Raw genomic sequence first — 57671 nt, 5'->3', positions numbered from 1 at the left:
TTGCTAATGCCATCGCAAGAAGTTTCAAACCTTCTCTGTGTAAAAAATTGCGTAACTCATCATCTGCTTCCCAAGATAAAAGGAAGGTTGTTGGTTCTAAATGTTTTATAGGATGAGACTGGCAATAGGCTAGAAATAGCTTCTCAGTGGGCGTAAGTAGCTTATGCACACGCTCAATTACAACTTTATCAACAACATTTTTTAATTCTTTGGCCAAAGTATGTAATCCTAAACAGTTGATTAGAGTCATCTTTGTTGTGGCCGAATAATAAAGTAATCCGTTCAATGGAGAAGCAGGCAAGAAAATCTCTTCTATAATTCCTGGAGGACGTATTTTACTGCTAAGCATATCTAGCAAATAAAAAGCGCCAAAATTGGAACAACGCTTAGAAGCTATAGCAATTTTGGGAAGTAGGGGAGATAATTCTTGTATTAAAGAGGAAGGTAGCCACGCTAGAATCTGGCTTTGTGCTTGTTCTGGGAAACTCTTCATAGCAAGACTAATCCAGGAGGGATGGATCGTTGCTAGCCAACACATCGTAAAGGACAAAGATTTGAGAGGTATATCCTCGGGATGAGGGGATGTGACCAAAAGATCTTCGGGAAGAAAACTTCCCAAATTATCTTCTTTGGAATGCTTCATTAAAATATCTAGAGTCCCAAAGGTATTGGTTGTCACTAGGCATCCTCATGTTCTTCATTTCCTTCTACGGATTCAGGAGAATTTTCCTTAGCCTCTTTAGAAGCACCGGTTTCATCTAACTGTTGTCCTGATTCTCCTTGTTTTTCTTCCTTGCCTGGTTCTTCAGATTTTTTTTCTAAGCTTATTTTGGAATAAGGAGCGGGATCAAAGAACCCTTTAGCTCCCCCTAAGGTGAGAATTAATGTATGTGTCTTCCATATGAGCCAGAGTAGACCGCTTGAAAGAATAAACAAAAGCAAAACTAAACAGTAGAAAACAAAGCGAAATTTTCCTAATGAAGATTTCGCTAATACTATCCCCCAAACAGACACATAATCAATTTCATCAGATAAGCCCCAAGGACCATTAATTGTGATATCACTGTAAGCAGCACGGTCACTAATTACAGATACGTTTTCAGGGACTAAGCCGGGGACGGCGCTTGCTACTAAGCGTTTAATTTTAGAGGCTAAAATACTGTTAGGGTTATCTAAAACGCCTCGATGCTTAATATAAACGGATGCAGTAAGTGGGAGATTTTCTTCTGTTTCTGTAGTAAATGAGATCTGTACGCTAGCGTCTACAATACCATCCATTTTCCTAATGGTGGATGCCATTTGCTCAGATAAGCCTTCTTGATAACGAATTTTCTCTTGCATTTCTGAGGGCACTAAACCTTGCTTAGCAAATAGGTCTAACAGGCTTGTCCCTTTCATACGAGGAAGACCCGCTTGATTTAAGATGGCTAACGCCTCTGTAATTTGTGCTGCTGGGACAGAAATATCCCACATTTGTTCAGTTGATCCGCCTGCAGCTGCAGAGGCAACTTGAGGTTGTTTTTGTGCAGCTACTCCTTTGCTAACAAGCAAAACGACAATTTCGTTTGCCTCTCGTCCAGGAAGACCATGAACTATCAAGGACCTGCTGTTACAACTAGTACAGCAAAGTAGAGTCATCACAAAAAATAAGCACCAGGAAACAGAACGACGAAACATAATCCACGCATACCTTTTTACTCACCATAACAAAAGGCCGGATTAGTGCCAATCGTGAACATTGAATAGTAAATATGTCTATGGCTTTTAGAAAGATAAAAACTAGAAAATTGTTCTACCCAGTACCACAGACCTAATTTTTAAAACCAATATTCTCAAAAATGGAAAGATTTATTTAATGTTTTTATTCGTGATCTCATTAAGGATAATATCAGCATTAAAACTAGAACGCACAAAAGGTCCAGCATATATCATTAAACCTAATGATTCCCCTACAGATCGATAATATTCGAAGGTTTCAGGAGTTACGTATTCTTTTACCGGAATATGTAATCGAGAAGGACGTAGATATTGACCAATCGTGACAATGGATACACCATGGCTTGCCAGATCTTTTAGAGTCTGTTTTACTTCGTTCTCTTGTTCTCCTAAGCCGACCATGATCCCAGACTTAATTTTAAGATTAGGAAGATAATTTCTTGCTTCCTGTAGCATAAGTAATGATCTACGATAAGTAGCTTTATGTCGTACTAAGGGGGATAATCGTTCTACAGTTTCTACATTGTGATTGTAAATCGCGAGTCCTGAGTCTAGTAACTTGTGTAATGCATGTACATTGCCTTGAAAGTCCGAGGCAAGAATTTCTACAGTAGAATCAGGAAGTTCCTCATGTAACTTCTCAACGATTGCTACAAGTGCGCTAGCTCCACCATCTTCTAAGTCGTCACGGGCTACCATAGTAATGACAATATGTTTCAACCGTAACTCTTTAGCTGATGCTGCAATTTTACTAGGTTCATCTGGATCTGGTGGGAGAGGATGTTTGGTGAAATCGATATTGCAGAATCCACAACGTCGCGTACATGCATCTCCTAATGCTAGATATGTTGCTGTTTTTCTAGACCAACAGAGAGCACGGTTAGGGCATAAGGCTTCCTCACATACTGTAGGCATCTGCGCTCTACGTATAGAAGCATCAGTATATTCTGCGCTATGTCCCCTAGGTAACACACGTCTTAACCATTGAGGAAGACGTGGTGAAAGTTTCTTACTAGAAGATATTTGAGTGGAAGAAAGTTTATCCGTCATAATTTAGGTGGCAAGTGTAGAGGGTGATTGGTTGCTAATAAGGCACTTTCTGACCAAATTTCTGCAAGAGTAGGATGCGCATGGATTGTTTCATAAATGCATGGAAGAGTCAGTTCATTGCGCACTGCTAATGTCATTTCTGAAATAAGAGAGGCTGCATGAGGCCCAATGACGTAAGCTCCAAGAATTTGTTGCGATTCTTCGTGTGTAACAATCGCTGCGAAACCATCAGCTTCAGCCATAGCAACTGCTTTTCCTATAGCCTTAAATGGGAATTTAGTTAACTTGGCGGGAATATTTTGTTGCTTAGCGGCATCCAAAGATAACCCTACCATAGCTACTTCAGGGAATGTAAAGATCACTGACGGTATTGCAGAGTAGTCCATAACTTCATGGCGCCCACTAGCATTTTTACCTGCAATAATACCTTGATGTGAAGCCACGTGCGCAAGCAACCACTTACCCGTAATATCACCAATAGCAAAAATATTAGGGATATTTGTTCTCATAGTCTCATCTACCGGAATTATCCCGCGGTCGTCACGAATTACGCCACCATGATCTAATCCAATATCAGTAGTATTGAATTGACGACCGATAGATACAAGGACATAATCATACTCTTCTGTTTGGTCGTTAACTACTAATTTTACACGATCTCCTAGATCTTCAAGATGAGAAATCGAAGCTTTTGTAATTATCCGAATCCCTTGGCGTGTAAATTTATCCTGCATTGTTTTAGAAATTTCAGAGTTATTCACCGATAAAATCTGATCAGCAGCTTCTATGATTGTTACTTCCACCCCTAAGGTATGAAACAGTGAACCGAATTCACAGCCAATAACTCCGCCACCAATAATAGCGAGCCTTCGTGGTAGCTCGGTGAGGTTCAAAATACCTGTTGAGCAGAGTACTCGGGATGAAAAAGGAACTCCGGGGAATGGTCTAGGTTCGGATCCTGTGGCAATAATAATATTCTTAGCTTTTAGGAGTTCTGTGTCTATGCCTTGTACTTTTACTTCTGTAGATGAAATTAAAGATCCTTTGCCTTGGAACACAGTGATTTTATTACTACGAATCAGTCCTTCAAGACCCTGACGAATTCCTTGCACAACAGTATTTTTCCTTTGTACCATCGCAGGATAATCAATCGTATAACTATCAACATGAATTCCGAACTGATTAGCATGTTTAATTTGAGAGACAATACCCGCGCCAACTAAAAGAGCCTTTGAAGGTATACAACCACGATTTAGGCATGTCCCCCCAGCTTGTTTTTCTTCAATAAGAGCAGTAGTCAATCCTTGCTGAGCAGCAGTTATCGCTGCAACATAACCACCAGGTCCTGCACCAATAACTACACAGTCGAAATCCTTAGTCATAATTTCCAGTTCCCATGAATATCGAAAATTAAAATTCCCCATAAAATGTCTCTGTTTTATAAACAGATATGTGTTGCTATTTGTTTTACGAAGAACTTTTTGCTTATTCTAGATCCAAAGATTAATTTTCAGCATTGATTTTTTCCCAATAGAAATTATAATTTGCGATAAGCCCTGTAATTAGGCTTTATTAGGGCTGATAATTAAGACAGGTTCTATTTTTCTGCGGAAAGATAGAAAGAAGGTAGAGGGGGAGAGCTATGCCATTTGCTAGAGAGGCAGAGACACAGCGGATCTGTTGGAAATGTGAAGGTAGCGTGTCGATTCATATGCCTCAGTGCCCCTACTGTAGTGCTTTTCTTCAAGATCCTCCGGAAGCTTCCAGTGGATTTGCTTCTTGTCATCTCTCTCTCTCTGAAGAGACTCCTTCAAAACAGGGAACGGAGGATCTATTCACTGTTTCCACGGAAGATTGGGATGCTGTCCTTAGTGAACAGCGTGCCTTAAATACGTCTAACGATCACGTTAATCCCAATATGCATTGGTCTTGGTTACAATACTGGCCAATGGCAGCATTGTTTTTAGGCGTGGGACTAGCTGCGTTTGCTGTAGTGATCTTATTGTTTGCGACTGATGCGGGTCTGACACTTAGTTGGCCTAAGAATCGCGCTTATCTCTATGGCTGTGTTGGCGCGCTCCTTGCTTATCGTGGTTATACAAGGATTGGACAATAATTTTAGACCTTGATGCTATTCGATCAAGGTCTCTTCATTACTCATGCTACTTTCGTCATGGTCTGTTATAGTCCTCTCATCTTTGTAGGATAAGATTGTAATGAGATCCTCTCGGTTTAGCATATGTAAGATGTTTGTGTCTTGCGTAGAAACTACTTGATCTAGAAGACGAATTTTTTTCTCGATTAGGTAGTGGATACGTTCTTCTAAAGTATCTTCAGTCATAAGTTTATAAATAAATACAGTGTTCTTCTGTCCTATTCTATGCACTCGATCAAGAGCTTGATTTTCCTTAGCAGGATTCCACCATCTATCGTACATAATGACGACATTCCCAGCCGTTAGATTAATCCCAGTCCCAGCAGCTAACAGTGATCCTACAAATACACGACATTCCGGATCTTTAGTGAATAATTCAATCTCCTCTTTTCTATTCAAAGATTTACCCTGAATAGAAGCATATTTGATTCCCATCTCTTCAAGATACAAAGTGATGATGCGAATCATATGGATATATTGTGAAAAAACTACGACTTTATAACCAGAGGCTAACGAATCATTTAGAAGTCTAACGAATGAATTCCACTTTCCAGACTGATGCTCTTTGTATTTATCTGGATTTTTGAAAAATATGGCAGGGTGATTACAAATTTGTTTCAAATGATTTAACAAAGCAAATACATGAAGGTAATTGATATTTGATTCATTAGGAGATTCTAGCTCTGCAATTTGCGATCTTTCTCTTTGTAGTGTTGCGAGATAAAGTTTCTTCTGTTCTGGGGATAATGTACATGGAATAATAGACTCCACTTTATCAGGGAGCTCAGGAAGAACATGTTTTTTTGTTCTGCGTAGGATAAAGGGTCTTGTCAATTTTAGTAGTAAATCTTGAGAAGGGATAATTTCATCTTCGCTTTCTGTAGCACTATTCTTTTTGATAAATAGCTTTTTAAACAAGGCATCTGATGGAAGATAGTTTGGCAAGATAATATCTAGTAAACCTTTAAACTCTAGCAAATTATTTTCAACAGGAGTTCCTGTTAATCCAAGTTTCATTTGTGCATCTAGTCGGCACAGAATTTTGTGTATCTGACTAGATTTGTTTTTCGCCATATGAATTTCGTCAAATACACACACAGTGAATGAAGGTTTATAAAATTTTTCATAATTTTGTCGTAATGTCCCATATGAGGTAATGATAATATCGCAAGGAGGAAGTGTTTCGGGTTTATTTGGGCCATGGAATGAAAATATACTTACATTAGGTAAGTGTGTTGTTAGAGTATGCTCCCAATGAGGAAGTACACTAGTAGGGCATACGACAAGAAATTTAGGACGTTCTTGAGCATCTGAAGATTGAAAGACAATATCAAGTAGAGCGGTTGCTTGATGTGTTTTCCCTAGCCCCATTTCATCACAAAGTAGGCCTGATAATCGGTGATTATATAAAAACCATAGCCAAAGTAGGCCACTATTCTGATATGGGCGCAGCTGGTGATCTGTAGAAAATAGGTTGTTTGGAATAGGTGGCAAGCAGGATGCTTTGAGTTGAGAAAAGAAGTCTAAACATTCTTTTGATGCTTTGACATTTTGGTGAAGAGACAATGGAGCTAAGGCATCGAGTTTAAAAATGTCAGTGACTGTAGCTATAACGCTGTTGTTAGCAATTACACACTTGTGTGCTGATAAAAATTGCTTGAGGAACTGGAACAGACAATATTGCAAATTCAAAAACCCTGCTTTACTAAACATAAAGGTTTTTCTATTTTTCAGAGCTTGTAATACATTGCCCAAAGGTAGAGTGCCTAAATTCGTTTTAAGTTCTAGCTCTAAATGCAATGGGGATGAAGGATGAGGTCTCGTTATTGATAAAATTATCAGTTCCAATGAGTCTGGAGGAGAGATTTGTGAATCTGTAAAGACTAGTCTGTCATCGTTTGCATATCGAGTAATGAATTCAGGAACTTCTTCGGGAGCAATTCTACTAGGCAAACTTGCTAATGCATGTAGTGGTGTAGGTAAGAGGTTGAATCCGTGATTTTCTCGATAAAGGAAAGTACCGAATAGGCGGCAGTTGTCATGTTCCAGCCCTTGGAATACTGGTTTTAAGACTAAACCAGAACCTTTAGGCTCTTTGTAAACTTCTAAGATTAAATTTTTTAGCGTTGGAGTAGGAGCAAAGAATCCGGGAATTGTTCTTAACCCAACTTCATGCTTCATAATAAAATCTGGGATATCATTTTCCTCTATAATCAAGCCGTCTTGAATAGCTAGGTTAGCTTGCCTATGTTGGAAAAATCCTTGGCTTGAGTAATATGTCCATGACCCATAACGTATATCCATGGTGGTTGGGTCGCCAGTATCATAGTGAAATAAGAGTTTGCCTTGTTCTGTGATATTATAAGTTAATTGACCTTCAGGCACACGATCTGTAAAAATTTCAAAACCAGGCTCTCGGATTAACGCTCCTTGAGTATTTAAAAAATCTTCTACTTGATCTGCCTTCACAATAAAGGAGATCTGCGATGTCAGTAATCCTGAAATTGCTAATAGACCTTTTTCGGATACATAACAGTAGTTAGGATAAATCAAATATCCGTTTTCTAAATCGCCTGGATAATCCAAATACGCTGTAAACGAGAGGGAAGAGTCTCTTAAAAAATGAATAGAGTACCGAATAGGCCTTTCTTTAGATTCATAGCACAATAGTGATAGTAATTGATGCCTTAACTCTTCGTTAAGTAATGAAATAGCATAAATCGAAATAGAAGCCTCTTGTGGTGGGAGAAACACAAGACGCTTCTTAGCTACGTAGCCTATAGATCCAATATGTGTGATTGGATAGCTATCAATTATCTTTTCTCTATGATCGATGGTAAAGTATACACGTGCTTCTTCCGGAGCCACTCGAACAGAGGAAACAGAGCAACTATTTTTGTGGAATACTAGATCAGTTTGTCCAAAGTTAATTTTGGGAAATACTTCTTCTAGTAGGGATAAGTTTAGAATCTCACAACTAAAGTTGATGCCCTCCCATTGCAACGTAAAACATGTAGGGTAACCTTGAGGATTTTCAGAGATCTCTAAACAAGCTCCAGCTTCATTAAAGAAAAAGAGGCACTTAGCTATACGATAAAGAGAAGACTGAAGAAATGTTTTGGTGTTGCGAATAACAGGTTCTTTAATTTCATGTAACAGAGGTAACCATGTAGCAAAGGATTCGGTAGATAAGGCTGTGATTTCCAAAGATATATCTTTAGAAATTAAAGAGTAGCGTCTGTCTCCTTCATATTCTAGAGAAATGCCGTCTAAGAAAAGTTTAAAAAAAAGTTCCTTCCAAAATGATAATTCAAATTTGTAATGTACGGGTAGCCAACCATTTGTATCGTATGCAGCTAAGTAGGCTGTCATAAGATGAACACAACAGTCTCCGTCTGGACAACTGCAAGAAGCAAAGACTAAATTATCGATATCTTGAAACTTTAACGTGCTTACCCAATTTCCATCGGGAGAATCTTCATCTGGGATATAGATGTTATAACAGTTTCCAGAAAAATCTATTTTAATAGAGCTCCGATTCGTTGCGAGGTACTCCATCGCTGTTTGGCGAAAAGGGGCTAAAGCGTTTAAAACCATAATGTTATGATGCTAGCTATGTGGCGTAATCTCAGCTTATCAATCGCAAAATGATCGTAAGAGAGAGGGTTAAATAAAATAACGCTCTAACATGACGGAAATTCCATAACCTATAGCCAATACTTCCGCAAGTCAAAGCGATTAATGCAGGATAACTTAATTGTAGTAAGGGCAACAGAAGAAGACTGATGTTTTCGAAATTTAGGATCGAAATCAGGTAAGAAGGTATCAAGATACAAATCACTGCATTAGAATAGCTCATTCTTTCTGATGGGATAATACGAGCTAGAAAATCCGAAACAATCCCAACTAAAGCGATTTCTGTAGTTAAACAAGCAATAAATACGCAAATGCCAGTGAGCAAGCTATTTGGGCCAAGAGCGATCGCAGAAATTCTTCCTAAAATTTGTCCCTTGTTGACATAGGCAAGCAAACCAGAATGACGTGCAGCGCACAGTGCAAATCCTAGATATACGCTAGTTAGCAATACTGCTGCTAAGACAAAACCTAGAGCGATGACTTGTTTATCTTTTCTATTAATATTTTGAAAATTTAAAGGTGTTTCATCAGCACTATCCCCATGTTTTTGTGCAATCATCTGTCTGACGGAGATCAATACTATGGAGCAGAAGAAAAATGCTGCTAGTAAATCCATGGTGTTGAACCCTTCGACAACACCGGATAGCCATGCTTGTTTAGCACAAGGTCCCGGAATTGTGGTTGGGTGTCCTGGAATTGTTAATCCTCGAAAAATAATCCATACTAGGGCTGCTAGCATGATTGGGAAAAAGACCGAGCCTAGCCATTGGATAAGTTTACTCAATTTACATGCAAACAAGTAAATTAAGACACAGCATACAAGACTAAAAACATGGAGGGTAGAAAAGAAGAAAGCTTTTGTTGGGAAAAGAGAAGTCAAAGTCGCGTGAGAAACTGCAATAGCTCTGGGGATTCCACCAAAAGGGCCAATAAGACAAAGAATAGCAACTATAAAAATAATTCCTGGGATTTTCCCAATAGAAGAGAAGAAATTCTGATAATTGCCGGAATAAAGCAGCATAGCAAAAAGCCCTAATAAGGGAACCACAACAGCAGTAATGGTCATCCCAAAACAGGCTAGCCAAGGATGATTATGAAAGTGATAACCAAGGGCTAGAGGGAAAACAATATTACCTGCTCCGAAGAACATAGCAAAAATAGACCCCCCAACCGACCAAACAGAGAGTCCTTTGGTAGAACCGTCTCTATTAGAAGCGTTTTTTTTCATTATTTATAAAAATAAACTGTAATAATGAGGTACAAAATAGCCCCACAGTCTAAAAGATTTCTCAGTTAGAAAGCAAAGTAATTTTCGTGATTACTTAATACAACCCCCGGTCTATTCATTCGATAAACTCACCAAACAAAAACAAAAGTGCTGTTAGTTAGAGGTTTTCAGCTTCATGTTATCTTGATATAAGAAACTACATATTTTACATTTTTTTGTATTGTGGCGCAAAGCTGGACAATATTTTCTTGCGTAGTAAATGAGTTGTAAGTGTAGTTTAGGAGAATTTTTGTCCCGAAAAAATTGTCGTAAATCTTTTTCTGCGGCTAGGGGAGAACGTTTCTCTGTAATCCCCCATCTTTGAGCTAGTCTTAGAATATGTGTATCTACCGGGAAAGTTGTAATTTTGTGTGCGATGCCTAGAAATACGGAGGCTGTTTTTCTCCCAACCCCGGGTAATTTAGAAAGCAAAGTCAAGGACTTTGGAGGAATTCCTTCGTATGCGGTGCAAAGTTCGTTGGATAAGTCGTGTATATATTTTGATTTTCTTTTTCCTAGTCCACACGGAGCTATCAATGTATACAGCTGTCCTAGTTCGAGGCTTGCCATTGCATGTGCTGTGGGAGCTATAGAAAAAAGCTTGGGGGTTACAGAGTTGACTGCTTTGTCTGTGGAATTTCCAGACAGTAAAATGGCTATCAATAATTGGAAAGGTGTTTTCCATCCGGTCAGTGAAGGCTCAGGATTAGGAAACAGTGTTTCAAGCGTAGTTATTATGTAGTCACGAAGTTCTATCTTACTTTCCAATACAAAACCTGCTGAAAATTTCTCCTAAAACTGTTTCCGTTACTTCTGCACCAGAAAGATTTCCTGTTGCTTGTAACGCTTGACGTAATTCTAAGGCAAGAAATTCCGGATTTAAACCTGAAAGGAATCCTTCTTGAGTGGCAAGTATATGTTTATGAACTTCTTGTAAGATGGCGTGATGGCGTGCTGAAACTAGAAATACTTTGGAGCTTTTCCCTAAACGTTCTTGCTGTATCCATTGTTGTATTGCTTGTTTTAGTTCAGGAATTCCGTGACCTGTTTTGGCTGAAATATATACTTGGGGTAATGAAATATTCAGATGCGGAGGTTTTACCACTAAATCTGTCTTGTTCCATACAAGGATGCACGGTTTGTTTAATAAGATTTCGGGTAGAGTATGGTGGGACTGTGTTGCATCCATAACCCATAATATACCTTCCGCTTCTTCCATCGCAAGGATAGCCCGAGAAATCCCTTCTTGCTCTATAGGGTTGTTAGTTTCTCTTTGCCCAGCTGTGTCTAACAAACGTATGCGCTTGCCTTGCAATAGCCATGATTCTTCCAAAATATCTCTAGTAGTTCCTGGTATATCAGTGACTATGGCTCGGTTTTTATTTGTGAGAGCATTCAACAGGGACGATTTTCCTGCGTTGGGCTGGCCAGCAAGAATAATACTTGTGCCTTGAGCTAATTTTTGCCCCTCATCAAAGCTAGAAATTAGTTCTTCGATGATCTCTCTTGCGCTTTCTAGAGATTGTTTAGGAATAGTCATTTCAGGTTGCTCTTCCTCAGGAAAATCTGCAACCACTTCAACAAACGCTAAGGCCTCAACTATTTTTTTCTCTATATATTGAATTTTTTCAGAAAAATGACCTTGAAAATGGTTTTGAGCGATACGAAAAGCGTCTAGATTATCAGCAGCTATCAAGTTTTGAATAGCTTCTGCCTGGATTAGATCAATTTTGCCATTCAGAAAAGCTCTTTGTGAAAATTCTCCAGGAAGTGCGGGCCGAGCTCCTTCTGCAATCAATGCCTCCAGAATTTGAGAACAGGCAAAATATCCTCCGTGGCATTGAAATTCTATCACATCCTCTCCCGTAAATGATTTTGGAGCCCGCATTATCACTAATAATGCCTGGTCTATCTGTTCTCCTAGATAGTTTACCTTGCCTAAGTGTACTGTATGCGATAAAAAGGAAGCCACTGATCCAGAAAAAACTTTATCGGCAATAGCAATAGCTTGTGGGCCAGAGAGACGAACAATCGCGATGCTACCTTCACCTGGTGGGGTGGCTATTGCTGCAATAGTATCGTTTTTAAGCATGAAAAATAAGTAAAATCAAATTAAACTGAGACTTAGAATACCATCTTTTGTATTAAAGATGTATATTGGTCTGTGGAATTTGCTATTATTTGTTTGGCATATTTTTAATAACTTTCTATATTCGGCAATTTTGGCCATGTAAATGAGGATTTGTGAAGAGGCCACAGTATATTGACAGGTTGACTAAGAAAAGGGTTATGGAACCTGTGTGTTATGAAAAAACCATGGCCTTTTTGTATAACTCTAAGTATGGGCGAAAGTTGTCAACCCTTCTGTCGACCTCGCCTTTACTCTCCCGTCTCTACGGGTGGATGCAGAAATTCTGGTGGACGAAAAGAAAAATTCCAGGTTTTGTCAAGAGACATAATATAAAGGTTTCAGACTTCAAAAAATCTTTGAGTGAATTCACCTCGTTCAATGATTTTTTTACTCGAGAGTTGACTCCACAGGCCCGACCTATTGTGCAAGATAAATCGATATGCATTACTCCTGTCGATGGTTCTTACTTAGTATATCCAAATATTTCGGAGTTTGATGAGTTTGTTGTTAAATCAAAACGCTTTTCTCTTCCGAAACTTCTTGGTAATGACGAACTTGTAAAAAAGTATATGTCTGGTAGCATGGTGTTTGCTAGACTGGCTTTATTCGATTACCATAGATTCCATTTTCCTGCAGATTGTCGCCCTGAACCTACTCGACTTATCAATGGACATCTTTTCTCTGTTCATCCGATAGCTGTTAAAGATAACTTTATTATTTTTTGCGAAAACAAACGCACGGTTACTCTTCTAAAAACACAAGATTTTGGAGACATTGTTTACTTAGAAATTGGTGCGTTGAATGTTGGTTCGATAGTGCAAACATTTCAACCTGGAAAGCTTTATCACAAAGGTGATGAGAAGGGTTTTTTTGAATTTGGAGGGTCTACGGTAATTTTGATTTTCGAACCTAATACAATCCAATTTGATGACGATTTGCTACGCAATTCTCGTATGGGTTTAGAAACTCGTTGTCTTATGGGTGAATCTTTAGGCCGTTCTTTGATAGAATAATTTTAAAGACTTTAAAGAGAATTTTTGGTATCGCAAAGGGAGAGAAAAGTCAAAAGTGCCGAATTATGTGGCTAGTCACCTTATGGGCTTTAGTTACAAGTTTAGCAATAGCTTTAGTAGTTAAGGTTTATTGCCGGGTTCTTCGTTTCCGCAAGTATGCTGCTCAAGTCATTCAAGAAGTCCATTTGAGTATGGAATTAAAAGAATGGGGAGTAGCAGAGCAGAAGTTATTGCCCGTATTGAAAAAGCGTCGTTATCGTCGCCTGTGTTTGTTTGATTACATGCGCATTCTTCGGGGATTAGAGCGTTTTGAAGAGGTTGATAAGTTGTTGGCAGAGGCAAACCGTCTAGGTTTGCATAGTTGGCATTTTTTTCGTGAGGTAGCATATAAGGCTTGCCGTTATGCGGCGTATAGAGAATCTGCTCAAGCGTTTTCTTTAGTCCCTAGAGATATGTTTGAAGAGCAGGATGCAGCGAAATATGCGTTAGTTTTAGTTCGTGTGGGGCAGTTAGAGTCGGCATGTGCTGTAATTGAACCATGGATTTCTCCTTTGTCTCATCAGGAGACGTATATTACCGTTGGACACATTTACTTTACTTCTAAACGCTACGGGGACGCTGTGGAGTTTTATAATCGCGCTATTGCTTTGGCTCCTTGTCCTCCGGACGTAATTTATAACTTAGCTCACGCATATCGTATTTCTGGTCAATACAATGAGGCTAGGAAGTTGTTTTGTAAGCTATTATCTGAAGCAAATTATAAGGAAGAGGCGATATTTAATATTGGCTTATGCGAACAAAAATTAGGGAGGTTTGCACAAGCTCTTTCTATCTATCGCAGCAGTGCGCTGTGGAAGCGTGGTGATGCTTTGCTTATGAAATATGCAGCTTTAGCCGCCGTAGAAGAGGAAGCTTACCAACTGGCGGAATATTGTTGGCAATTTGCATTTCGTTGTCCTGCATATGCTGAAGATAAATCATGCATGCTTAGCTATGGTTTAAGTTTGTGTCATCTCGAAAAATATACAGAGGCTGAGAAAATTTATTTGAAAGTTGTTCAAAAATTTCCTGATTGTCCTATAGCATGTAAGGCTTTGGCTTGGTTCTCAGGTGTTGGTTACGCCAAAATGATTACGGTAGAGGAAGGGCTAGTTTATGCGAAGAGAGCCCTAAAGGTTAATCATACTTCTGCAACTTTGGAATTGCTGAGTGCTTGTGAAGCACGTTTGGGGAATTTTGATACTGCATATGAGATTCAAACGTTTTTGTCTGTGCAAGATTTGTCATTACAACAGAAGAAACGACGTGCCCTTATTATGCGTAATCTACGACAAAGATTACCTTTAGATCATCAACACGTGGCAGAGTTTGCGCTTTTATTGGCTGCGTAACTTGCTTTGTTGGTGTATGAAGTTTACTGCTCGCAGTAGTAACAATGGGTGTCACACTGACTACAACTTTGTTAGATTTGCATTGCGGCTGTGCATGGTATTATTGGTATGAGTTGGAGATATTGTCTATCCTAAGTGCTGCTGTATTAGTATAGCCAGTGAGGTCTTCCTCCTTTTTATAACTTGACGATAGAAAACTCAAATGTTTATCCTTTATCGTAAGTATCGCTAACCTTGCGATGATTCAACTCTGAGAAAGCTAAAAAATATTTAATAAGCCATTTGTATATTTTAGTTGTGGTCTTGTAGAGTCAGTAAGCAAAAGAGTTAAGGTATAATCTCTCTGTAAATTTAGAGTGTTTTCCAGGCAATTTAATATTGAATTAAGCGACATATGTTAGATTTTCTTAAACGTTTTTTTGGATCTTCCCAAGAGCGTACTTTAAAAAAATTTCAGAAACTTGTGGAGAAGGTAAACCTTTATGACGAGATACTTTCTTCATTATCTGATGAGGAGTTACGTAGCAAAACAGTAGAACTGAAGAAACGGTACCAGAATGGAGAATCCTTAGATGATATGCTTCCTGAGGCATATGGAGTTGTCAAAAATGTTTGTAGGCGTCTTGCGGGCACTCCAGTTGAAGTTTCAGGATACCATCAAAAATGGGATATGGTTCCTTATGATGTGCAAGTCCTTGGTGCAATTGCTATGCATAAAGGGTTTATCACTGAGATGCAAACTGGAGAAGGTAAGACTCTGACGGCAGTTATGCCTCTTTACCTTAACGCTTTAACAGGAAAACCTGTCCATCTTGTTACAGTCAATGACTATCTTGCTCAGCGTGATTGTGAGTGGGTGGGATCTATATTACGTTGGCTAGGTTTAACTACTGGTGTACTAGTTTCGGGATCTCCTTTAGAAAAACGTAAGGAAATTTATCGTTGTGACGTAGTGTACGGTACAGCTTCAGAATTTGGTTTTGACTATCTTCGGGATAATTCCATGGCTACGCGTCCTGAAGAACAGGTCGGGCGTGGGTTTTATTTCGCTATTATTGATGAAGTTGATTCTATATTGATCGATGAAGCAAGGACTCCACTAATTATTTCTGGTCCTGGTGAGAAACATAATCCTGTATATTTTGAATTAAAAGACAAAGTTGCCGAGTTAGTTCAGTTACAACGCGAATTATGTAACCAACTAGCTCTTGAAGCTCGAAAGGGATTGGATTCTTTTTTAGATGCTGATCTATTACCCAAAGACAAAAAGGTGGTAGATGCCCTCTCTGAGTATTGCCGTAAGTTGTGGTTAGTCAGCAAGGGTATGCCGTTAAATCGTATTTTGCGTCGTGTTCGTGAGCATCCTGATCTCCGCGCTATGATTGATAAGTGGGATACTTATTACCACGCTGAACAAAATAAAGACGAAAGTATAGAGCAGTTGTCACGTCTCTTCATCATTGTTGATGAGCATAACAATGACTTTGAACTTACCGATAGAGGTATGCAGCAGTGGGTTGAGAAGGCTGGAGGCTCTGTTGATGACTTCGTAATGATGGACATGGGGCATGAGTATGCTTTGATTGATAGTGATGATAGTCTGTCCCCTGCGGATAAGATTAATAAGAAAATATCTGTTTCTGAGGAAGACACTCGGAGAAAAGCACGGGCCCATGGTTTGCGCCAGCTTCTAAGAGCTCATCTCCTTATGGAACGAGATGTTGATTATATTGTTCGTGATGATCAAATTGTTATTATTGACGAACATACTGGACGTCCACAGCCTGGTCGACGTTTTTCAGAAGGATTACATCAGGCTATAGAAGCTAAAGAACACGTAACAATCCGTAAGGAATCACAAACTTACGCTACCGTAACCTTACAAAACTTTTTCCGTTTATATGAGAAACTTGCAGGGATGACGGGAACTGCCATTACGGAGTCACGTGAGTTTAAAGAGATTTATAATCTTTATGTTCTCCAAGTTCCTACTTTCAAGAAGTGTTTACGTATAGATCACAACGATGAGTTTTACATGACTGAGCGTGAAAAATATCACGCTATTGTTGCAGAAGTAGCTCGTATACACCAAGCAGGAAATCCGATTTTGATTGGTACGGAGTCAGTGGAAGTCTCTGAAAAGTTATCCAGAATCCTACGTCAAAATCGTATTAATCATACTGTATTGAATGCCAAAAATCATGCTCAAGAGGCAGAAATCATTGCTGGAGCTGGGAAGTTAGGTGCTGTGACTGTCGCTACTAATATGGCAGGTCGTGGTACAGATATTAAGCTAGATAACGAAGCTGTCGTAGTCGGAGGCTTACATGTAATTGGAACCACACGTCATCAGTCTCGTCGTATTGATAGACAATTACGTGGACGTTGTGCTCGTTTGGGGGATCCTGGATCGGCAAAGTTCTTTTTATCTTTTGAAGATCGTTTGATGCGTCTCTTTGCTTCTCCTAAACTCAATGCTTTAATTCGCCATTTTCGTCCTCCAGAAGGAGAGGCAATGTCTGATCCTATGTTCAATAGATTAATTGAAACGGCACAGAAAAGAGTAGAGGGGCGTAACTATACTATCCGCAAGCATACTTTGGAATATGATGACGTCATGAATAAACAACGCCAAACAATTTATGCGTTTCGTAATGACGTACTCACTTGCGATGATGCTTCAGGATTGGTTAAAGACGTGATAGATCACGTGTCCTCAATGGTAGCTTCTATTGTCTTAGGTAAAGATCATCCTAAGGGGTGTTCTTTACCTAGATTAGAGGAGTGGATGAACTATTCATTCCCCATACAATTAGATCGTGAGGGTTTACGTAAACTTCAGAGTTTTGACGCTGTTGTTCATAAGATAGCAGATGAGTTGTTAATGGTATTTGAGGAACGTTTTTCTTCGATGGTTGAAGAAATCACATCAGCTACAGCTGGCGCTGTTGATGGGAAGGAAGTATGTAATGATATCATTCGTTCTGTCATGATTGGGCATATTGATGAGCAGTGGAAAGTTCATCTAGTAGATATGGATTTATTGCGTAGTGAAGTGGGTTTGCGTACTGTAGGACAAAAAGATCCGTTATTGGAGTTTAAGTACGAGTCTTTCTTACTATTTGAGAGTCTTATGCGCGATATCGAGATTGCTATAGCAAAGCATTTGTTTTATTTGCAGCTTACCATGACGAAGGAAGAACGTCCTAAAAATATAATCCCTACTGTTGCGACGTCATTTCATAACAACATGAATTATCGCCCAGTAGAGCTAACAGTCGTTGGCGAAGAAGATGAATAGTTCTCAAGAAAGCTGGGTAAAATCCCAGCTTCTCTGAATAATATAATTAAATAAAGGTCTCCCAGTCTGACCAAGTTGTCCCATCATTATAACGAATCCAAAAAGTTCTATGATCATCGCCTATTAAGAATTGGACTCGGTGATCCATATTATAAGCCGTCATGCAAATAATGATGTTATTTAAGCTTTCAGATCCTTTAGGAAAGTCTTTAGGGGCATTGATAAAGGTTTCTACGTCCGTAGAAATAAGAAAATCAGGATTTATTAAGGAATTAAAATCAAAAGTAGTCTTAGCTACTGTTTTGGGCGGTATGCTGAACCAAGCTTCCCATACTCCCTGTACACAGCTCCTTGTGTAAGCATGATTATCATCACTAATGTAGAACTGCCGGATAATGCCCTCAAGAATAGATTCACCAAGAACAATAAGGAGATCGCCGTTATCCCGTTCTTCCTCAACATATACACCGGTTTCTTGATATTTATCTAAAGAGATCGCCTCCTCTGAGTGATAGAGCAGCTCATCAAGACTGTGTTGATATTCAGCTTCTGAGGCATCATAATGGTCGCGGTTCATGGTTACAATCTCCAAGAAATAATTAATTTGTTATTATTATTTTTTAATAATAATAATATGTTTTTTAAACAAATTAATTTGTTCTTTTCGCTTTTTCTTTAAACTCTAAATCGAAGGGGATGCCATATAAATTAAAAGCGGATTTCAAAGTATTTTTTAAATACAATTCATAATGTTTAGTTAATAGAGATGTTGCATTGATAAATAGTAAAAATTGAAACGGCGTGGCAGTTTTTTGAATCGCATAATAAACACGAAGCCTTCTGCCATTAATTACTTGTGGATGATGTTTTTGTAGAGCAGCCTCTAGTGTTTTATTTACAGCTGGTGTTGGTAGCTTAGTTGATACTCTTGCGTACAAATCATCTATCGCAGAAAAAATGGTGTGCAGGTTTCTCTTTGTTTGAGCAGAAATACATAAGATACGTGCCTGACCGATGTAGGGATCCGTAAGACGTAGATCACGTATATAATGTTCCATGCGTACGCCTTGAACCAGATCCCATTTATTCACTAGAATAATGTGAGGTTTTTTATGTTTTGCGATTAGAGAAAGAATTCTTTTGTCATACGAAGAAAGATATTGTGAAGCATCTATTACTAATAAACAAACATCAGCTCTGAGAATAGCCTTCTCTGTTCTAGATGAAGAAATCCATTCTATAGAATTCTTCACACTTTTCATTTTTCTAAGACCTGCCGTATCTATAAATAAATAGGGGCGATCATTGTGAGAATATAGAATGTCAACATTATCCCGAGTGGTCCCTGGAATATTATCGATAATGCAACGATCTTCATTTAATAAGCCATTAATGATCGAAGATTTACCTACATTTGGGCGTCCAATTAAAGCAATTTTTAAAGGGCGGTCCAAAGGCTTTGATACTTCTAAGACTTGGTTATTTTCCTCCAATTCTGAATATATTTCGTTGATTTCCTGATCGATATTATCAACTTTTTCTTCATATTCAATTGGATCAGGAATATTGGCTAAGTCTTTAATTTTTTTAAGTAGAGAGTCAATGTGTTTATCGTGTGTAGCCGAAGTCGCAAGAATTTCAGAAATGCCTAGTTTATATAATTCATGAATACGAAATTCGTCTTTGTAGGTGTCTGCTTTGTTAGCTACTAAAATAATAGGCTTGTTTAATGGTAGTAGCAACTTGGCTAAAATTGCGTCTTGCTCGGTAATACCACAACGAATGTCGACAACTAGTAGCAATATATCAGCTTCATGTGCACCAGCTAAGGCTTGCTTTAAGATGTGCTTTTGGAAGTGGTCTTGGGAATCTTTATCGATTCCTCCGGTATCAATTACTTGGATAGGCGTACCCCAAGCTTCTATATCCGCGTAAAGGCGGTCTCTTGTAGTGCCTTCTTGAGAGTTTACGATAGCTAAAGACCTTTTACTTAGACGATTGAATAAAGAAGATTTTCCAACATTAGGTCTTCCTAAAATAGCAATTCGTAACATGATAGACTCAGTTAATCTCGTTTTTGAATAATTATTGATAAAATAATAAGACCTAAAAAATTAAATCTAAAGAAATAAAATCAAAACTCAGTTTAAGAAAAACGTCTTGTATATAGATAAATTTTACTTCCAAAAGCCCTTTTCCTTAAGGAGGGATAAAATTTTTTCTTTATCGTGACACTCGTGTTCTATGGAGAGAATTTCGGCTTCTCTTAGAAGATCACCGAGTAGTCTGCCGGGAGCAATACCTTTTGCAATGAGGTCTGCAGCAGATATTAGTGGAGAGGAAGTTTTAATTCTTAGGATAAATTTTTCTAAACGAGCTTCTAGTTGTTGTACTCTAGATATAAAATTTTGTTGCCTAGAGATGTCTTTTTGAATAGCAGAGAACAAAGATAAACAGAGGTGAGCTGTTGGTGATGCTAGAAAATGAGCCCAAAAAACATAGTTGTTATTGACATTTTGAAACTCAGGAAGAGCTGCATACCAGGCTTGGACTAATTTTAAATCTTTATTTGCTACGCGTAGTCGAGTAAAAGCGGCGCACGCTTCTTCTTCACTTATCCCTTGAAACAGAGGAAGGAAAAATAATATTTCTGGAAGATTGTGAGGGTTGAGTTTTTTCGCAAACTCAATAGAAGAACGTAGGATACCGTAAGGGATACCCCGAAGTTCGGGGAAGACCGTATTGATTACTTTCAACTTTAAAAGTAAAGAAAGCGAATCAAATGGATTTTTTTGAATCATCTTACGTAGCTCTTGCCAAATTCTCTCAGGTGAAACAGAATTAGTCAAAGTAGGCGCTTCTTTAATGATAGCACGTTCTGTTGCTGGATCTAAAGAGAAACCTAACGATGCAGCAAACCGTATGCCACGTAAAATGCGTAATTTGTCTTCCGCAAATCGTAGTTTTGGATGGCCAATGGCTCTAACAATACCTTTTTCAAGATCTCTACGTCCTTCTACAAGATCAAAAAGTTTTTCTGTAAAAGGATCATAGTACATTCCATTAATTGTAAAATCCCTACGAACAGCGTCTTCCTTCATGGATGAAAAGCTAATCTTTTCTGGATGGCGACCATCCGCGTATCCTCCGTCATTACGGAATGTGGCTACTTCAAATAGATGTCCGCTATCTTTCACTACAATGATACCAAAGGCAGCGCCGATGGATAGAGTATCCGGAAAGATGGTTGATACAATCACTGGGGGCGCATTTGTAGCAATATCGATTTCTTCGGCTTGTTTGCCTAAAAGCATATCGCGAACGCACCCACCAACAAAATATGCCTGGTAGCCTGCATTGTGTAATTTTTTGAGAATTTTTTTCGCAGAATCCAGTGCGACTGATGTCATAGCATCCTCAGCTCTAAGAAGAAAAATCAAGCTATCGCTTCAGGAGTCCTTTTTATAATCACGGGGCTTTTGTTTTCTAAAATGGTATCTTCTTGAATACGTATAGCTTCTACAGTAGGGTCTGAAGGAATTTCAAACATTAAGTCTCTTAAAAGATTTTCTAAAATCATTCCTAATGCACGCGCGCCTGTTTTTGCCAGCTTAGCTTTCTTTGCTATAGCATATAAGGCTTCTTTTTCGAAAATTAACTTAACATTTTCTTCCGCAAATAACTCAACGTATTGTTTTACAATAGCATTAGCTGGTTCTGTAAGAATAGCTACAAGTTCATCCAAAGAAAGCTCTTCGCAATTGGCAATGCAGTTGAACCTTCCTATGAACTCAGGGATCATACCAAAGGCAATAAGATCTTCTGTTTCTACGTTGGCGAGAAGCTGATCGCGATTTTTTTCTGATAAATCTGCTTGATCATCAGAAAAACCGATCGTAGTTTTCCCCAACCGTTTTGCAATAATTTTATCAAGATTAACAAATGCGCCGCCTACGATAAAAAGAATATTTTCCGTATTTACACGAACGTACTCTTGATTAGGATGTTTTCTTCCTCCCTTAGGAGGAACGTTAGCTGCTGTACCTTCAATGATCTTTAACAGTGCTTGTTGAACACCTTCACCGGATACGTCGCGTGTGATTGAAACGTTCGCGGTTGTACGACCAATTTTGTCAATTTCATCAATATAAATAATACCTCGCTCTGCACGTGCTACGTCATAGTCAGCAGCTTGTAAGAGTCGTAACACAATATTCTCAACATCCTCGCCAACATAGCCAGCCTCGGTTAGCGTAGTCGCATCGGCAATTGTAAATGGAACATCAAGAATTTTTGCTAATGTTTTAGCAATTAAAGTTTTCCCGGATCCGGTAGGGCCGAGTAACAAGACATTGGATTTGCTGTAGCTTACCTGTTTGTTATTGAGCAAAGCTCGAATACGCTTATAATGATTATATACAGCAACAGCGATAGTCTTTTTAGCTCTTTCTTGCCCAATGACATAAGAGTCGATATGTTTTTTTATTTCTTTTGGCGTCAACAATTGTAAGTCTTTTTGGTGTGACGATGTCTCTGTAGAAGAAGTATGGCTCGAAGCAGAAACAGAAGGTTTCTTGTCTAAAATACCAGAACACAGCTTAATGCAATAATCACAGATGTACACAGATGGCCCTGCGATAAGCTTCTCAACGTCTTTTTCAGAGCGTCCGCAAAAAGAGCAAGTAGTGAGGTTTTTTTTATTCATAATTACTCTCTAGGAGATAGTATCCTTGTCTTTCGTATCTTTCGCAGAGGAGACAACCTTATCAATAAGGCCGTAACTAATAGCTTCCTCAGCTCCCATGAAGAAATCCCTTTCAGAATCCTCGATGATCTTTTCTACAGGCTGACCAGTGCACTCAGATAAAATATTCGCTAGGTGTTTTTTCAATGTCAAGATTTCTGCAGCTTGTAACTGAATGTCTGCAGATGTTCCAATAATACCACCAGAAGGCTGATGAATCATCATGCGGCTATGCGGCAAGGCATAACGCTTGCCTTTTGTGCCCGCAGACAACAGAAGAGCTCCCATGGATGCTGCCTGGCCTATACAGTAGGTGTTTACATCACAGCCCAGGAAACGAATAGTGTCATATATGGCAAGACCAGCAGTAATATAGCCTCCCGGAGAGTTAATAAAAATTTGAATATCTTTTTTAGGGTCTTCTGACATAAGAAATAGCAACTGAGCAATGACAGTATTGGCGAGAGGTTCCGTGATTTCTTGGCCTATCATTACTATACGATCTTTCAGAAGCCGTGAATAGATATCCATGGCTCGCTCACCACGACCCGTATCCTCAACAACATAAGGCACCAATGTCATTTGCTTTCCCTCTCAAAATAGTTTCGACTCCATGCATAAGCCATTCTTGAGGACAAGTTCTCAAAAAAAGAGAGCAACACTGCTCCTGCGTGCTAACTTGTCGATCAGCCTACGCTTTAAAATGCTGAATTCTATGTTTAAGACTTTCTTGGGTCAAGTGTTTTCCTCTAGCTTCAACTTACGCTGAGGGAGCTGCACTTAGTTCTTTTGCTTTTGATAAAACACTATTCAGAGCTTTGTAGTAAGTTAAGCGGTCCCTGGCTGCCACTACAAGCTCTTGCAAGGTTTCATTCGAAATATCGCGAGGAGGCTGCATACCAAAACGCTCCCTAGAACAAATGTCCATCATGTGCTGAAGCTCTTCACGGCTAATAGTCAGTTTCTCATCCGCAAAAATCTGGTGAGAAAGAAATTGTAATTTTAGCACTTTTTTAGCCAGATCTTCAGCTTCTTGGATTAAATCAGCCTTTTTGTTTTCTAGCTCTTCATCAGAACAGTACTGAACTAAACGAGCGTTAAGCAGCTTCTCTTTCGTCAAGACTTCGATACGCTCCTGCAGCAATGAACTCGGAAGATCAAAGTCCACGAGCTTAGCTAATGCGTCCTCTGCTGCAGAAAGACGTTCTTGACGTTGTTTGTCTTTGGCTTGATTTTCCAATTGAACGCGAAGTTTTTGTTTTAAATCTTCCAGAGAATCTGCTTGCAATTGACGTGCCTTTTCATCGTCTACTTCTGGAGAAACAACCTCAATAACGGAATTAACAGTAAAAGTAAGAGTGTCCCCATTTAAGAATGATTGAATCTCCGGTGAAGCTATAGTTTCAGTAAAACGATAACCAGAAGAAACCCCTATAAACTTTTCTTTAAAAGCATCTGTCATTTCTTCTTCGGATAATTTGAAATATTTATTTTCAAAAATTGCTGTAGGAGCAAACTCTGGATCATTTGCCTTGGATATGTGTAAAGATAAGGAAATGAAATCTCCTTCCTGAGAAGGCCGCGTTACAGGAGTTTTTGTAGCAAAAAAGTAAGCTATATTAGCCAAACCTTTTTCTATCTCTTCATCGGAAATATTGGCAGGAGCAGGCTCTTCCAGTAAAGAAAGACCCTCCCAAGAGAATGAGGGGATTTGAGGAAAGGCCTCATAGGAGAAAGTCACTTCCCCTCCTTCAGTTAAACTAGCTTTGACAATAGACGCCGATTTAACTGCTTGCGGTGAAAGAGGTTTTCTATCACCAACAGTTGACAAAGAATCATATGTAGCTTGAAGAAGCAGCTGATTCATCTCTTTGCTTACCTGAGGAGCGTAGCGAGAAGAAATCACTTCATCAGGAGCCTTTCCTTTGCGAAACCCGGATATAGTAATATCCTTCTTAATTTTTTTAACTGCTTGCTTGTGGAGTTTTTCCAACAGTGGAGCACTTGCTTTAACCGTTGCTGAAACGAAGCAACCGGCTTTTTCTTCTAGATCAATAGAAAAATGGTCATTAGAAAAACTGCGTGACACAAAACTACCCTTTGTAAGCATTTCTGGCAGGAAAAAGCGGGTGATGAGGCTTGAACTCACGACCTTCACGTTGGCAACGTGGCGCTCTACCACTGAGCTACACCCGCAAGGAAAGCGACATTCTAGACATTTAGCGAGTTTTTAGCAATGACTAGAGTCATGTATAATTAGCATAATCTCATGCCCATAGGGACAAAGCAAGGGCTAAAGACCGCACAAAAGGTGTTTTCGATTAAGCTTCAAAAAGAGTTCAGTGCTCGAAGCAGAAACATCGTTCTAAGCTGGTCAATCGGGGAAACACGCCTGTACGAGGGACCAAAGCGTACACTCAATAAGAAAAATTTTCCATAGATTTTTGCTGTTTTTTGTCATGATGTATTTAGTTGTCTCTTGAGAGTGCTATTCCCTAACCTATTCTCAATATCATTACCAAGCTGCTGATAGATCAGTTTGTGCCATGAAAAGTAATGGTAAAATTTTTCATTGATTTAGCGAGGGTAAACAGGTACAAGTAAGCTGATTCTATCAGAACTCTAGAGTTTAGAGGGGCAATGCTCAATTTTCGCAAATTACGAAGGGATTTTACGGCTAATATTTTACAAGATGGTAAAGAACTTTTTGATCAGGAGGCTGTGGTTAATGCGAAAATCCTATCTATGAACGGTGAAACCGTATGTATAGGGGCGCAGATCCGGGGTCTTTATGACAATGTTTATGAATGTGAAATCGAAGTTGATAGGTCTGAATCCGATACTATAGACTCAAATTGTGATTGCTCTTATAACTATGATTGTCAGCATATTGTGGCTTTGTTGTTTTATCTTGAGAAATACTACAACGAGATGGTCGTTGCATATTCTCGAGAAGCAGATTTAGAAGCAAATGAAGAGATTAACGACGAGGTCAAAAAAGAGCTTCAAGAGACATTTGTAGCGGCAGCAACTCGAGAAGAAGAAAGAAAAGACCGTGCACATCAAAAAGAAATAATGAGTGAGTACGTTCATGCAGCGAATGCTCTGAGTGTTAATCCATTCTTTCTCCCTTTAGAGTATCTAGAGAAAGATTCTGCGGAGTTAGCTGTTTTATTCGTATCTTCAAACAACGAAGAAGTATTTCGCCCTAATCAGCCTGCCGAATTCCAGCTTGTACTGCGTCTTCCTGGACGTTCTAAACCGTTTTATATTTCTAACATCAAAACTTTTTTGGAAGGGGTCCTTTATCAAGAACCCATTGTTTTGAACGGTCGTCGTTTCTTTTTCACTATGCAGTCATTCAATGCTTCGGATCGAAAGATGATTGATCTGTTGATACGTTATGTAAGATACGCCAATCAGAATACAGAAGAAAAGTTATTAAAGTCGGCATTTTTAACCCCTGCTTCTTTAGGAGTTATTCTTGCTAAGATGTATGAGCATCAATTAGCTGATCGAGGTGGTAGTCAGCATGTTGAAAAAGAACACTTTTTAGGCATTTTTTGCGGGAACCTTGAAGAGCCATTATATTGGTCAGTTTCTCCTGCTAAGATGAAATTTCATTTAGATTTTTTTGACACGCCGTATAAGGCATTGTTAATGACTCCACTCATTCTTATCGATGATGATGAGATGCAGCCTGAGCAGGCTATGTTGTTAGAGTCAAACGTTCCAGGGGTTATTCATAACAATATTTATCATCGTTTTGCTCCTCAGATTAAACGAGCGCATTTACGTTCATTTTCTAGATTACGTGATATTACAATTCCAGAAGCGTTGTTTGGTTCTTTCAGAGAAAATGCACTTCCTGTTTTTAAGGAATATGCTGAGATATCTAATGTTGAGGTCCTGAATTCCTTTGTAACTCTCCCTTATGTTGATCATGTTCGTGGTGTTTGTGACATGAGTTATCTTGATGGGGAATTAGAAGCAAAGCTATACTTTTTGTACGATGATTTGCGGGTGCCTACTGCTCCGCTGTCGCTAGATTATCAGGATATTCGTGCGTTTGTTCGAGAGGATGGTATTTTAGCTAGAAATCTTGTTGAGGAGCGTAAAATTCTTGAAGAGGTTTTCTCTGGTTTTATTTATGACGAGCGAGACGGGGCTTTTCGTGTAAAAAGTGAGAAAAAGATTGTTGAATTCATGACGGAAACTATTCCGAATAATCAGCACAGAATTACTTTCAATTGTCCTGAAACACTTTCTGATCAATTTGTTTATGATGAGACAGTTTTTGAACTTTCTTTCAGAGAAGGAACTAGCATAAATTATTACGAAGCTGAGCTTAAAGTTCATGGTCTACTAAAAGGCATTACTTTAGATCTTTTGTGGGATTGTATTAGCACAAAGAAAAGGTTCTTAGAGCTTCCTAAAAAAGGAGGCCAAGTAAAGTCAGGACGTCGTGGGAAGTCAGGTGCCTCTAAGTTGCCATGTATCTTAGTGCTCGACTTAGAAAAGATTGCCCCTGTTGTACAGATTTTTAATGAAATTGGATTTAAAGTTTTGGACGATTTTGTTGAGAAGTGTCCCTTATGGAGTCTAACGGGCATTTCTCCAGAATTGTTTAAAGATCTTCCCGTTAAATTTTCTATTACTAGCAAGCTAGCTTCAATTCAGCAGCAGATTCGTGGTGAGATAGCCTTCGAGTTCCAGGATGTCCCTGAACAAATTAAGGCTACCCTTAGAGGATACCAGACTGAGGGAGTGCATTGGTTAGAACGTTTACGTAAGATGCATCTTAATGGAATTCTTGCCGATGATATGGGCCTTGGTAAGACGTTGCAAGCTATTATTGCAGTTACTCAGAGTAGAATGGAAAAAGGGAAAGGCTGTTCCTTAATCGTTTGTCCTACTTCTCTTGTTTATAACTGGAAAGAAGAATTTCGTAAGTTCAATCCAGAGCTAAAAACTCTTGTTGTCGATGGCATCCCTATGCAGCGTCGTCGTCAGCTTGCTACATTGTCGGATTACGATGTGGCAATTACTTCTTATAATTTATTGCAAAAAGATATCGATGTTTACAAAGATTTTGAATTTGACTACGTAGTGTTAGATGAGGCTCATCATATTAAAAATCGGACAACACGTAATGCAAAGTCCGTGAAAATGATACGCTCTGCTCATCGACTTATTCTAACAGGAACGCCGATAGAAAATTCTCTTGAAGAGCTGTGGAGTCTCTTTGATTTCCTGATGCCTGGTTTGTTGAGTAGTTATGATCGCTTTGTTGGCAAGTACATTCGCACTGGCAATTATATGGGGAATAAAGCTGATAATATGGTTGCATTGAAGAAGAAGGTTGCTCCTTTTATTCTTCGGCGCATGAAAGAAGATGTTTTAGACGATTTGCCTCCAGTTTCTGAAATCTTGTACCACTGTCATCTTACAGATACGCAGAGAGAACTATACCATTCTTACGCAGCTTCTGCAAAACAGGAGTTGTCTCGATTAGTTAAACAAGAAGGATTCGAACGTATTCATATTCACGTTCTTGCGACATTGACACGTTTGAAACAGATTTGTTGCCATCCAGCAATTTTTGCCAAAGATGTTGCTGAACCAGGAGATTCTGCAAAATATGATATGTTAATGGATCTACTGTCTTCTCTAGTAGACTCGGGTCACAAGACTGTAGTATTTAGCCAATATACCAAAATGTTAGGAATTATCAGGAAGGATCTAGAAGAACGTGGTGTTCCTTTTGTTTACTTAGATGGTTCCACCAAGAACAGGTTGGAGATTGTAAATCAATTTAATGAAGATCCGAATTTACTTGTATTCTTGATTTCTCTAAAAGCTGGGGGAACAGGGTTAAACCTTGTCGGTGCTGATACAGTAATCCACTATGATATGTGGTGGAACCCTGCTGTTGAGAATCAAGCAACGGATCGTGTACATCGTATTGGCCAAAATCGTTCAGTGTCTTCGTATAAACTAGTTACGTTGAACACAATTGAAGAAAAGATCTTATCTTTACAAAACAGGAAAAAGAGCCTTGTAAAGAAAGTGATCAACTCAGATGATGAAGTCGTTTCCAAGTTAACTTGGGAAGAAGTGCTGGAATTGCTACAGATATGATGTTATGAGCCCACATCGAAGCTTATTTAAAATAAAGAATTTTTCAAATCGGTTGTATAACAAGGCTCTGGGGCGTTTTGATAAAGTGTTTAACTTTTTCACAGGGAATGTTGGTATCGATTTAGGTACTGCGAATACGCTTGTGTACGTGCGTGGTCGGGGTATTGTTCTTAGTGAGCCTTCGGTAGTAGCTGTCGATGCTCAAACTCATACGGTTCTCGCTGTGGGGCACAAAGCAAAAGCAATGTTGGGTAAGACTCCTCGTAAGATTATGGCTGTGCGGCCTATGAAAGATGGGGTTATTGCTGATTTTGAGATCGCAGAGGGTATGTTGAAAGCTTTGATTAAGCGTGTCACTCCTTCGCGTAGTATGTTTCGTCCTAGAATTTTGATAGCGGTCCCCTCTGGTATTACTGGAGTAGAGAAGCGTGCTGTCGAGGACTCCGCTTTGCATGCTGGCGCTCAAGAAGTTATTCTCATAGAAGAGCCTATGGCTGCTGCTATTGGAGTTGATCTGCCAGTCCATGAGCCGGCTGCGAGTATGATTATTGATATTGGTGGGGGAACTACAGAAATTGCTATTATTTCCCTTGGAGGAATAGTAGAGTCTCGTTCCTTGCGCATTGCTGGTGATGAATTTGATGAATGTATTATTAATTATATGCGTCGCACGTATAATTTAATGATCGGTCCTCGCACTGCGGAGGAGATAAAAATTACTATAGGATCTGCTTATCCTTTGGGAGATCAAGAATTAGAAATGGAGGTGCGTGGTAGAGACCAAGTTGCTGGTTTGCCTGTTACCAAAAAGATTAATTCTGTAGAGATCCGCGAGTGTCTTGCGGAGCCAATTCAACAAATCATAGAATGTGTGCGCTTAACTTTAGAGAAGTGTCCGCCGGAGCTTTCTGCTGATTTGGTAGAGCGTGGCATGGTTTTAGCTGGAGGTGGGGCATTGATTAAAGGATTGGATAAAGCGTTAAGTAAAAATACTGGGCTATCGGTTATCACAGCACCACATCCCTTATTGGCTGTTTGTTTAGGAACAGGCAAAGCTTTGGAGCATTTAGACCAATTTAAGAAACGCAAAGGGAATATGGTATGACCACGGTATGGAGCGATGTTATTCAACATAAAGAGCTAAAAACATGGATTCAGGAAGTGATTGATTTGGTTACTCCTGATTCCGTTCGTCTTTGTGATGGTTCTGATAGTGAATATGCAGAGCTAGCGAATAAAATGTGTGATAAGGGCGCGTTTATTCGCCTAAATTCTGATTTGCATCCAAATAGTTTTCTCGTTCGTTCTTCTCCGGAAGATGTAGCTCGTGTTGAGCAGTTTACCTTTATTTGTACTTCTACCAAAGAAGAAGCGGGTCCTACAAATAACTGGAGAGATCCCGAAGAAATGCGTAAGGAGTTGCGGGGGCTATTTAAAGGATGTATGCAGGGAAGAACACTGTACATTGTTCCTTTTTGCATGGGCCCTTTAAATTCTCCTTTTTCTCTTGTCGGAGTTGAGCTGACAGATTCTCCCTATGTGGTCTGCTCCATGAAAATTATGACACGTATGGGAGCTGAGGTACTACAATTTTTAGGTGTTTCGGGTTCTTTTCATAAGTGTTTACATAGCGTGGGTAAGCCTTTAGCTCCTGGTGAGAAGGATGTTGCTTGGCCTTGTAATCCCAAAAATATGCGTATTGTGCACTTCCAAGATGATAGTAGTGTTATGTCATTTGGTAGTGGGTATGGAGGTAATGCTTTACTTGGCAAGAAGTGTGTTGCTCTACGCTTGGCGTCATATTTGGCTCGTCAACAGGGATGGTTAGCGGAACACATGCTAATTATCGGTGTTACAAATCCTGAGGGTCAGAAAAAATACTTCACAGCATCGTTCCCTAGCGCTTGTGGAAAAACAAACCTTGCTATGTTGATGCCAAAAATTCCAGGTTGGAAGGTAGAATGTATTGGGGATGATATTGCTTGGATTCGTCCTGGTATAGATGGACGATTGTATGCTGTAAACCCAGAATTTGGCTTTTTTGGTGTGGCACCTGGGACCTCTGAATTTACTAACCCAAATGCTTTAGCTTCTTGCAAAGCAAATTCATTATTTACAAACGTTGCTTTAACTCCTAACGGAGATGTTTGGTGGGAGGGGTTAACCAAAGAACCTCCTCAAGGTTTAATTGATTGGCATGGTGATCCCTGGCAACCTGGAGGGGCTCCAGCAGCGCATCCGAATTCAAGATTCACTGCTCCCTTACAGCAATGTCCTGTTCTTGATCCTCAATGGAATAGTCCAGAAGGAGTCCCCATTGAGGCTATAATTTTTGGGGGGCGTCGTTCTGACACAATTCCTTTAGTTTATGAAGCATTAAGTTGGCAGCACGGTGTGATGATAGGAGCTGGAATGTCTTCGGCAACAACGGCTGCTATAGTAGGAGAACAAGGTAAGCTGCGTCATGATCCGTTTGCTATGTTACCTTTCTGTGGCTATAACATGGCCAATTATTTTGAACATTGGTTGTCCTTTGCATTTAATACGCATTTGAAATTACCTAGAATTTATGGGGTCAACTGGTTCCGTAAAGATAAGGAAGGTAATTTTATGTGGCCAGGGTTTAGTGATAATCTTCGTGTACTAGAATGGATTTTCCGTAGAACAAATGGGGAGGAATCTATCGCTCGCAAGACGCCTATAGGTTATTTGCCTACCCACGCTGGTCTGAATACCAGTGGTTTAAACTTGTCTCAGCAAGTTATTGAAGATCTGTTATCTGTTGATGTCGCTGGATGGCATAAAGAGATTGCTGGAATTCGTGAATACTTTACTATGTTTGGTTCTGATTTGCCTCAGCCATTATTAGATGAATTGCTAAGAATAGAATCACAATTAAAATAGTTGAAAATTCAAAAGTTATTAGTTGTTTTTATCTTACTTTTAATTCCGATTATTTTTTATTTTTGAATAATAATTTTTATTTTAAAATAAGAAAATAATCGGATTTTTCTGGATAAAAGCTGTGACTATTAACCCTTATTATCTCAGTTTTAGTCGTAATATTACTTCTGCATTAGCTGGCAATCAAGTGGATATGTCTACATGTATGTCTCATGCAGTGTGTTTATTTCAGGAATTAAATGAAAAAACTAAAGGTTTAAAACGAGCTTTAGGGTTAATTCAAGAAGTTGCGCCCGATACTAAATCAGTACTAAATGATAAGGATATTTTTTATATCGCAGATAATCCTGTCGTATTTACTGAGCCTGCACCTGCAGCTCCTCAAGATATTCCTCAACTTTCAGAATTAACGACTAAGATACTTAGTGATCCCAATTTAGCCGCGGCTCATTTGTTCATTGAAGGTCTAGAAAAGAATTTTCAGGATTGGCTAAAGACTGAAGAAGAAGGTGGGATGACTAATCCTACTGAAGCTGAGAAGAATGTAGTTAATGAGTATCAGACGAAATTATCTACAATTAAACAATTATTTGGTTTGAATAAACGAGAAGTCGCTGTTGCGGACGATAAATATACTCAGCTTTATGCACTTCCTCAACAATTCGTTGACGCAATCAATAAGATACCAAAGAAAGAGGCTCCACCTAAGACTAAAGTTGTACATTTTTGGCAGAATATGATGGTGATCTATAATGCCATGATATCTTTAGCATATCCAGTCGCAGACAATATCAATGTCGCTTTAGCAGAAACATCTATGAATATTGATGCTGCGAATAGGTTAATAGGACTTATTCGTCAGTTTACGAGTACTCTTAAAGATTTGCTCAATCCTATTTGGGGAACGACATCAGATAACTTGACTATTACCGGTGGTCAGCACAATGCTCTACAAGGAGGTATGGTTCAGTCTTATTTGATGTTAGGTGGGTTATATCGCTTGATGATGCAGAATTACCCAAATGATCCACAAGATCCAAATAAATTACCCCAGAGCTTGAAAGATGCTTTAGACAAGTTTCTAGATACCATGGATGTATTTACTATGGGGTATGCTAATATAACGGGTAATGGCAATGTAACCTTACCCGAATTCTTAAGTTTGCAGTATGCTTTTTTGACTTGTGTCGCGGAAGCTGGAACGAATTCTAGCGCTAGCGGTGTTGAGTCTTATAAAACAGCATTAAACCGGGAGAAAGCTTACTGGTCACAAAGGAAATACAGTAATTTTGATGTTACTGCAGCCTCAGCTGCTTTGAGTGAATTTGCTAATAATCCTGTTGGTACAAGCAGCAATATTGCTATTTTTCTGAACAGTAATGGAGGTAACAGTACCAGCCAATTTAATCCTCTATTCTTTTATCAATGTATCGATTTAATGACTAGCCAGTCTCAGCATGTTGATACTAGGCAATCGTTTCAGGCAGTTCTTAAAGGACAAGAGGCAAGTATAGCTGCAATTCAAAAGCAAATATCTGCTTGGGAGGCAGCTGCAGCAGATTTCCATGCAAAGAAAGATTCCATGGATCCTGCAAAGTTAAACTACTTTGCTAGCATGAATAAGGACAAAGAGACTTTCGTTACTACGTCTCCGTTACAGGTTACGTATACATCTTTGATGTTGGATAAGTATCTGCCTAATCAAGAACATGTGTTGAAGACTTTAGGAGTACAAATGACGTTCTCCAATAAGGCAGCTAAATACATGAATCAGATTATTAAACATATTTCGAGTTTTCAGTCTGCAGATGTCTACTACTCTTTAGGTATCTATCTTCGTCAGATGAATTTGCAAGCACTAACGGATCCTGTGAGTAAGGCGGAGAGTGTCCTTTCTAAAGAGACAAAACGCTGCCAGACCGATCTCACTAGATGTATAAAGGCAAAACAAGAAATCGAGACAATTTTAAACGAAATAAAAACTGATAAGGAATTAACAGATTCACAAAGGCGTGAACTTCTACTTACAATTACAACATATCAAAGTCAATTCGATGACTTGATACGTAATTTAGGTAACTTACGTTCTTTATTAGTGGGGATGACACTCACTCCTGTAGAAAAACCAGATGAAGTTGACGAAGCATTCACTATTACAGTAAATGGGAAACCCTCGAATGAATGGGTGCGGCAGTTATCCTCTTTTGAAAATTTTGTCATAGAGGGAGGGAAAAATGGCGTTGTCCCTGGGGGAGAACAACAAATTCTCAATAGTTTAGAAGCAACACAGCAGGATTATACAACATTTAACCAAAACCAGCAGTTGGCTTTACAGCTTGAATCAGCATCTATTCAGCAAGAATGGACGTTAGTGAGTGCTGCTATGGCTTTGTTGAATCAAATTTTTGCAAAATTAACACGTAGAATTAGATAACTTCAGGAAGCGATTATGGACACGCCTTTTATAGAGAGATATCAACCCTACTCTTACTTAAGAGAAAGACCTATAGAATCAGAGCGTCGTGTATCTCCTGCTGAGGTTGCAGCGGACTATACAAAAGTGAATGAAATTGCTCATCAGTTGCAAGTGTTTCAGGATTTATTAAAGGAAGCTAGTATTTTAGGCTTGCGTCAAGAATTAATAGATTCATTGAATCGTGAATTTCTGCAGAGTGGAGCAGAAATGGCTTTGCTTCAAACTACATTAGCTGAGCAGAATAGTAAGGAAATGCGTAAGCAAGAAAAGAAGGCATTTCAGGCACATTTTGATAAAGTATCTCCTAAGGCTTTGACAACAGCTCCTGAATTACATCCAGATGAAAGTGGTAATTCTGTTATTAACAAAATGCCCTTCCAGTCAGCTTTTGCTTACATTCTTTTAGATAAATATATCCCATCACAAGAATCTGCCCTATATGCTTTAGGTCAGGAACTTAATCTTTCTGGATATGCTCAGAACTTGTTTAGCCCCTTGTTAGAGGCTGTTAAAACGTTTAATTCGGCTCCCATTGTCTATAATTTAGGTTCCTATATCTCCCAAACTTCTGGAACGTCCAATTTTAAGTACGGATATCAAATGGTGAAAAACCGTTTTGAAGAAGAGCGGCTAGCATTGCGGAATGATATTAAGAACGCAGAGCAAGCTACCGTATTGTTGGGTAAAATAATCAAAAATATTAATAGTAATCCTAGCTTATCCGAAGCTCAGAAAACACAATTGGTAGAATCTGCAAATTCTTATATAAAAGAGTTGGAAATTTGCTTAGTGCAAATGAAGAAACTTATGAACAGTTTGAACAGTTTGGTGTTTATTCCAGGATCTTCAGTGTATGAGCCTTCGTATCAAATCATGGGGTCTGATTTTTCTGTTGTTGAAATTCAAACTCTTGAGGGTTTAGTTGTTGATGGTGAAATAGATATTGAGACTGGAACTACGAAAGGAGGCTTGCTAAACTTCTTTAATCAATGTCTATCAGATGTCCAAAATTATGGTGATCTAGCGCAAACTACTCAAATTATGTTAGAACTCCAGCTTAGAGCCATGCAACAAGAATGGAACCTAGTATCAGCATCGCTAAAGATTATGCACAATGTGTATAGGACATTGATTTCAGGTTGCCGTTAGAAGTGAAATCCTCCAGCTACATGAACAGCACGTTGGCATCCCCAGCGTCCTTCCACAGTATAGAAGAAGTTGTTAGATGGGCAACTTGTTGCTCCACAACAAAACATGACTCTACGGTAACTATTGATTTTGCGAACTTTGAATTTTAGATTTGTAAATTCGCTTTCTAAACGGTTGAAGCAGTCAGCTGGGGCCATGCGGGTAGTATTGCCCACCCCTACACCAATATAAGGAAGGATATAATCATTGACATAGGTAGTCATGCCTAAATGAGCCCCCCATTCTTTGTGGCTCATTTTCCCATTGGAATCGGCAAAAAACACTTCTGGGTTAGCCTGATTGTGTATGACAACGTAATCAATAGGACAGGCAGCATGACGATAAGATGCACTAGCCCCGATGAAGGATACACCATCTTTCCATAAAATTTTTCTTAGGCATAGATCCCAGACAAAACCATAATTGGTCTGCATTTCGATCAATCCATTAGTTGCTTGGGATTCCGTAGCCAAAGGCGAAGAAGTAAAATCTCTATAGGCATTCACGGGTAGACGGCAGTAGTCTTTCAACCCACCAATTTTGACTTCAAAACTGACGTCAAGTAACGGGATAAACACTGATGATATGTCTTGCAGAGAAATCGATGCGAATACGCAACTCACATTCGTACGAGAATTCGTAAGATCAAAGTCCATAGTTTTTTCTGTGGATATGACCTGAGTTGCTGGGCCTGAACCAGATAGAGTGGTCACTGAGGTAATAACAGGAACATCGCTAACTCTACTGCTTTCTGAAAAAATATAGTCTCCACAGAAACCCACTTTTAAACTACCAGCTAATGCCGCGAACAAATCATAAGATCGACAAAGCTCTAAAGCTCCCCAACCTTGTTGCTCAGGGTTTATTCCTGGAAGAACAGGAGTCGCAGGATTCCCTGCAGGCGTTGCATACAAGGAAGAAGAAAAGGCTCCAGATAGGGCTAAGAAAGACAAAGTTGCCAAACGTAGGCGCTTCACCAGCTTGCTGTTCATTTAGTCGATGGCCTTATTTACTGCATGTGATAAACACACCTTTATCAAATGACAAAAAAATGTACAAATGAAAAGTCCTTCAGTGGTGATAAGATATTAAAGATACTCTTCTTTAGTATTCCTTTGTAAAAGCGTAGCAATGGCTTCTTTAAGATCTAAATTCTCATAGAGTACACGATAGATGCCAGTGGTAATTGGCATTTCAATTTTATGGTGTTTGGCAATCTGATGAGCCGATAGCGCGGTATAGGCGCCCTCAACTACCATGCCAATTTCTGCTTTAGCTTGCTCGAATGTACGTCCCTCAGCAATTAATTTACCAAATCTCGTGTTTCTACTTAGGGAAGAAAAGCAGGTTGTACACAGATCTCCAAGTCCTGCAAGTCCGTAAAGGGTATCGGGGCGGCAGTCCATAATTGTTGCAAGCTTTCGAATTTCGTGAAGACCTCGTGTCACTAATCCAGACTTGGCGTTATCACCAAATTGAAAGCCATCTGAAATTCCACAAGCTATAGCAATAATATTTTTTAGGGCTCCTCCTAAAGCTACTCCTTTTAAGTCGCTATTCGGATAAACACGAAATTTTGGAGTAAGAAAGGCTTGATGGATTTTCTTCAAGGTATCTGAATTATAGGCACTAATTACTACTGAACACGGACATCCCTTTAAGACTTCTCTTGCAATGGACGGACCACTTAAGTAACCAAGATATTGTGCTGCAGTTTTACCAAAAACTTCTAGGCAAATTTCACTTAGAAGTAAGCCGGTATCTTGTTCAATCCCTTTAGATGTTATAACAAATGGCACTTGTAAGTTTGTAATAGCCCTAACTTGTTCAGCAACTGGACGAATTCCCGCTGATGATACACCTTCTACAATCATGGAAGCCCCAGAAATAGCTTCCTGCATATCTGTGGTGAATGAGAGATTTGGGTGAATAGGTATGTCGGGAGCTAAAGGATGGCGGGCTTTTGTGCGAAGTTCATCAACTAAATCAGGGTTGCGTGCCCAACCTACAACACGAAAACCTTTATTAGCTAATAGAGAGGCAAGACAAAAGCCCCAAATTCCCATGCCTAGATAGGCAATTTTTTCTTTCATGAAGCCTCAAAAAATGGTTCCTCGAAAAACGCTTTATTTTCCCAGTGTAAGGAAGTAGAGGTTGAAGGATAATAGAAATCAGCTTCTAATTCAAATGTTGTGTTTGGAGAAAGTCGTTTTCCGGTGACCTTATGGAAGATTTGTCTTTCTCTTGCAGATAATGCCTCACGCACAGTTGCTAGGCTATAATTCCCTTCAAGGTTTTTTAATGGGGCAAAGCATTCTTGTCGAGGATATACAAGTGTTCGGCATCGCTGGCTATAACGAAATAGGTCAAAGATAAATTCTTCAAATTTCCATGAATTTTTTTCTGAGCAATGGGGAGTATCTAAACGCTTGGCATATTTATACGCTTTATATAGAGGAAGCTCTTTATGAGCAGCTCCAGCAATGAAGTCCATAGAGAGACAATAGAGACCAATATTTGCAAGACAGTATTTTAATGTATTATCAGGATGAGTTGCGTAGCGTTCATCTATTGGAATTTCCGAATACTCTATTACTGAGGTTTTACCAGAATCATATGATTCTACAAGAATACCCACATCCTCAATAGCTGTTTGGCGTAAAGCAGCTTTTATAGTCACATCATTGTTTTCCATAGCATGAAAACCGCAAAGCTCGACATCAAAAGGGAGAGCAAGAGGATTATCAATAGGAATCACGCTTACCATTTCTATGCCAGAGCTGTGCCATTTATTCCATAAACCGGATGTACACAATAAGGTTGCTAAGCAACCATTACCATTAGGGCCTAGAGCAAGTGTATCCACATCCTCTAAGAAGAGGTCTCCATCTTTGGATAGGAGAGGCCATAAAGGCTGACAAAAAAAATCAACCTGATGAGGATCAAGGCCGAAATAATCATTAGACTCAAAGTACGAACGCGTTTGTCTATTATTTAGTGGAGAAGTCATAAAGGCTAACGGCAAAGGCTGATTTGCCAGCTTACTGGCAGCACAAACTTTTTCCGCAACCAATTGAAATAAGGGTTTTTTCTTAAGGGGTGAGACTGGGAAAAGTCCCTTTGGTCCATCGCACTTTAAACGAGAACCTTGACCTCCAGCAAGAACTACGCAAGCTACTTTTTTCTTTTCCAACAACTTTGTCCCTATTTCACTTCTTTTAGGATCTTCTCCAGAAGAACCAAATGAAGTTAAAGGACGAAAAGATTTTAGACAGGATTTAGGTGTTTTAACTAGTAGGCGTTGCTTGTTGAAAAATTCAACATCAATAGAGGTTATTTGGCTAGAGAGTCGTTGTTGTTGTTTGGGAGAAAGTGTGGGCCAGAAATCTAATAAATGTTCTTGATTAATTGATTTGAGTTTTTCTTTGAGTGGGGACATTTCCAAAATAGACGGAAAGATTACAGAGTCGGTCATTACAGCTAGCCTTGCGTTCCTATCTCTTGATGTTAGAATACTTATTGTTCCTGATCTTTTCGATAATTTTTCTGCGATTAATTAAAGCGAGTAATTTGCTTTGATGTTCTTTACATATTCTGCAGTAGGCATTGTGTTGTTTATAAATAGATGACTGTAATGTTTGCAAGTGTTCTAAAAGCCTATCGTAGTGTTCAATGTTATTCCTATATAAAAAATGTTCCTCACGTAACTTAGAGGTATATGTTATACGTGTTTGTATATGCTGTAAGTGATCTAATAGAAGTTGATCTTTGTTTTTGTCTAAATAGAAATTAGACGATGCATGATAAATTCTCGTTTTTAGAACAGTTATGAGATTAGTTAGCATGCGACTCATTATCAACCAAATCCTCCAATTGTTTTAGAGTGTTCTCTAAGTAGCAGTAATTTGATAATGGTTGGGAAAGAAAAGCTTTGATGCTAGGAATCAATTTAACAGCATCATCGAGATCTTTATCATTCCCAGGTGTATACGCACCGAGTTGAATAATATCCAAAGCTTCTTGATAGATTTTTAAAAGAGACCTTAGTTTTTCAGCGGCTGCGTAATGATGAGGAAGAGCTATACTCCGTGCAGACCTAGAAAGACTGGAAAGAATATCAATAGGAGGAGAGGTTAGGGATTTACCGCGGTTGGTTAGGAAAAAATGACCATCTAATAGTGATTTCAAATAGTCTGTAAATATATCAGGATGATCAGGATAGTATAGTATGGCATAAAGTGCTGTGATCGATCCACAGTCATTATTGCCAGCCCGTTCTATAAACTCTGCAACGTGATGAAAAACTGAGGCTGCATAGTGGTGTGCAGCTAATGTCTCTCCTGTTGCTAGGGCCACTTCTTGCAGGGCTGCAATCCATCTTGATAATGAGTCCATGACAAATAAAACATCATTTCCCTGATTCCGAAAATATTCTGCAATGGTCATAGCTGCTCTGCCAGCAATGACCTTTGTTGGAGCTGTTTCATGAGCCGGAGAAGCTACAATAATTGTTCGTTTTTGTTCTAAATCTGATTTGTGTTTTTCTATGTACTCACGTACCTCTCTACCTCTTTCACCAATAAGTGTTATCACGTTAATAGTTGATTGAGCTCCTAAAGCAATGGCAGATAGCAAAGAAGATTTACCGCTGCCTGGTTCTGAAAAGATGCCAATTCTTTGACCTTTCCCCAATGTCAGAAATGCATCGATAGCTTTGATTCCTGTAGGAAAGATATCTTTGACAGGTTTCCGTGTCATTGGTGCAGGAGGAGGGGAAATCAGTGGTTTTAAGTGAGTTTTGGGTAAGGGTTCTTTATTATCCAGGGGGTTCCCAAAAGCATCAATAACACGTCCAAGTAAATGGTCTGATAAATGTAGTGAGGGAGGGCGTCGTAATGGTAAGACTTCTGCACCCAGAGTTACACAATACATAGGAGACAAAGACATTAATAACGTCGTTTGGCTATTAAATCCTATTACTTCTGCAAGGATGTCAGGATGGCGCAAAGAGGAAATTTTGCAAAGCTCACCCAAACATGCTGATAATCCTTCAGCTTCCATAAGATTTCCTGAGACTTTTGATAAAAATCCACAAGCGCGATAAGGTTGCCAATAATTAAGCTGAGATTTTTCGTAATTTAGGTGTGTCATGTTGTTAAAACAGAAAGCAAATGATCTAATTCTTCTCCTATTTCTTGTCTTAATACTCCAGAGGGAAGCACGAGCTTGTAACTAGATTTTTTACAAGAAATATCAGAGAGAAACTCTACATGTTTGATCATTGGAAATTCATGTGTTACCATCCAGTCACTAAGTTTTTGATGATCATCGGGATGAAGGAAGACTTTTATAGGTGATAGAGATTGTAGAGTAGTATGCTGTTGAAGCGCTGCAGACAATAGTAGACTAAGTTCTTCTGTATCGTCCAATTTGCGGTACAAAAATTTCTCACAAGTCAGAATCGCTAGTTCAAGAAGATCAGGTTTTAGATGATGAGTAATTTTTTCTATTTCAGAAAGCATGTGAATAGAAAGCTTCCTGAAAATCTGAATCAAAGAGAGAAGCTCTTGAAAAGCTTCCTCATGGCCAGAGATACTGCCTTCCAGAAAACCTTGTGAGAATCCATCGTCCCAATCTTTACTTTTGGGAGAGTCTTGAGTATCTGAAAGAGAACCAGGGGGTTGGGACGTTGTCACAATGCATACCTAATTCTAATTATTGTTGTATTTCCAATACTTGTTTTTGAGTCGATTCTGGTAGTTGTTTAAAGAGTTCATCAGCTTTTTTAGGGTCTAGATATGAAAGTATTAGAGCGATTTTTTCGGGCGACTCTTTTTGTAAGATCTCTACCAGCTTCCCTATATTTATTCCTCGTTTTATTTTTTTGGGATCTTTAGGGATAGCTTCATATGCATAACTAGCAAGATAAAAACTCGCCAGTCCTACAATCGCGAGGCTAGACAATAAAACCATTCCACCAATGATAAACTGTAATATGAGAGTCCGGTTTGTCGTATCCTTAGAGAATGGTAAGATTTCTACTTGTACTGTATTCCCATTATCCAATGTTTGATTTATGTAATTAAGAGAGTGTTGTAAAATTCTCTCTCGTTTATTTTTTTGCAGACTATTGATGTAATTCTCGTTAATTAAAAATTGTATTATGGGCGAGCCCTCTGTGTTTAAGTGAAGCAAAGTGAAATGTCGTTGCGGTAACAGTTTACTTAAGTATTCCTTTGCTCGTGATAAACTTGCTGGGTTCGGATATGCAATATTGTCTGAATAGATCTGTCCAAAATTATCAGACAGAGTGATATGCTCTTTTTGCAATCCATATACACTACTTACAAGATAATCTATAATAGACTGGCGAAGAGATGGAGATAAGACTGCATCTTTTTTAAGAGTGAGAATAGCAGAGAGTTGGGGAGAGACTTCTTCTTCTTCTGATAAGGATATTGCTACTGTTGCATTGGCAATTGGTTCAAAGTTAGTTAAATCTTTCTCTAGTTGTTCTTTTTTTACTAGAGATTCTAAAAGTTTTGGATTGCCAACTTGTGTTAATTTAAACCAACTAGTTGTTTTCTTTTCTGATTGTGGGTAAGAGGAAGAAAGAGATGACGTTGGTGTTTTTCCTAGAAAAATAGTCAGCCCTAATCCTCCAAGAGCAAAAAAATATAATGGAGAAATCCTCAATAGTGAGAACTTCTTTTTTAAGAATTGAAGAAACACGACCATCCTCAGGAAAAATAATAAAATATTAATGAGATTCTTAACATTTCATTACTCTCTATCAAAAAACATGAATTCTTGACAATTCTCTAGCAATAATAGCCAATTAAGATTCACTGGTATTGCTTATATTAGTGGAAAAGTTCAAAGAAGATTCATTGACCCTAATTTGTAGCTCAGGATAAACGTGGGTGCGAAGCAGGTAACCTATTGAGTTCAAAGTAGAACCTATAGCAGAAAAACATCCTGAACAGTTTCCAGAGTAGGCAATTGTTACAATATTATTTTCTAGATTTTCTATAACCACGCTTCCACCGTCTAACGCTACATAGGGAAGAATTTTCTCTTCAGTTGTGTTCCTAAGAGCTTGTATTTTGGCTTCTTGTGATAAAGAAGTCCAAACTTCCTCGGTGAAAGGGTGCGCATCTTCTGATATGTTAGGAAACGTGCCTTCTTGAAGAGGGAGCGAACCATCTGCTAAAGGAATATCCATGCATTGTTCTGCTGCAATGTCTAAAGCATCAATGATGAAATGGTACAGAGGAGAATAAGTATCTATTAACGCGGGCTTATTTTCTTGAACGCGCAGCTCTTTATCTATGTCATTGATGGTAACATTGTAGGCTTGTGCGTAAGTCTTCCCAATAATGAGATTGCAAGTGATTTCAGCCAAAATAAGAAGATAGGGATGACCAAAGTATTGAAACTTCGCATCAATGATTTTTCCATTTTCTTTATCAACTAGCCAGAAAAAAATTACACAGTTCCCCATGAGATGGTGCCCTTGCTTCCCAATAATTAGGTAGGCATTTTTAGTTTCTGCATCTTCAGAGGAAAAACTACCTCCGCAATAGAATTTTCGGAATTTTTTGATAACTTTAGGAGGGGCTGCTACCCAAGAAGCAATTGGTTGGAAAGGTATTGTCATAGCGCACTCGCAATAGCTGGTTGTAAGTGTTTAGTTCCTTCAGAAATAGCTCGTGCTAAGATGGAGAAGTGATCTGGTTTAGTTCGTTCCGTAAATGAAAAATGGAGAGAGGAGTGACAGAGAGTAGGAGACACTCCGCAGTTTTGGAGAACTTGCGATAAGGGTTGGAAGCGTTCATACCCTAATCCCGGATAGATGCTTTGTTGATGTAAAAAGAACCCAATACTCTCTGTAGGTATGTTTGGAAAACCAATCACCATTACATTCGGAAGCTGGTTTTCTAAATTAGGGAAAAGGATTTCTAAATTAGGAATAACCGTTTTTAATTCCCTGGATAACGCCATACGTAAGTTTACCGAAGACAGTATTAAAGAAGAAAGAGAGGATGCTCTTTCTTGACAAGCTATTTTCATTGCCGCGACTGAGCTTAAACATAAACTTCCACAAGGAGATTCAGGTAGCCAAAGAGAGAAAAATTTACTCAAAGATTTTTTTATAAACATGCCTCCAATGTTCCCTATTCCTCCTAATGCTAAGGATGAGAAGGTTAATATATCGGCGTTCAGTATTTGGTTAGTTAATTTTGCTCGTCCCAGAATATCAGAAAGATCAACATGAGAGATGACTCCGCGTTCCTTACACAAGGACAATAAATCCTTTAAGGGTTCAATAATTCCTGTCATTCCATTTGCCGCTGACAAAGAGAACAGCAATGTTCTCGGAGTTAAGCTTTCTATAAGTTGTTCCTGAGTGATCCTACCGGAATTATTTACTGTTACCCAGTCATAAGTTGTCCCTAAACCTTGACGACGACATAAAGCATCGATGCTATATTGCTGGTCATGAGCGGGGACTAAAAGATGATTTCTGCCTTGGAAAGCTGAGGAATTTTCCAATAACGAAGCTACAATGATTGCTGTGGCATGAGGAAAGTGAGGGACAAAGCGAAAAACGTGAGTGGATTCCAAACAGCCCGTTAGCTTACGAGCTGCTTCCTCAGTTTCGTGAAGCAGTCGTAAGGGTGATGAAGATGATGACGAAAAAAGATCAGAATATGTTTTAAAACTTTCTTTGACTTCCTCAGAAGGAGGGATTGCTTGTTGATTATTCAACCAAACGGTTCGAGACATCGTTCGAATCTGTTGCCTGTCCATGAGTACACCATAGGTTTCCCAGTCGGTAATTCCAAAGAGAGTACCTCGTCTTCGCTTAATTTTTCTATATCCATGATGAGAGAACGTAAAGAATTACCATGCGCTGATATAAACACATTTTTGGAATCTTGTATTAGAGGCAGGATGGTGTTCTGAAAGTAAGGAAGAGTGCGTTGCTTGGTATCGTACAGACTTTCTCCTCCGGGAGGGGCAACATTATAGCTACGTCGCCATATTTTAACCTGTTCTTCTCCAAATTGTTCAGCAGTTTGTTGTTTATTTTTTCCCTGCAACTCCCCGTACATCCGCTCGTTTAAGGCACTAGAACGATATACAGGAATCATATATTTTTCTTCGTCGCTATAAATTTTACTCATACTTTTATGGAGGTCATCTTCATGGACGATATAAGGAACTTTGCCCGAAATATGATGCGTCATAGCCAATAGGGCTGTCATCAGACTGCGTACAAGGGTAGATGTAAAAATATAATCAATAGGTAAATGTTTGATTATTGCCCCAGCGGACATAGCTTCGTCTATTCCTTTCTGAGTCAGAGGAACATCAACCCATCCTGTAAAAAGATTTTTTTCGTTCCATGCAGATCTACCGTGACGTAATAAAATGAGAAGGCTCATAGTCTCCTAAAACATAAGCTTGAGAAGTTAAGAATAAGCACAAAAAAACTTTTGTCTAGGACATTTTTTTTAATTACAAAGAAAAGTAGACCACTATTTATGTCCTTAGGCAAAATATATGCATCATGTGGAGTGTGTTATGCCAAAAGTACGCCTGAATAAATTTTTAGCTTCTGCAGGAGTAGCTTCAAGAAGGAAATGTGATGAAATTATTTTTTCAGGAAATGTAACAGTGAATGGGCGCGTCGCCCCGGGGCCTTTTCTTCTTGTTGATGATCAAAAAGATACCGTTAAAATTGCTGGACAACGTGTAGGGGCGACTAAAAAAGTCTACTTTATGGTACACAAGCCTCTTGGTTATCTGTGCTCATCGGAAAAAAAATTCCCGGGTACTAAGCTTGTTATTGACTTGTTTGCTCATCTTCCTTACCGCGTCTTTACTGTGGGGAGACTCGATAAAGAGACTTCAGGGTTAATTTTAGTGACTAATGATGGTGAATTCGCTAACAAGATCATCCATCCTTCCTACGGGATTACTAAAGAATATCTGTTGAAGGTGAGTAGGGATGTTACTGCAAAAAATCTCGAAGATCTCATGGAAGGTACTGTTATTGACGGGAAACGAGTGCGTCCAGTTTCTGTTTCTAAAATTCGCAGAGGCACGATAAAAATTGTAGTAAATGAAGGGAAAAAGCACGAGATTCGTTTGTTTGCAGAAGCAGCGGGCTTACCTTTGTTAGAGCTAAAGCGTATCCGTATTGGCAGTTTAGTCCTAGGAGGATTACGCTACGGAGAATATCGTGAACTAACGGATGCCGAACTTCTTACATACCTTTAGTGATTAGTTGCTTTTTTATTAGTTATTAGTCATACCAGTTACTATGGCTTTACTTGTTTTTGTTTTGTTGATCGGTATTCTCTGTGGCGTTCTTATTGGAGCCTATTGTCAACTTTATTATCTAGTGAAGAATATAATGTTATCTTGGTATGCACTTACTGCGCATGCTCTTGCAAAGAGGGTAGCTTTATCACTACTTGCTTCAGACGAAGTGCGGCAACCTTTATCTCGTGAGATAGAGTTTTTAGAGACCTATCGTAAAATGTCTTGGAGAAAGTTCTTAAAATATAGTTACGATATTCTTTTTGCTTTTAGTGAAATGGAGCAAGCTCTATCCGCAAAGTTGGAAATAGTTATTAGTTCTTTAGATAATATGCACAATAGTAATAACGATATTGTAGGTGTTATTGAAGATTTCTGGGCACGAGATAATTTATTTGCTTTTGAGACAGCGGCTTATGAACAGGCTGTTGATAAGTATCTAGCAAAACGTACGCAGATTACTCTTTGGCCTGTAGCTTTTTTATTCCGATTTTTTGATCTTCCGGTGATCCGTTTCCAGAGGTAATAATACACCTAAATTCTCCTGAATACTCCGTGTAGCATAATATATTAGTCGAGATTGTATTTGCTCAAGATTGACAGGTTTCTCTAATGCTATAGCTAATGATGTAGCAGGTTGATCTATCTGAGACAGGTCTTCGTGTGATGTATTGCCATTAATGCCAATACCTAGGATAACTCCTAGGAAATTTCGTACAGGAATAGTTTCAGTAAGTACTCCAGCAAGTTTTTCCCCTTTTATTAGTACATCATTCGGCCATTTAATAGTCCCACCAACTATCCCTAACTCATTAACAAGGCTTAAGACTATTGTTGTGCCCATACGAAATAGCCTAGAGGAATCAATACCTGTATCTGTAATAAAAAAACATAACGATATAGTAATATCATTATGTGTTGATATCCAAGATCTCCCTATTTTCCCTCTCCCCGCAGTTTGATTTTTAGTAGAGATGACGGTCAGGGCGTATGGAGGTAAAAATGGTATAAGTTTTTTTGCAGTTATATTAGTAGACGAAGTTTTCGCTATTTCATAATAAATTACTTTCATATTTTATTTAGATTTAAAACTCCTAGAATAAGTGCAGGTATTATGAGCAATATGAAGTATTTAAGCTATGTCAATTCTTGGGTATTTGCAGTTGTTTTCATGCTTATGATGTTGAGTATTGTTGTTATTTCATCTATGGATCCTTCAGCAATGTTAGTAACATCATCAAAAGGGTTATTAACATCTAAAAGTATAATGCAAATTCGTCACTTTATTCTAGGATGGATGGCGTACTTTTTATGCATGTATCTTGATTATCATAAGTTAAGAAGTTGGGCATGGGTTTTATATTTTTTAATGATCCTTAGTTTAGTGGGTTTGTTTTTTGTGCCAGCTGTTCAAAATGTGCATAGATGGTATCGTATTCCTCTTATTCATCTTAGTGTTCAGCCTTCAGAGTACGCTAAACTTGTTGTTGTTATTATGTTAAGCTATACTCTCGATATTAGAAAATCAGTTATTTCGTCTAAATCTACCGTACTAATAGCTTCTTTCGTTGTAGCTATCCCATTTTTTCTTATCTTAAAGGAACCTGATCTAGGTACAGCATTAGTCCTATGTCCTGTAACTCTTGTGATTTTCTATTTGGGCAATATCCATCCCCCATTTGTTAAGTTTTGTGCATTATGTGCTGCTTTAGGGATGCTTGCATCTCTACTTATTTTTTCTGGGATTATTTCTCATGAGAAGGTGAAACCTTATGCTCTGAAGGTAATAAAAGAGTATCAATATGAAAGGTTGAGTCCGTCAAACCATCATCAAAAAGCTTCACTTATATCTATAGGCTTAGGAGGGGTAAAAGGTAGAGGATGGAAAGCAGGAGAGTTTGCGGGAAGAGGATGGTTACCTTATGGGTATACGGATTCTGTATTTCCAGCATTAGGAGAAGAATTTGGTTTACTTGGACTTTTAAGTGTCCTTGGTTTGTTCTACTACCTTATTTGTTTTGGTTGTCGTACTGTGGCTGTAGCTGTCGATGATTTTGGTAAATTTCTCGCTGCAGGAATCACTGTACACTTGTCAATGCATGTTCTTATTAATATCAGTATGATGTGTGGTTTGTTGCCGATTACTGGAGTTCCTCTAGTTCTCATTTCTTATGGAGGATCTTCAGTAATATCAACAATGGCTTCCTTAGGGATTCTTCAGAGTATTTATAGTCGTCGGTTTGCAAAGTATTGACTATTTAAGCAATCGAAGTGCGTTCAAACCAACAACAATCGTACTGCCCTCATGAAGGATTACGGCAAGCCAAAGAGGAATCATACCCAAAGATGCTGGCCAAGAAACAAGAAAAATTACTGCTAAAGCTAAAGCTAGGTTCTGGGATACGATTTTCTGGGTACTTTTTGCTTTTTGGATAAGCCATGGTAGTGAGGATAATGCATCATTCAAAAGAACAACGTCTGCAGCTTCTACTGCAGTTGCGCTTCCCGCTTCTCCCATTGCAATTCCAACGGTAGCTTGTGCCAGAGCAGGAGCATCATTAATACCGTCACCAACCATGAGAATATGACGATTTTTTGCTAGTTCACGTACTTTATCAAGTTTGTCATCAGGAGATAGATCAGAGAATACTTCTGTAATTCCCAATACTTTTGCTGTGTTTTCCGCACTAACACGATGATCTCCTGTCAACATACTCACTGGATAACCAGACTTCTGCAACTCTTCAATAATTGCTTTGGCATTGGTGCGAGGGACGTCTTTAAAGTAAAATAGCGCGCAGGAAGAATTAAAATAAGCAAGGGAACAGATTTCTCCACGTTGCCTTGCAGAATTAACTCGATCGGTTATTTCATCGACATATTTTTTATCTACACTTTGTAGTGCGGTAGATACTTTGCCAATGAAAAGTTTGTTTCCTTGAAATATTCCCTGAACACCATGACCAGGAATTGTTTGGTATGTATCTGCAGGCAGAGAAATTATTTGTTGTTTAGTTAGGTATGTAACAATTGCTTCAGCAATAGGATGTGAGGAAGATTGCTCCAGAGATAGGATTAAAGAGAAAAAGTTAGGGTGGCTCGGACCTATTAGGTCGCAACCCATACAAGTGAGCTCCCCAGTTGTTAGTGTTCCTGTTTTATCCATAACGATAGAATTGCATGATACCAAGCGATCTAAAACAACCCCACCTTTGAGTAGAATACCATTCTTAGCGCATGCATTTACAGCACTAAGATATGCTATAGGAATCGCAATAATTAGAGCACAAGGTGAAGCTGCTATCAAAAAAGCTAAAGCTCTGTAAAACGCACTATTGGGACCAAAAAAAGGAATAGAAGAAAATAGAGGAACTAAAATCGCAATACTCGCAGAAATAGCGAAAATTGCTAGAGTATATATCGAAGCATACTGGTCTAGTCTCTTTTGTAATCGGGGTTTAGAATTCTGTGCTTGTATAACCAAATTAATGATGTGAGAAATAGTTGAATCTGCTCCAGTTCTTAGTACCTTGAGATCAAAACTTCCTTCTAAATTGCGCGCCCCAGCGGGGACAATGGAACCAACTTGACAAAACTTTGGTACCTTTTCTCCTGTCAAATGCATAAGATTAATTGAGGAACAACCATGAGTAATCACGCCATCCAAAGGCACTATCTCTCCACTTTTGGTTCTAATCACATCTCCAACTTGTACTTGAGATATCGGTGTTTTTTTTAGATTTCCATTATCTAAAACGATCCATGCCATTGTGGGAGTTAAATTTTTCAGAGATACTAGGGTACTTCGTGCTTTCCCTGAGACCATTAATCCCAGAGCCTCTGAGAATGTAAACAGTACTAGAAGAAGAGCGCCCTCCAGGGCTCCATCAATGAAAATAGATCCGAATGCTGCTGAGGTCATCAGGATATCAATGTTTATGGTCTTATTTCTGATATCATCTAAGGATTTAATTACTGCAGGAGTCCCAGCAAGGAAAAATGTTAACACAATGAAAAGTCTAGAAATAGCTTCAGACCCGAAAAGAGATCCTCCTAGAGAAATAAGATACATAACTAAGGCAAGGCAAGCAGACTTTAAAGAAAGATTACGACTTAGGAGTCTACTCTTGGGAGATAGCATCGGGCTGCTATCTTCTGACATTCCTGATTCAAAAAAAGTGTCCAATACTTCTGGTGAAAATGGAGTAGAAAATAGCCGTGAAAACACTTGATTACCTACATATTACAACAATTTTACTAAAGCTAAAGTTATGCTGATCGAAGTAAGAAAGATACCTACTACCCAAATAGACTCAGTAATTACATCGTTATTCAAAATTTTAGCTTTTATTACTGACAGGGACAGAATAAAGAGAGAGGAGATGATCCCGGCGACAGTATAACTTGCACAAAGTACAAAAGGTAAGAAAAGGACTAGCCCTATAATGCCGCCTAGGAAGCGTGTGCCTCCTTGTTTTAGGGGATGCGGAAAATCTTCGATAGAGATATGTAATTCTTCACGAATCATGGTATCTAAGAGCAAAGTTGAATCTGAAGCTATGTAATCAACAATACTTTCTAGCAAGTCACCTTTAAATCCATGGTTAGCGTATATAGCTTTCAACTCTTGACGCTCTTGTAAGGGATTGGACTCTATTTCTTTTTTTTCTTGTAACATGCACCGGTGTGAAAGCTCCATATAAGACCATGCTTTTTTAGCTTTCAAACATCCTCGATAAAAAACCCAACCAATCCCTAAGGATAGCAGCATTTTTTTCCCTATGTTATGAGACATAGGGGTACAAAAAAATAGAGAGCGAATGAAAAATAAAAATACTCCCGTTGCGAGGGCGTCACTGGCTAAATGGTAAATAAAACCCTTGATTGTTGTATGAGGTTCGCCTATGCAAACTTTATTCTTGTCCTTTACAGATTTTAAATGATTCTCTGCAGTTTGAGATTTGAAATGATCATGAGACTCAGTTTGCATGGGTGTTATCCTTGACTCAATGAATTCGCCTTATATTGCCTCACATCTTTGGAATTTTGCAACAACACAAATATGCCTAGTTCTCTATCCTTTAGAATTTAGGTGCGAGTGTCAGCTATTGTAACTTTTCTTGGCCACCGATGTATTTGCGGAGGACTTTGGGAATAATTACAGATCCATCTTGTTGTTGGTTATTTTCCAAAATCGCAACTAAAAGACGTGGAGTTGCCAGTCCTGATCCATTTAGGGTATGAACAAAATGCAGTTTGCCTTGTTTGTCCTTATACCGAGTTTCTGAACGACGAGCTTGAAAGTCTGTACACTGAGAAATGGATGAGACTTCATAGAATGCTTGCTGTCCAGGTAACCAGACCTCAGCGTCTATAGTCTTAGCGGCAGTGAAAGACATATCCCCAGTAGACAAGAGTGATAGGCGATAGGGGAGTTCAAGCTCCGTTAGAATCTCTTCAACAATTGCTAGCATTTTTGTATATGCGACATCTTCTTGTTCTGGTGTCGTGAATGCAAACATTTCTACTTTATGGAACTGATGAACACGAACAAGACCTCGTTCTTGTGAACCGGCTGCACCAGCTTCCCTACGAAAACAAGGGGTAAAGGCAGCATAGTACAGAGGCAAGTCTTTTTCGTTAAAAATTTCTTGGGAATGGAAGCCATTAAGAACTACTTCTGCTGTCGGGATAAGGTATAAAGATTGATCTCCATCTTCAACTCGGTAGTATTGCCCATCAAATTTAGGAATCTGCCCAGATCCAAAAAGGATATCCCTTTTTACAAGAAGAGGGGGAAGCCATAATTGAAATCCATGAGCCTGTTGTTTATGCATTAGATAGGTTAATAATGCCCATTCCAGTAAAACTCCCTGATTTTTATATGCAGGCCAGCCAGATCCTGTTGTTTTAGCAGGTAGTTTGAAGTCCAGAATATCGAGCTTCTGGTTTAGATCAAGATGATGTTTAGGAGCAAAAGAAAACGATGGAACAGCTCCTACTGTCTTAATCACTCTGTTTCCAGATTTATCTGGACAAACAGGGACATCATCGTATGGGTAGTTTGGCAAACGGACCAGCAAATCTTGTAGTAAAGAATTTTTTTCATGTAGTTGCTTGTCTAATTCGCTTAACTTTTCAGAAATACTTTCAACTTCTTTTACTAAATTCTCGCAGTTGTGTTCTTGAGACTTAGCTTTGTAAATTTGTGCTGATAAATTTTTTCGTTGAGCCTGCAGAGTTTCAGATTCTGTCTTTAATTGACGAACAGTTTTGTCTAAGTCAAGAATAGGAGTTAAAGAAATTTTAGGATCTTTCTTACGAAGACGGGATTCACATTCTTCAGGTGCCTTGCGTATTAATTTTATATCCAACATTCTTGTATCTCTTTGAATCAGATTTTTGTCCAAATGAAGTATATGGAAGATTTCTCTGACCAACAACTATTTTTTATGCGTAGGGCAATAGAAGTAGGAGAAAAGGGGAAAATTTCTGCACCTCCCAATCCCTGGGTAGGCTGTGTCATCACTAAGAATAATAAAATTATTGGAGAGGGATATCATAGAGCACAGGGTGAACCTCATGCTGAACGCAATGCTATTCATTCTGCCACTTCCTCACTAAAAGGAGCGCATGTTTACGTCACTCTAGAACCTTGTGCTCACTATGGACATACGCCACCTTGTGTAGATTTACTCGTAAAAAGTAAGGTCGCAGCTGTGAATGTAGCTGTTATAGACCCGGATGAGCGTGTTGCAGGATCAGGAATTGCTAAACTACGCAAAGCAGGGATTGTAGTGCATGTAGGAGTGGGAAGAAAAGAAGCAGAAGATTCCCTTCGCTCGTATCTTTACCAAAGAGAACATAAGCAGCCCTGGGTTGTCATCAAGACGGCAGCCTCTATTGATGGCCAAGTTTCTGATCAAGATGGGTGCTCTCAATGGATTACATGCAGTAAAGCCAGAGAAGATGTTGGTAAGCTGCGAGCCTTTTCTCAGGCAGTTATCGCAGGAGCGGACACGATCATTTCTGATAACCCATATCTTACAGCAAGATATCCGGACGGCAGTTTATATCCTAGACAACCGTTGCGTGTAGTTTTGGATAGTAAAGGCAGAGTCCCCTTAGATTCAAGAATATTTCATGGCCCTCCCGAATCCTTGTATGTAACAACAGAGGCATGTCCACTGGTACATCTAGAAAGTATAAAAAACTTAGGAGTATCTACTTTGGTAGTAAAACGCACCCCGTCTGGCGTAGATCTAAGTGAAGTCTACTCTCATCTTGCTAAGCGTAATATATTGCAGATTCTTGTTGAAGGCGGCTCAACACTACATACTTCATTTTTAAACAGCGGTTTAGTACACTCTCTCGTTCTTTATCACGGTAATAAAATTCTTGGTAATCAGCGTAAACCTATTTTTAAGGACTTAGGATTGCGTCTAAATTCATCTAAATCTTTTTATATCCACAAAACCGAAATTATAGGAAATACTTTAAAAACTAGTTGGTATGCGTCAGACCTTTATCCTCCCAACGAAACTTGAAGTGAAAATGAGATTGGATTAGCCTATTTATAGATGCTATGCGGACAAATCTTTAAGCTTTCTTCTTTTCAATTTCATTTTAGAGTATGGTTGCTTTTTAATTACGTATTTCTTTGCTGTATCTTAATTACATGATTTAATGCATTCCTCTCTTTTTGATCGTTTAGAGGGTATGTTAAGGAGGGATTTTTAGTAATGCACAGTAATAGTCACTCTCCTGAGAAACAAAATTCAGGTTTTGTTTCTATAGGCCAGGCCGTAGCTGACATTTCACAAGGTAAATTTGTCATAGTTGTTGATGAAGCTTCTAGAGAAGATGAGGGAGATCTAATTCTCGCTGGAGAAAAAATTTCAGTTGAAAAGATGAGTTTTCTTCTTAGGCATACTACTGGGATTGTTTGTGCTGCTTTAGAGCCAGAAAGATTAGAGGCATTACAATTGCCTCCCATGGTGAAACAGAATCGCTGTCCATTTCGCACAGCGTTTACCGTTTCTATAGATGCTGCAAAAGGAGTAACAACCGGAGTCTCTGCAGCAGATAGAACAAGGGTGGTTGAATTATTAGCCGATCCTCGAAGTACTGCTGAAGATTTTGTACAGCCTGGGCATTTCTTCCCTTTGGCAAGTGCTCCAGGTGGTGTGTTAAAAAGAGCTGGGCACACTGAATCTGCTATGGATTTGATGCGTCTAGCAGGTATGCAACCGTGTGGAGTCCTCGCAGAACTTGTGAATGAGGACCATTCTATGATGCGACTTCCTGAAATTTTACAGTTTGCAAAATTACATGGAATTTCTGTCATATCCGTAACTGATTTGATTGCTTATCGCATGCTTTCAGACCGTCTTGTTAATCGCGTGTCTTCAGCGAGACTGCCTACTGATTATGGAGAATTCAGTATACATGTCTATGAATCTGTACTGGATGGGATGCAGCACATCGCGCTTGTCAAGGGAGACGTGTTTGGAAAACAAAATGTTCTGGTTCGCGTACATTCAGAGTGTTTGACCGGAGATATTATGAGTTCTATACGCTGTGATTGTGGCCATCAATTACGAAGTGCTATGAAATATATAGCACTAGAGGGCGAGGGAGTCATTGTCTATCTTCGTGGTCAGGAGGGCAGAGGCATAGGTTTAGGGCATAAAGTTCGTGCGTATGCTCTACAAGATTTTGGATATGATACCGTAGATGCTAACTTGAAAATTGGTTTCCCTGTAGACTCTCGTGAATATGGTATCGGAGCTCAGATTCTTGTTGATCTAGGATTGACAACGATTAAATTGATAACACATAATCCTAACAAGTATTTCGGTCTTCAAGGGTTTGGATTGGAAGTCGTAGACAGAGTGGCTTTGCCGGTGAAAGTATCACCAGAAAACAAAGCGTACTTACGAACGAAGAAAGAGCGTATGGGGCATTGGATAGATTTATCTCATGCTGAGCATGTTTAAGAAAACATTCGAGGATGGTATGAAAGAACTTCAGGGAAGTCTATCTGCAAATAGTTTACGTATAGCTATTGTAGGTTCTTGTTTTAATGGCCCAATAGCTGATTCTTTGGTTAGTGGTGCACAAAATACGTTTTTAAAATATGGCGGAAGCGAAGAGATGTTAACAACTATTCGAGTGCCAGGAGCTTTTGAAATTCCTTGTACTTTGAAGAAACTCCTTATTTCAGGAACTAAATATGACGCGATTGTTGCATGTGGTGTATTAATTCAGGGAGAAACTGATCACTATGATCACATCGCTAATCAGGTTTCTGCTCAAATTAGTGCGTTGTCCGTCGAATTCTCTACACCTATCATCTTCTCAATAATCACTGCCCCCAATGTAGATTCTGCATGGCAACGAGCAGGCATCAAAGGGACGCATTTAGGTAATTCAGGAATGATGACAGCTATCGAAATGGGAACACTGTTTTCACAGTTATAGGCAGACTGCTACATTAGCTAAAAGGTAATACTTACACTTCCATTAAGATGGATGCGCACAGCTATATTTTCAGAACTAAGATCTAACCCGCCGCAAGAAACAGCTGTTTCTGAGAAATCTAGAACGGTTCCTTGTGGAAGCAGTTGCTTTTGTAACATTTCTTTCTGTGTGCGTAAACCTTTAACAATCAATCCTAGTGTTGTAGAATAAATTTGTCGTGCTCGGCTCTCTAGAGTTGCTGTTCCTGAAACTAGATTAGCTTGTGAGATTGCTGAAATTAGATTGGGAAGGCCACGAATTTCTAGAGAAATAAGCTCGCCTTGAGGTGTACAAAAAGTGTTAATTAGAGTTTCTGCTTCTTCTAAAGGAAGGCCTTTAAAACTCGATGTAAGGTTAGCAACTTCATTGGAAGGCAGTTGCATTAAGGTTGCTAATCTTACTAAAGTCATATCGGTTCTTGAAACTCCTTCCAGGCCAAGACGATTGGCTCTGTAAGTAAAGTATCGTGAAAAAGCTTCCTCCACAGTTGCATGCTGTTGTAGCATAGCAAGGAGGGGACTGAAATTATGATAAAATTCTTGAGAGCAGGACTGAGTGCCGCACATATCTAATGAATAGAGATACAAATCTAGAACGATCAATGAGCGTTTCGATCTACCAACTGAAAGAAGTTGTGTCGTTGGCATGCTAGATAGATTCATCAACATATTATAATTTGCCATACGACGTAGTGAGAAAAATACTTCCTTTTGTTCAGGAGAGAGACGGGAAAAAGAAGGACTCAAATCTGGGAATGTACGTAAGACGTGCATAGCTTTAGTATAAAATCCATCCAGATGCGACTCTGAAAAGTAGGGCTTGAATGTGGCCGCAGCTTTGACAGAACAGCCAATATGTCTCAAAACAATCGCAGTTTCTAGGATTTTAAGCATATCGTCAAATTGCTTTGCAGAATTCAAAAAGTGGATAAGTTGTCTATGGACAGACTGAAATTGTTTGAAAGTAAGACGATCATCAGTCGTATACAACTGTGATAGTTGAGTGTATGCTTGACGGGAGCCCTGTATAAACAAGTGTAGGGTAACCATGCTTCTAAGAGCTATATCCAAAGCTGGCAGCTGCTTTCCGAATAAAGCAGGAGAAAAAACACTACCAAGAGGATTCTCTAAAGTATTAGATAATGGAGTGGGTTCGGTAAGCCACAGGAGTTCAGGATATTGGCGCAACTTAGACTCAATCCAAGCATCGGAGCCAATTTTTAATTTGCTAGAGAGGGATGTTGTCGTCGAAATAGTAGAAGGATAGCTCATAGCTGCATAAGTATTGTAAGGAATACTTAACGAACAGAGTCCTATACAAACAATACTACGAAATTTAAGGATTTTTAACATACGATCCTCTGACGGCCAATTTTGTGTTAAATTCTCTTAGCAAATAGCTGAAACGGAACCTACTTTTGATAACAAAATGCCCAATAACAAATCAACTTGAGAAACTCAAGAATCATTTCTAGGAGACGCGTTAAAAGTTTATTTACATATATGATTTAGTTTTATAAAGATCTTGGTTTTATTATTAAAATAACTATATTTCTAATATTTTTATTCTATTTTTGTTATAATATTATAAATTTTATTTTTAACTTTATAACAAGAGATGAAAAACTTTATCTATAAGTATAGTTTTGGTGGTTTACTTCTGCTTACTGGTTTAAGCAGTTGTTGTTTGAATCCATGTGGGTTTTATGCATCAAAAAACTCCAAAGACATAAATAACGAATCTGCTATACTTGGGGAAAGTTCTAAAAAACCCAGAAACAATAGGGAATATTCACGTCGTTCGCGTAGGTTGTTTGCGCGACGTAATCGATTTAGTAGGAAGGACACGCATCAAGTGCAGGTTAACTTTAAACAGTATACAGATCAGATAACAGAGCAGGACAAGAAGGATATCTCCTTTGTTGTAACTGCTGCTGCTGAAAAGTCTTCTGTTTCGTTGGCTATGTCGCAGGGCGAGATTATGAGCGCGTTATCCCGAGTTCGCGAGATTCATCCTTTGGCTTTACTAAAGTTCCTTGCTGAGCATCCCTCTCTTATTGAAGGAATCAAAAAGATGCAAGGGCGTGATTGGATTTGGAACATGTTCATTACTGAGTTGAGTAATGTTTTTTCCGAAGCTGCTACTAAAGGCGTGATCACTCAAGATGACATTGCCGCGTTTGCTTCCGCTCTAGGGCTAGATACCGGGTCCGTGTCCACCATTGTGCACGGGGAAAGGTGGCCTGAGCTTGTTGATATCGTAGTATCTCAACCTTCTTAAGATCTCCGAAATAAGGCTTCCTTTCCCCTAAGAACGAGGATGGGAGGCCTTTAGCTGTTTGCTATCTAGCTTTCCAAATAGGAACAAAACAAATAGCAGCGAGAGAGATAATGTTATATTTTCTAGAATACCTAAATAGTGTTTGTATATCGTTTGGTGTTTTCCCGATAATCCTATTGTTGGGTGGCGCATTGACGTGGAAACTTCGTGGCTTACAATTTTCTTCTCTCCGTTTGGGGTTTAGTTTAATGTTGAAAAGCGAGGAAGAGCATGGCTCTGTTCAAAGTGGAAAAATATCTCGATATGAGGCAGTTGCAGGCATTTTAGCTGGCAATTTTGGTACCGGGAATATTGCAGGTATGGCTATAGCGATTACATGTGGAGGGCCAGGAAGTTTGCCTTGGATTTGGCTAGCAGCTTTACT

Annotated in this window: 45 protein-coding genes and 1 tRNA gene (1 of these 46 running past the window's edge); 17 read left to right on the top strand and 29 right to left on the bottom strand. The window is 39.0% G+C overall.

What is annotated here, in order from left to right; genetic code table 11:
• From H359_RS04830 to lpdA, 4 genes are all read right to left on the bottom strand, one after another.
• Window positions 1-679, bottom strand: partial view of a hypothetical protein gene (locus H359_RS04830; RefSeq protein WP_020370634.1) — the 5' portion only. It extends 155 nt beyond the left edge of the window; 679 of the gene's 834 nt are visible here — the first part of the coding sequence; its start codon is at window positions 677-679; its stop codon lies off the left edge, out of view.
• On the bottom strand, window positions 679-1677 hold the full coding sequence (sctJ, locus tag H359_RS04825) for a type III secretion system inner membrane ring lipoprotein SctJ (protein WP_020370633.1): 999 nt from the start codon (window positions 1675-1677) through the stop codon (window positions 679-681). The genes H359_RS04830 and sctJ overlap by 1 nt, the downstream gene beginning before the upstream one ends.
• Before the next feature lie 171 nt (window positions 1678-1848).
• Entirely contained in the window at window positions 1849-2766 is a 918-nt protein-coding gene (gene lipA, locus H359_RS04820; RefSeq protein ID WP_020370632.1) for a lipoyl synthase, read from the bottom strand.
• Window positions 2763-4148 carry a dihydrolipoyl dehydrogenase gene (gene lpdA, locus H359_RS04815; RefSeq protein ID WP_020370631.1) on the bottom strand — a complete coding sequence of 462 codons (1386 nt, stop codon included), beginning with the start codon at window positions 4146-4148 and terminating at the stop codon, window positions 2763-2765. The genes lipA and lpdA overlap by 4 nt, the downstream gene beginning before the upstream one ends.
• Before the next feature lie 260 nt (window positions 4149-4408).
• Between lpdA and H359_RS04810 the strand changes: the two genes are divergently transcribed.
• Complete coding sequence (locus H359_RS04810; protein WP_020370630.1) at window positions 4409-4882, top strand: phage holin family protein; 474 nt, start codon at window positions 4409-4411, stop codon at window positions 4880-4882.
• A 15-nt stretch (window positions 4883-4897) separates the two neighbouring features.
• Here H359_RS04810 and H359_RS04805 read toward each other — a convergent pair whose 3' ends face one another.
• The 4 genes from H359_RS04805 to mnmE all read right to left on the bottom strand — a co-directional run bounded on the left by H359_RS04805 (window position 4898) and on the right by mnmE (window position 11916).
• On the bottom strand, window positions 4898-8518 hold the full coding sequence (locus H359_RS04805) for a DEAD/DEAH box helicase (RefSeq protein ID WP_020370629.1): 3621 nt from the start codon (window positions 8516-8518) through the stop codon (window positions 4898-4900).
• Window positions 8519-8549: 31 nt separating this feature from the next.
• A complete protein-coding gene (brnQ, locus tag H359_RS04800) occupies window positions 8550-9785 on the bottom strand; it encodes a branched-chain amino acid transport system II carrier protein (protein WP_020370628.1) in 1236 nt (411 codons plus the stop codon).
• Between the two features lie 153 nt (window positions 9786-9938).
• On the bottom strand, window positions 9939-10592 hold the full coding sequence (locus H359_RS04795) for an endonuclease III domain-containing protein (RefSeq protein ID WP_020370627.1): 654 nt from the start codon (window positions 10590-10592) through the stop codon (window positions 9939-9941).
• Window positions 10582-11916 carry a tRNA uridine-5-carboxymethylaminomethyl(34) synthesis GTPase MnmE gene (gene mnmE / locus H359_RS04790; protein WP_020370626.1) on the bottom strand — a complete coding sequence of 445 codons (1335 nt, stop codon included), beginning with the start codon at window positions 11914-11916 and terminating at the stop codon, window positions 10582-10584. Before mnmE ends, H359_RS04795 begins: the two co-directional genes overlap by 11 nt.
• 152 nt (window positions 11917-12068) lie before the next feature.
• Here mnmE and H359_RS04785 point away from each other — a divergent pair, with 152 nt between their 5' ends.
• The 3 genes from H359_RS04785 to secA all read left to right on the top strand — a co-directional run bounded on the left by H359_RS04785 (window position 12069) and on the right by secA (window position 17660).
• The gene (locus tag H359_RS04785) at window positions 12069-12968 is read left to right on the top strand and encodes a phosphatidylserine decarboxylase (protein WP_035392233.1); all 900 of its coding nucleotides are present in this window, start codon (window positions 12069-12071) and stop codon (window positions 12966-12968) included.
• 65 nt (window positions 12969-13033) lie between these two features.
• The gene (locus tag H359_RS04780) at window positions 13034-14359 is read left to right on the top strand and encodes a tetratricopeptide repeat protein (RefSeq protein WP_020370624.1); all 1326 of its coding nucleotides are present in this window, start codon (window positions 13034-13036) and stop codon (window positions 14357-14359) included.
• Between the two features lie 394 nt (window positions 14360-14753).
• Window positions 14754-17660 (top strand): preprotein translocase subunit SecA, encoded by a 2907-nt coding sequence (secA, locus tag H359_RS04775; protein WP_020370623.1) that lies wholly within the window; start codon window positions 14754-14756, stop codon window positions 17658-17660.
• Window positions 17661-17706: 46 nt separating this feature from the next.
• On the opposite strand, the gene H359_RS04770 is transcribed toward secA, so the two are convergent.
• The 7 genes from H359_RS04770 to H359_RS04740 form a co-directional block, all read right to left on the bottom strand.
• Window positions 17707-18237 (bottom strand): hypothetical protein, encoded by a 531-nt coding sequence (locus tag H359_RS04770; protein ID WP_020370622.1) that lies wholly within the window; start codon window positions 18235-18237, stop codon window positions 17707-17709.
• A 73-nt stretch (window positions 18238-18310) separates the two neighbouring features.
• Window positions 18311-19714 carry a ribosome biogenesis GTPase Der gene (gene der / locus H359_RS04765; protein ID WP_020370621.1) on the bottom strand — a complete coding sequence of 468 codons (1404 nt, stop codon included), beginning with the start codon at window positions 19712-19714 and terminating at the stop codon, window positions 18311-18313.
• Window positions 19715-19837: 123 nt separating this feature from the next.
• Window positions 19838-21070, bottom strand: coding sequence for a CCA tRNA nucleotidyltransferase (locus tag H359_RS04760; protein WP_020370620.1), 1233 nt, complete (start codon window positions 21068-21070; stop codon window positions 19838-19840).
• A gap of 26 nt (window positions 21071-21096) precedes the next feature.
• A complete protein-coding gene (gene clpX, locus H359_RS04755; RefSeq protein ID WP_020370619.1) occupies window positions 21097-22365 on the bottom strand; it encodes an ATP-dependent Clp protease ATP-binding subunit ClpX in 1269 nt (422 codons plus the stop codon).
• Between the two features lie 9 nt (window positions 22366-22374).
• The gene (locus tag H359_RS04750) at window positions 22375-22986 is read right to left on the bottom strand and encodes an ATP-dependent Clp protease proteolytic subunit (RefSeq protein WP_020370618.1); all 612 of its coding nucleotides are present in this window, start codon (window positions 22984-22986) and stop codon (window positions 22375-22377) included.
• Window positions 22987-23164: 178 nt separating this feature from the next.
• Window positions 23165-24493, bottom strand: a complete 1329-nt coding sequence (gene tig, locus H359_RS04745) for a trigger factor (RefSeq protein ID WP_020370617.1) — start codon at window positions 24491-24493, stop codon at window positions 23165-23167.
• 35 nt (window positions 24494-24528) lie between these two features.
• Window positions 24529-24600 (bottom strand) — tRNA-Gly (locus tag H359_RS04740).
• Window positions 24601-25044: 444 nt separating this feature from the next.
• Between H359_RS04740 and H359_RS04735 the strand changes: the two genes are divergently transcribed.
• From H359_RS04735 to H359_RS04715, 5 genes are all read left to right on the top strand, one after another.
• Complete coding sequence (locus tag H359_RS04735) at window positions 25045-28545, top strand: DEAD/DEAH box helicase (RefSeq protein WP_020370616.1); 3501 nt, start codon at window positions 25045-25047, stop codon at window positions 28543-28545.
• A gap of 4 nt (window positions 28546-28549) precedes the next feature.
• On the top strand, window positions 28550-29650 hold the full coding sequence (locus H359_RS04730) for a rod shape-determining protein (RefSeq protein WP_035392230.1): 1101 nt from the start codon (window positions 28550-28552) through the stop codon (window positions 29648-29650).
• A complete protein-coding gene (locus H359_RS04725) occupies window positions 29647-31449 on the top strand; it encodes a phosphoenolpyruvate carboxykinase (GTP) (RefSeq protein WP_020370614.1) in 1803 nt (600 codons plus the stop codon). The genes H359_RS04730 and H359_RS04725 overlap by 4 nt, the downstream gene beginning before the upstream one ends.
• Before the next feature lie 121 nt (window positions 31450-31570).
• Window positions 31571-33883 (top strand): CT620/CT621 family type III secretion system effector, encoded by a 2313-nt coding sequence (locus H359_RS04720; protein ID WP_020370613.1) that lies wholly within the window; start codon window positions 31571-31573, stop codon window positions 33881-33883.
• Window positions 33884-33895: 12 nt separating this feature from the next.
• Window positions 33896-35074 carry a CT620/CT621 family type III secretion system effector gene (locus tag H359_RS04715; RefSeq protein ID WP_407918998.1) on the top strand — a complete coding sequence of 393 codons (1179 nt, stop codon included), beginning with the start codon at window positions 33896-33898 and terminating at the stop codon, window positions 35072-35074.
• Here the strand turns inward: H359_RS04715 and H359_RS04710 are convergent.
• From H359_RS04710 to H359_RS04665, 9 genes are all read right to left on the bottom strand, one after another.
• Complete coding sequence (locus H359_RS04710; RefSeq protein ID WP_020370611.1) at window positions 35071-36105, bottom strand: outer membrane protein B; 1035 nt, start codon at window positions 36103-36105, stop codon at window positions 35071-35073. The genes H359_RS04715 and H359_RS04710 overlap by 4 nt on opposite strands.
• Window positions 36106-36201: 96 nt before the next feature.
• Window positions 36202-37206, bottom strand: coding sequence for an NAD(P)H-dependent glycerol-3-phosphate dehydrogenase (locus H359_RS04705; protein ID WP_020370610.1), 1005 nt, complete (start codon window positions 37204-37206; stop codon window positions 36202-36204).
• On the bottom strand, window positions 37203-38588 hold the full coding sequence (locus H359_RS04700; protein ID WP_020370609.1) for a UTP--glucose-1-phosphate uridylyltransferase: 1386 nt from the start codon (window positions 38586-38588) through the stop codon (window positions 37203-37205). The genes H359_RS04705 and H359_RS04700 overlap by 4 nt, the downstream gene beginning before the upstream one ends.
• 359 nt (window positions 38589-38947) lie before the next feature.
• A complete protein-coding gene (locus H359_RS04690) occupies window positions 38948-40264 on the bottom strand; it encodes a FliI/YscN family ATPase (protein WP_035392227.1) in 1317 nt (438 codons plus the stop codon).
• Window positions 40261-40809, bottom strand: a complete 549-nt coding sequence (locus tag H359_RS04685; protein ID WP_020370607.1) for a FliH/SctL family protein — start codon at window positions 40807-40809, stop codon at window positions 40261-40263. Before H359_RS04685 ends, H359_RS04690 begins: the two co-directional genes overlap by 4 nt.
• Before the next feature lie 19 nt (window positions 40810-40828).
• Window positions 40829-41845 (bottom strand): secretory of YscJ/FliF family protein, encoded by a 1017-nt coding sequence (locus H359_RS04680; RefSeq protein ID WP_020370606.1) that lies wholly within the window; start codon window positions 41843-41845, stop codon window positions 40829-40831.
• A 106-nt stretch (window positions 41846-41951) separates the two neighbouring features.
• Window positions 41952-42773, bottom strand: coding sequence for a NifU family protein (locus H359_RS04675; RefSeq protein WP_020370605.1), 822 nt, complete (start codon window positions 42771-42773; stop codon window positions 41952-41954).
• Window positions 42770-43927, bottom strand: a complete 1158-nt coding sequence (locus H359_RS04670; RefSeq protein WP_020370604.1) for an aminotransferase class V-fold PLP-dependent enzyme — start codon at window positions 43925-43927, stop codon at window positions 42770-42772. The genes H359_RS04675 and H359_RS04670 overlap by 4 nt, the downstream gene beginning before the upstream one ends.
• Window positions 43882-44565 carry a 2,3-bisphosphoglycerate-dependent phosphoglycerate mutase gene (locus H359_RS04665; RefSeq protein ID WP_020370603.1) on the bottom strand — a complete coding sequence of 228 codons (684 nt, stop codon included), beginning with the start codon at window positions 44563-44565 and terminating at the stop codon, window positions 43882-43884. The genes H359_RS04670 and H359_RS04665 overlap by 46 nt, the downstream gene beginning before the upstream one ends.
• A 139-nt stretch (window positions 44566-44704) precedes the next feature.
• On the opposite strand from H359_RS04665, the gene H359_RS04660 reads away from it, so the two are divergent.
• Window positions 44705-45403, top strand: coding sequence for a pseudouridine synthase (locus H359_RS04660; RefSeq protein WP_020370602.1), 699 nt, complete (start codon window positions 44705-44707; stop codon window positions 45401-45403).
• Between the two features lie 43 nt (window positions 45404-45446).
• Window positions 45447-45971, top strand: a complete 525-nt coding sequence (locus H359_RS04655; RefSeq protein ID WP_035392225.1) for a hypothetical protein — start codon at window positions 45447-45449, stop codon at window positions 45969-45971.
• Here H359_RS04655 and H359_RS04650 read toward each other — a convergent pair.
• Entirely contained in the window at window positions 45927-46517 is a 591-nt protein-coding gene (locus H359_RS04650; protein ID WP_020370600.1) for a biotin--[acetyl-CoA-carboxylase] ligase, read from the bottom strand. The genes H359_RS04655 and H359_RS04650 overlap by 45 nt on opposite strands.
• A gap of 42 nt (window positions 46518-46559) precedes the next feature.
• On the opposite strand from H359_RS04650, the gene H359_RS04645 reads away from it, so the two are divergent.
• Window positions 46560-47699, top strand: coding sequence for an FtsW/RodA/SpoVE family cell cycle protein (locus H359_RS04645; RefSeq protein WP_035392223.1), 1140 nt, complete (start codon window positions 46560-46562; stop codon window positions 47697-47699).
• Here H359_RS04645 and H359_RS04640 read toward each other — a convergent pair whose 3' ends face one another.
• From H359_RS04640 to serS, 3 genes are all read right to left on the bottom strand, one after another.
• Window positions 47700-49673, bottom strand: a complete 1974-nt coding sequence (locus H359_RS04640; protein WP_020370598.1) for a cation-translocating P-type ATPase — start codon at window positions 49671-49673, stop codon at window positions 47700-47702.
• A 15-nt stretch (window positions 49674-49688) separates the two neighbouring features.
• Window positions 49689-50435, bottom strand: coding sequence for a VIT1/CCC1 transporter family protein (locus tag H359_RS04635; RefSeq protein WP_020370597.1), 747 nt, complete (start codon window positions 50433-50435; stop codon window positions 49689-49691).
• A 115-nt stretch (window positions 50436-50550) separates the two neighbouring features.
• Complete coding sequence (gene serS / locus H359_RS04630) at window positions 50551-51822, bottom strand: serine--tRNA ligase (RefSeq protein WP_020370596.1); 1272 nt, start codon at window positions 51820-51822, stop codon at window positions 50551-50553.
• 42 nt (window positions 51823-51864) lie between these two features.
• Here serS and ribD point away from each other — a divergent pair, with 42 nt between their 5' ends.
• The 3 genes from ribD (at window position 51865) to ribH (ending at window position 54928) form a co-directional block, all read left to right on the top strand.
• Window positions 51865-52992, top strand: coding sequence for a bifunctional diaminohydroxyphosphoribosylaminopyrimidine deaminase/5-amino-6-(5-phosphoribosylamino)uracil reductase RibD (gene ribD / locus H359_RS04625; RefSeq protein ID WP_020370595.1), 1128 nt, complete (start codon window positions 51865-51867; stop codon window positions 52990-52992).
• Between the two features lie 195 nt (window positions 52993-53187).
• Entirely contained in the window at window positions 53188-54444 is a 1257-nt protein-coding gene (locus H359_RS04620; RefSeq protein ID WP_020370594.1) for a bifunctional 3,4-dihydroxy-2-butanone-4-phosphate synthase/GTP cyclohydrolase II, read from the top strand.
• Between the two features lie 19 nt (window positions 54445-54463).
• Window positions 54464-54928 (top strand): 6,7-dimethyl-8-ribityllumazine synthase, encoded by a 465-nt coding sequence (ribH, locus tag H359_RS04615; RefSeq protein WP_020370593.1) that lies wholly within the window; start codon window positions 54464-54466, stop codon window positions 54926-54928.
• 17 nt (window positions 54929-54945) lie between these two features.
• Here ribH and H359_RS04610 read toward each other — a convergent pair whose 3' ends face one another.
• Window positions 54946-56238, bottom strand: coding sequence for a hypothetical protein (locus H359_RS04610; protein ID WP_238318219.1), 1293 nt, complete (start codon window positions 56236-56238; stop codon window positions 54946-54948).
• Between the two features lie 346 nt (window positions 56239-56584).
• Here H359_RS04610 and H359_RS04605 point away from each other — a divergent pair, with 346 nt between their 5' ends.
• A complete protein-coding gene (locus H359_RS04605) occupies window positions 56585-57247 on the top strand; it encodes a hypothetical protein (RefSeq protein WP_020370591.1) in 663 nt (220 codons plus the stop codon).
• A gap of 110 nt (window positions 57248-57357) precedes the next feature.
• Window positions 57358-57671, top strand: a 314-nt coding sequence (locus tag H359_RS04600; protein WP_040434106.1) for a Na+/alanine symporter, incomplete at its 3' end; no start/stop codon positions are given.

This window comes from Chlamydia ibidis 10-1398/6 (assembly GCF_000454725.1).
GTDB classification, from domain to species: domain Bacteria; phylum Chlamydiota; class Chlamydiia; order Chlamydiales; family Chlamydiaceae; genus Chlamydia; species Chlamydia ibidis.
Note: the sequence above shows the minus strand (reverse complement) of the source record. Positions and strands in the feature narration are given on the sequence as shown.

Excerpts from the sequence above, each read along its gene's own strand:
- sctJ (WP_020370633.1), bottom strand. The coding sequence starts at position 1,677 with ATGTTTCGTCGTTCTGTTTCCTGGTGCTTATTTTTTGTGATGACTCTA.
- lipA (WP_020370632.1), bottom strand. The coding sequence starts at position 2,766 with ATGACGGATAAACTTTCTTCCACTCAAATATCTTCTAGTAAGAAACTT.
- lpdA (WP_020370631.1), bottom strand. The coding sequence starts at position 4,148 with ATGACTAAGGATTTCGACTGTGTAGTTATTGGTGCAGGACCTGGTGGT.
- H359_RS04810 (WP_020370630.1), top strand. The coding sequence starts at position 4,409 with ATGCCATTTGCTAGAGAGGCAGAGACACAGCGGATCTGTTGGAAATGT.
- H359_RS04805 (WP_020370629.1), bottom strand. The coding sequence starts at position 8,518 with ATGGTTTTAAACGCTTTAGCCCCTTTTCGCCAAACAGCGATGGAGTAC.
- brnQ (WP_020370628.1), bottom strand. The coding sequence starts at position 9,785 with ATGAAAAAAAACGCTTCTAATAGAGACGGTTCTACCAAAGGACTCTCT.
- mnmE (WP_020370626.1), bottom strand. The coding sequence starts at position 11,916 with ATGCTTAAAAACGATACTATTGCAGCAATAGCCACCCCACCAGGTGAA.
- H359_RS04780 (WP_020370624.1), top strand. The coding sequence starts at position 13,034 with ATGTGGCTAGTCACCTTATGGGCTTTAGTTACAAGTTTAGCAATAGCT.
- secA (WP_020370623.1), top strand. The coding sequence starts at position 14,754 with ATGTTAGATTTTCTTAAACGTTTTTTTGGATCTTCCCAAGAGCGTACT.
- H359_RS04770 (WP_020370622.1), bottom strand. The coding sequence starts at position 18,237 with ATGAACCGCGACCATTATGATGCCTCAGAAGCTGAATATCAACACAGT.
- der (WP_020370621.1), bottom strand. The coding sequence starts at position 19,714 with ATGTTACGAATTGCTATTTTAGGAAGACCTAATGTTGGAAAATCTTCT.
- H359_RS04760 (WP_020370620.1), bottom strand. The coding sequence starts at position 21,070 with ATGACATCAGTCGCACTGGATTCTGCGAAAAAAATTCTCAAAAAATTA.
- clpX (WP_020370619.1), bottom strand. The coding sequence starts at position 22,365 with ATGAATAAAAAAAACCTCACTACTTGCTCTTTTTGCGGACGCTCTGAA.
- H359_RS04750 (WP_020370618.1), bottom strand. The coding sequence starts at position 22,986 with ATGACATTGGTGCCTTATGTTGTTGAGGATACGGGTCGTGGTGAGCGA.
- H359_RS04735 (WP_020370616.1), top strand. The coding sequence starts at position 25,045 with ATGCTCAATTTTCGCAAATTACGAAGGGATTTTACGGCTAATATTTTA.
- H359_RS04730 (WP_035392230.1), top strand. The coding sequence starts at position 28,550 with ATGAGCCCACATCGAAGCTTATTTAAAATAAAGAATTTTTCAAATCGG.
- H359_RS04725 (WP_020370614.1), top strand. The coding sequence starts at position 29,647 with ATGACCACGGTATGGAGCGATGTTATTCAACATAAAGAGCTAAAAACA.
- H359_RS04710 (WP_020370611.1), bottom strand. The coding sequence starts at position 36,105 with ATGAACAGCAAGCTGGTGAAGCGCCTACGTTTGGCAACTTTGTCTTTC.
- H359_RS04705 (WP_020370610.1), bottom strand. The coding sequence starts at position 37,206 with ATGAAAGAAAAAATTGCCTATCTAGGCATGGGAATTTGGGGCTTTTGT.
- H359_RS04700 (WP_020370609.1), bottom strand. The coding sequence starts at position 38,588 with ATGACCGACTCTGTAATCTTTCCGTCTATTTTGGAAATGTCCCCACTC.
- H359_RS04690 (WP_035392227.1), bottom strand. The coding sequence starts at position 40,264 with ATGACACACCTAAATTACGAAAAATCTCAGCTTAATTATTGGCAACCT.
- H359_RS04675 (WP_020370605.1), bottom strand. The coding sequence starts at position 42,773 with ATGACAATACCTTTCCAACCAATTGCTTCTTGGGTAGCAGCCCCTCCT.
- H359_RS04670 (WP_020370604.1), bottom strand. The coding sequence starts at position 43,927 with ATGGACAGGCAACAGATTCGAACGATGTCTCGAACCGTTTGGTTGAAT.
- H359_RS04665 (WP_020370603.1), bottom strand. The coding sequence starts at position 44,565 with ATGAGCCTTCTCATTTTATTACGTCACGGTAGATCTGCATGGAACGAA.
- H359_RS04660 (WP_020370602.1), top strand. The coding sequence starts at position 44,705 with ATGCCAAAAGTACGCCTGAATAAATTTTTAGCTTCTGCAGGAGTAGCT.
- H359_RS04655 (WP_035392225.1), top strand. The coding sequence starts at position 45,447 with ATGGCTTTACTTGTTTTTGTTTTGTTGATCGGTATTCTCTGTGGCGTT.
- H359_RS04650 (WP_020370600.1), bottom strand. The coding sequence starts at position 46,517 with ATGAAAGTAATTTATTATGAAATAGCGAAAACTTCGTCTACTAATATA.
- H359_RS04645 (WP_035392223.1), top strand. The coding sequence starts at position 46,560 with ATGAGCAATATGAAGTATTTAAGCTATGTCAATTCTTGGGTATTTGCA.
- H359_RS04635 (WP_020370597.1), bottom strand. The coding sequence starts at position 50,435 with ATGCAAACTGAGTCTCATGATCATTTCAAATCTCAAACTGCAGAGAAT.
- serS (WP_020370596.1), bottom strand. The coding sequence starts at position 51,822 with ATGTTGGATATAAAATTAATACGCAAGGCACCTGAAGAATGTGAATCC.
- ribD (WP_020370595.1), top strand. The coding sequence starts at position 51,865 with ATGGAAGATTTCTCTGACCAACAACTATTTTTTATGCGTAGGGCAATA.
- H359_RS04620 (WP_020370594.1), top strand. The coding sequence starts at position 53,188 with ATGCACAGTAATAGTCACTCTCCTGAGAAACAAAATTCAGGTTTTGTT.
- ribH (WP_020370593.1), top strand. The coding sequence starts at position 54,464 with ATGAAAGAACTTCAGGGAAGTCTATCTGCAAATAGTTTACGTATAGCT.
- H359_RS04610 (WP_238318219.1), bottom strand. The coding sequence starts at position 56,238 with ATGAGCTATCCTTCTACTATTTCGACGACAACATCCCTCTCTAGCAAA.
- H359_RS04605 (WP_020370591.1), top strand. The coding sequence starts at position 56,585 with ATGAAAAACTTTATCTATAAGTATAGTTTTGGTGGTTTACTTCTGCTT.